Annotated in this window: 61 protein-coding genes (2 of these 61 running past the window's edge); 56 read left to right on the forward strand and 5 right to left on the reverse strand. The window is 49.3% G+C overall.

Going from position 1 to position 56,109, the window contains the following annotated elements:
* A protein-coding gene (gene cobO / locus DUW71_RS09275; protein ID WP_119394976.1) for a cob(I)yrinic acid a,c-diamide adenosyltransferase crosses the window boundary here: on the reverse strand, positions 1-478 show its 5' portion. Its footprint begins 116 nt before the window's first position; only the first 478 of its 594 coding nucleotides appear in the window; it begins with the start codon at positions 476-478; its stop codon lies off the left edge, out of view.
* A gap of 98 nt (positions 479-576) precedes the next feature.
* On the opposite strand from cobO, the gene DUW71_RS09280 reads away from it, so the two are divergent.
* The 43 genes from DUW71_RS09280 (at position 577) to DUW71_RS09495 (ending at position 40,100) form a co-directional block, all read left to right on the forward strand.
* Complete coding sequence (locus DUW71_RS09280; RefSeq protein WP_119394977.1) at positions 577-1,488, forward strand: pseudouridine synthase; 912 nt, start codon at positions 577-579, stop codon at positions 1,486-1,488.
* Between the two features lie 99 nt (positions 1,489-1,587).
* On the forward strand, positions 1,588-2,619 hold the full coding sequence (locus tag DUW71_RS09285) for a sensor histidine kinase (RefSeq protein ID WP_119394978.1): 1,032 nt from the start codon (positions 1,588-1,590) through the stop codon (positions 2,617-2,619).
* On the forward strand, positions 2,616-3,965 hold the full coding sequence (locus DUW71_RS09290) for a sigma-54-dependent transcriptional regulator (protein WP_119394979.1): 1,350 nt from the start codon (positions 2,616-2,618) through the stop codon (positions 3,963-3,965). The genes DUW71_RS09285 and DUW71_RS09290 overlap by 4 nt, the downstream gene beginning before the upstream one ends.
* Positions 3,966-4,122: 157 nt before the next feature.
* Positions 4,123-4,521: a flagellar hook-basal body complex protein FliE gene (gene fliE, locus DUW71_RS09295; protein ID WP_119394980.1), complete on the forward strand. Its 399-nt coding sequence runs from the start codon at positions 4,123-4,125 to the stop codon at positions 4,519-4,521.
* Between the two features lie 13 nt (positions 4,522-4,534).
* On the forward strand, positions 4,535-6,253 hold the full coding sequence (gene fliF, locus DUW71_RS09300; protein WP_199671192.1) for a flagellar basal-body MS-ring/collar protein FliF: 1,719 nt from the start codon (positions 4,535-4,537) through the stop codon (positions 6,251-6,253).
* A gap of 19 nt (positions 6,254-6,272) precedes the next feature.
* Positions 6,273-7,286: a flagellar motor switch protein FliG gene (fliG, locus tag DUW71_RS09305; protein WP_199671200.1), complete on the forward strand. Its 1,014-nt coding sequence runs from the start codon at positions 6,273-6,275 to the stop codon at positions 7,284-7,286.
* Positions 7,286-8,278: a flagellar assembly protein FliH gene (locus DUW71_RS17810; RefSeq protein ID WP_119394982.1), complete on the forward strand. Its 993-nt coding sequence runs from the start codon at positions 7,286-7,288 to the stop codon at positions 8,276-8,278. The genes fliG and DUW71_RS17810 overlap by 1 nt, the downstream gene beginning before the upstream one ends.
* A complete protein-coding gene (fliI, locus tag DUW71_RS09315; RefSeq protein WP_233546091.1) occupies positions 8,166-9,569 on the forward strand; it encodes a flagellar protein export ATPase FliI in 1,404 nt (467 codons plus the stop codon). Before DUW71_RS17810 ends, fliI begins: the two co-directional genes overlap by 113 nt.
* Positions 9,566-10,003 carry a flagellar export protein FliJ gene (gene fliJ, locus DUW71_RS09320; RefSeq protein ID WP_119394984.1) on the forward strand — a complete coding sequence of 146 codons (438 nt, stop codon included), beginning with the start codon at positions 9,566-9,568 and terminating at the stop codon, positions 10,001-10,003. Before fliI ends, fliJ begins: the two co-directional genes overlap by 4 nt.
* A 74-nt stretch (positions 10,004-10,077) precedes the next feature.
* Complete coding sequence (locus tag DUW71_RS09325) at positions 10,078-10,341, forward strand: STAS domain-containing protein (RefSeq protein ID WP_119394985.1); 264 nt, start codon at positions 10,078-10,080, stop codon at positions 10,339-10,341.
* Between the two features lie 2 nt (positions 10,342-10,343).
* A complete protein-coding gene (locus DUW71_RS09330) occupies positions 10,344-10,703 on the forward strand; it encodes a response regulator (RefSeq protein WP_119394986.1) in 360 nt (119 codons plus the stop codon).
* Between the two features lie 8 nt (positions 10,704-10,711).
* Complete coding sequence (locus tag DUW71_RS09335) at positions 10,712-12,712, forward strand: chemotaxis protein CheA (RefSeq protein ID WP_119394987.1); 2,001 nt, start codon at positions 10,712-10,714, stop codon at positions 12,710-12,712.
* On the forward strand, positions 12,709-13,161 hold the full coding sequence (locus tag DUW71_RS09340; RefSeq protein WP_119394988.1) for a chemotaxis protein CheW: 453 nt from the start codon (positions 12,709-12,711) through the stop codon (positions 13,159-13,161). Before DUW71_RS09335 ends, DUW71_RS09340 begins: the two co-directional genes overlap by 4 nt.
* Positions 13,162-13,166: 5 nt before the next feature.
* Positions 13,167-15,245 (forward strand): methyl-accepting chemotaxis protein, encoded by a 2,079-nt coding sequence (locus DUW71_RS09345; RefSeq protein WP_119394989.1) that lies wholly within the window; start codon positions 13,167-13,169, stop codon positions 15,243-15,245.
* Position 15,246: 1 nt separating this feature from the next.
* On the forward strand, positions 15,247-16,035 hold the full coding sequence (locus DUW71_RS09350) for a CheR family methyltransferase (protein ID WP_119394990.1): 789 nt from the start codon (positions 15,247-15,249) through the stop codon (positions 16,033-16,035).
* On the forward strand, positions 16,032-16,595 hold the full coding sequence (locus DUW71_RS09355; RefSeq protein ID WP_119394991.1) for a chemotaxis protein CheD: 564 nt from the start codon (positions 16,032-16,034) through the stop codon (positions 16,593-16,595). Before DUW71_RS09350 ends, DUW71_RS09355 begins: the two co-directional genes overlap by 4 nt.
* Positions 16,596-16,608: 13 nt before the next feature.
* Positions 16,609-17,673, forward strand: coding sequence for a protein-glutamate methylesterase/protein-glutamine glutaminase (locus DUW71_RS09360; RefSeq protein ID WP_119394992.1), 1,065 nt, complete (start codon positions 16,609-16,611; stop codon positions 17,671-17,673).
* Positions 17,674-17,744: 71 nt separating this feature from the next.
* On the forward strand, positions 17,745-18,050 hold the full coding sequence (locus DUW71_RS09365) for an STAS domain-containing protein (protein ID WP_119394993.1): 306 nt from the start codon (positions 17,745-17,747) through the stop codon (positions 18,048-18,050).
* A gap of 4 nt (positions 18,051-18,054) precedes the next feature.
* Positions 18,055-19,746 carry an ATP-binding SpoIIE family protein phosphatase gene (locus tag DUW71_RS09370; protein ID WP_119394994.1) on the forward strand — a complete coding sequence of 564 codons (1,692 nt, stop codon included), beginning with the start codon at positions 18,055-18,057 and terminating at the stop codon, positions 19,744-19,746.
* Positions 19,743-20,078 carry an Hpt domain-containing protein gene (locus DUW71_RS09375; RefSeq protein ID WP_119394995.1) on the forward strand — a complete coding sequence of 112 codons (336 nt, stop codon included), beginning with the start codon at positions 19,743-19,745 and terminating at the stop codon, positions 20,076-20,078. The genes DUW71_RS09370 and DUW71_RS09375 overlap by 4 nt, the downstream gene beginning before the upstream one ends.
* A gap of 50 nt (positions 20,079-20,128) precedes the next feature.
* Positions 20,129-21,349: a flagellar hook-length control protein FliK gene (locus DUW71_RS09380; protein ID WP_119394996.1), complete on the forward strand. Its 1,221-nt coding sequence runs from the start codon at positions 20,129-20,131 to the stop codon at positions 21,347-21,349.
* Between the two features lie 72 nt (positions 21,350-21,421).
* Positions 21,422-21,955 carry a flagellar basal body-associated FliL family protein gene (locus tag DUW71_RS09385; RefSeq protein WP_119394997.1) on the forward strand — a complete coding sequence of 178 codons (534 nt, stop codon included), beginning with the start codon at positions 21,422-21,424 and terminating at the stop codon, positions 21,953-21,955.
* 16 nt (positions 21,956-21,971) lie between these two features.
* Positions 21,972-23,018 (forward strand): flagellar motor switch protein FliM, encoded by a 1,047-nt coding sequence (fliM, locus tag DUW71_RS09390; RefSeq protein ID WP_119394998.1) that lies wholly within the window; start codon positions 21,972-21,974, stop codon positions 23,016-23,018.
* Positions 23,011-23,490 (forward strand): flagellar motor switch protein FliN, encoded by a 480-nt coding sequence (fliN, locus tag DUW71_RS09395; RefSeq protein ID WP_119394999.1) that lies wholly within the window; start codon positions 23,011-23,013, stop codon positions 23,488-23,490. The genes fliM and fliN overlap by 8 nt, the downstream gene beginning before the upstream one ends.
* The gene (gene fliO / locus DUW71_RS09400) at positions 23,487-23,888 is read left to right on the forward strand and encodes a flagellar biosynthetic protein FliO (RefSeq protein ID WP_119395000.1); all 402 of its coding nucleotides are present in this window, start codon (positions 23,487-23,489) and stop codon (positions 23,886-23,888) included. The genes fliN and fliO overlap by 4 nt, the downstream gene beginning before the upstream one ends.
* On the forward strand, positions 23,830-24,585 hold the full coding sequence (gene fliP / locus DUW71_RS09405) for a flagellar type III secretion system pore protein FliP (protein WP_119395001.1): 756 nt from the start codon (positions 23,830-23,832) through the stop codon (positions 24,583-24,585). The genes fliO and fliP overlap by 59 nt, the downstream gene beginning before the upstream one ends.
* Positions 24,586-24,593: 8 nt before the next feature.
* Positions 24,594-24,863 (forward strand): flagellar biosynthesis protein FliQ, encoded by a 270-nt coding sequence (gene fliQ / locus DUW71_RS09410; protein ID WP_119395002.1) that lies wholly within the window; start codon positions 24,594-24,596, stop codon positions 24,861-24,863.
* A gap of 2 nt (positions 24,864-24,865) precedes the next feature.
* Positions 24,866-25,642 carry a flagellar biosynthetic protein FliR gene (gene fliR / locus DUW71_RS09415; RefSeq protein WP_119395003.1) on the forward strand — a complete coding sequence of 259 codons (777 nt, stop codon included), beginning with the start codon at positions 24,866-24,868 and terminating at the stop codon, positions 25,640-25,642.
* A gap of 1 nt (position 25,643) precedes the next feature.
* Positions 25,644-26,783 carry a flagellar biosynthesis protein FlhB gene (flhB, locus tag DUW71_RS09420; RefSeq protein ID WP_119395004.1) on the forward strand — a complete coding sequence of 380 codons (1,140 nt, stop codon included), beginning with the start codon at positions 25,644-25,646 and terminating at the stop codon, positions 26,781-26,783.
* Positions 26,784-26,947: 164 nt separating this feature from the next.
* Positions 26,948-29,065 carry a flagellar biosynthesis protein FlhA gene (gene flhA, locus DUW71_RS09425; protein WP_233546092.1) on the forward strand — a complete coding sequence of 706 codons (2,118 nt, stop codon included), beginning with the start codon at positions 26,948-26,950 and terminating at the stop codon, positions 29,063-29,065.
* A gap of 11 nt (positions 29,066-29,076) precedes the next feature.
* The gene (gene flhF / locus DUW71_RS09430) at positions 29,077-30,291 is read left to right on the forward strand and encodes a flagellar biosynthesis protein FlhF (protein WP_119395006.1); all 1,215 of its coding nucleotides are present in this window, start codon (positions 29,077-29,079) and stop codon (positions 30,289-30,291) included.
* Positions 30,292-30,309: 18 nt separating this feature from the next.
* Complete coding sequence (locus tag DUW71_RS09435) at positions 30,310-31,128, forward strand: MinD/ParA family protein (protein ID WP_119395007.1); 819 nt, start codon at positions 30,310-30,312, stop codon at positions 31,126-31,128.
* A gap of 21 nt (positions 31,129-31,149) precedes the next feature.
* On the forward strand, positions 31,150-31,881 hold the full coding sequence (locus DUW71_RS09440; protein WP_119395008.1) for an RNA polymerase sigma factor FliA: 732 nt from the start codon (positions 31,150-31,152) through the stop codon (positions 31,879-31,881).
* Between the two features lie 67 nt (positions 31,882-31,948).
* Positions 31,949-32,323 carry a chemotaxis response regulator CheY gene (locus DUW71_RS09445; protein ID WP_456114888.1) on the forward strand — a complete coding sequence of 125 codons (375 nt, stop codon included), beginning with the start codon at positions 31,949-31,951 and terminating at the stop codon, positions 32,321-32,323.
* 5 nt (positions 32,324-32,328) lie between these two features.
* Positions 32,329-33,126 (forward strand): protein phosphatase CheZ, encoded by a 798-nt coding sequence (locus DUW71_RS09450; protein WP_119395010.1) that lies wholly within the window; start codon positions 32,329-32,331, stop codon positions 33,124-33,126.
* Positions 33,127-33,136: 10 nt separating this feature from the next.
* Positions 33,137-35,461, forward strand: coding sequence for a chemotaxis protein CheA (locus tag DUW71_RS09455; RefSeq protein ID WP_119395011.1), 2,325 nt, complete (start codon positions 33,137-33,139; stop codon positions 35,459-35,461).
* Between the two features lie 9 nt (positions 35,462-35,470).
* A complete protein-coding gene (locus DUW71_RS09460; RefSeq protein ID WP_119395012.1) occupies positions 35,471-36,469 on the forward strand; it encodes a protein-glutamate methylesterase/protein-glutamine glutaminase in 999 nt (332 codons plus the stop codon).
* A 127-nt stretch (positions 36,470-36,596) separates the two neighbouring features.
* Positions 36,597-37,370, forward strand: a complete 774-nt coding sequence (locus DUW71_RS09465) for a ParA family protein (protein ID WP_119395013.1) — start codon at positions 36,597-36,599, stop codon at positions 37,368-37,370.
* Positions 37,367-37,627, forward strand: a complete 261-nt coding sequence (locus DUW71_RS09470; protein ID WP_119395014.1) for a hypothetical protein — start codon at positions 37,367-37,369, stop codon at positions 37,625-37,627. Before DUW71_RS09465 ends, DUW71_RS09470 begins: the two co-directional genes overlap by 4 nt.
* Positions 37,620-38,378: a chemotaxis protein CheW gene (locus DUW71_RS17575; protein WP_158583958.1), complete on the forward strand. Its 759-nt coding sequence runs from the start codon at positions 37,620-37,622 to the stop codon at positions 38,376-38,378. Before DUW71_RS09470 ends, DUW71_RS17575 begins: the two co-directional genes overlap by 8 nt.
* Positions 38,379-38,428: 50 nt before the next feature.
* Positions 38,429-38,908 carry a chemotaxis protein CheW gene (locus tag DUW71_RS09485; protein WP_119395016.1) on the forward strand — a complete coding sequence of 160 codons (480 nt, stop codon included), beginning with the start codon at positions 38,429-38,431 and terminating at the stop codon, positions 38,906-38,908.
* Between the two features lie 86 nt (positions 38,909-38,994).
* Positions 38,995-39,291 carry a hypothetical protein gene (locus tag DUW71_RS09490; protein WP_119395017.1) on the forward strand — a complete coding sequence of 99 codons (297 nt, stop codon included), beginning with the start codon at positions 38,995-38,997 and terminating at the stop codon, positions 39,289-39,291.
* A gap of 80 nt (positions 39,292-39,371) precedes the next feature.
* Positions 39,372-40,100 (forward strand): MlaA family lipoprotein, encoded by a 729-nt coding sequence (locus DUW71_RS09495; protein WP_119395018.1) that lies wholly within the window; start codon positions 39,372-39,374, stop codon positions 40,098-40,100.
* A 2-nt stretch (positions 40,101-40,102) separates the two neighbouring features.
* Here DUW71_RS09495 and DUW71_RS09500 read toward each other — a convergent pair whose 3' ends face one another.
* Positions 40,103-40,399 (reverse strand): PilZ domain-containing protein, encoded by a 297-nt coding sequence (locus tag DUW71_RS09500; RefSeq protein WP_119395019.1) that lies wholly within the window; start codon positions 40,397-40,399, stop codon positions 40,103-40,105.
* A 178-nt stretch (positions 40,400-40,577) separates the two neighbouring features.
* Here DUW71_RS09500 and DUW71_RS09505 point away from each other — a divergent pair, with 178 nt between their 5' ends.
* From DUW71_RS09505 to DUW71_RS09545, 9 genes are all read left to right on the forward strand, one after another.
* Positions 40,578-41,747, forward strand: a complete 1,170-nt coding sequence (locus DUW71_RS09505; RefSeq protein ID WP_119395020.1) for a PP2C family protein-serine/threonine phosphatase — start codon at positions 40,578-40,580, stop codon at positions 41,745-41,747.
* Between the two features lie 24 nt (positions 41,748-41,771).
* Positions 41,772-42,251 carry an STAS domain-containing protein gene (locus DUW71_RS09510; protein ID WP_233546085.1) on the forward strand — a complete coding sequence of 160 codons (480 nt, stop codon included), beginning with the start codon at positions 41,772-41,774 and terminating at the stop codon, positions 42,249-42,251.
* Positions 42,244-43,275 carry an NAD(P)H-dependent glycerol-3-phosphate dehydrogenase gene (locus DUW71_RS09515; RefSeq protein ID WP_233546087.1) on the forward strand — a complete coding sequence of 344 codons (1,032 nt, stop codon included), beginning with the start codon at positions 42,244-42,246 and terminating at the stop codon, positions 43,273-43,275. Before DUW71_RS09510 ends, DUW71_RS09515 begins: the two co-directional genes overlap by 8 nt.
* A gap of 8 nt (positions 43,276-43,283) precedes the next feature.
* A complete protein-coding gene (locus DUW71_RS09520) occupies positions 43,284-43,550 on the forward strand; it encodes a DUF4389 domain-containing protein (protein WP_119395022.1) in 267 nt (88 codons plus the stop codon).
* The gene (sixA, locus tag DUW71_RS09525; protein ID WP_119395023.1) at positions 43,543-43,977 is read left to right on the forward strand and encodes a phosphohistidine phosphatase SixA; all 435 of its coding nucleotides are present in this window, start codon (positions 43,543-43,545) and stop codon (positions 43,975-43,977) included. The genes DUW71_RS09520 and sixA overlap by 8 nt, the downstream gene beginning before the upstream one ends.
* Positions 43,974-44,789, forward strand: coding sequence for an alpha/beta fold hydrolase (locus tag DUW71_RS09530; RefSeq protein ID WP_119395024.1), 816 nt, complete (start codon positions 43,974-43,976; stop codon positions 44,787-44,789). Before sixA ends, DUW71_RS09530 begins: the two co-directional genes overlap by 4 nt.
* 2 nt (positions 44,790-44,791) lie before the next feature.
* A complete protein-coding gene (prmB, locus tag DUW71_RS09535; RefSeq protein WP_199671193.1) occupies positions 44,792-45,679 on the forward strand; it encodes a 50S ribosomal protein L3 N(5)-glutamine methyltransferase in 888 nt (295 codons plus the stop codon).
* Positions 45,680-45,740: 61 nt separating this feature from the next.
* On the forward strand, positions 45,741-46,835 hold the full coding sequence (gene aroC, locus DUW71_RS09540; RefSeq protein ID WP_119395125.1) for a chorismate synthase: 1,095 nt from the start codon (positions 45,741-45,743) through the stop codon (positions 46,833-46,835).
* 1 nt (position 46,836) lies between these two features.
* On the forward strand, positions 46,837-47,244 hold the full coding sequence (locus tag DUW71_RS09545; RefSeq protein WP_119395026.1) for a DUF2914 domain-containing protein: 408 nt from the start codon (positions 46,837-46,839) through the stop codon (positions 47,242-47,244).
* Here the strand turns inward: DUW71_RS09545 and DUW71_RS09550 are convergent.
* The gene (locus DUW71_RS09550; RefSeq protein WP_119395027.1) at positions 47,241-48,338 is read right to left on the reverse strand and encodes a cation diffusion facilitator family transporter; all 1,098 of its coding nucleotides are present in this window, start codon (positions 48,336-48,338) and stop codon (positions 47,241-47,243) included. The two genes, DUW71_RS09545 and DUW71_RS09550, sit on opposite strands and share 4 nt — an antisense overlap.
* Before the next feature lie 23 nt (positions 48,339-48,361).
* Entirely contained in the window at positions 48,362-49,048 is a 687-nt protein-coding gene (gene trmH, locus DUW71_RS09555) for a tRNA (guanosine(18)-2'-O)-methyltransferase TrmH (RefSeq protein ID WP_119395028.1), read from the reverse strand.
* Between the two features lie 84 nt (positions 49,049-49,132).
* Between trmH and DUW71_RS09560 the strand changes: the two genes are divergently transcribed.
* Complete coding sequence (locus tag DUW71_RS09560) at positions 49,133-51,034, forward strand: mechanosensitive ion channel family protein (protein WP_119395029.1); 1,902 nt, start codon at positions 49,133-49,135, stop codon at positions 51,032-51,034.
* On the opposite strand, the gene DUW71_RS09565 is transcribed toward DUW71_RS09560, so the two are convergent.
* Positions 51,025-52,875 (reverse strand): beta-ketoacyl synthase, encoded by a 1,851-nt coding sequence (locus DUW71_RS09565; RefSeq protein WP_119395030.1) that lies wholly within the window; start codon positions 52,873-52,875, stop codon positions 51,025-51,027. The two genes, DUW71_RS09560 and DUW71_RS09565, sit on opposite strands and share 10 nt — an antisense overlap.
* 93 nt (positions 52,876-52,968) lie before the next feature.
* Here DUW71_RS09565 and DUW71_RS09570 point away from each other — a divergent pair, with 93 nt between their 5' ends.
* From DUW71_RS09570 to rpsP, 3 genes are all read left to right on the forward strand, one after another.
* The gene (locus DUW71_RS09570) at positions 52,969-53,952 is read left to right on the forward strand and encodes a GlxA family transcriptional regulator (protein ID WP_119395031.1); all 984 of its coding nucleotides are present in this window, start codon (positions 52,969-52,971) and stop codon (positions 53,950-53,952) included.
* 15 nt (positions 53,953-53,967) lie between these two features.
* Complete coding sequence (locus DUW71_RS09575) at positions 53,968-55,566, forward strand: L-lactate permease (protein ID WP_119395032.1); 1,599 nt, start codon at positions 53,968-53,970, stop codon at positions 55,564-55,566.
* A gap of 406 nt (positions 55,567-55,972) precedes the next feature.
* Positions 55,973-56,109 carry the 5' portion of a 30S ribosomal protein S16 gene (gene rpsP, locus DUW71_RS09580; protein ID WP_119395033.1) on the forward strand. 115 nt of this gene lie beyond the right edge of the window, so 137 of the gene's 252 nt are visible here — the first part of the coding sequence; the start codon lies at positions 55,973-55,975; its stop codon lies beyond the right edge, outside the window.

The following is a 56,109-nucleotide window of genomic DNA, read 5'->3' on the forward strand; positions in this document are numbered from 1 at the left end:
TTATGATCACACTTTTCATCGGTGAACGATTGGCAATGGCAGCCAAAATAGGTTCAGGTGATAAATAATCGTAGCTGTACATGTAAGTTAACTCATCTAACACAACAAGACGATACTGTTCATCATTGATCATTTCGATCGCTCGCGCTTGCGCTGCTTCTGCCATTTTTATGTCGAGCTCACGATCTTGGGTATCCCAGGTAAAGCCAGCGCCCATGGACTCAAAATCACAGCCGTCAATTTTTTGGAACATGGCCTGCTCACCGGTTTTCCATTTACCCTTGGTAAATTGCACAATGCCAACCTTGTGATCGTGACCCAGCATACGCAAGGCTGTACCAAAGGCAGATGAACTTTTCCCTTTGCCATCGCCCGACAACAAAATAACAATGCCACGCTTTTCAGTCGCTGCTTTGACCTTGGCCTTTTGCTCTGCTTGCAGGGCTTGCATTTTTTCTTTATGTGCTTGCTGATCCATCTCATTCTGCCGCGTTGTCTATTTAAGTGGGTTTTTAACTGATAAGGCAGACCATTGCAACGAGTGGTAAACTAGGCAAAAAATTAGCATGATTAAAAATGAAAAAGCATCCTGATGCACCACTGCCGTTTAAAGACGGTATCGCGCCAAGTTATGTCAATATTCCCTATGGTCCATGGCCGAACATTTTGCGGTTCCTCGTGGAAAAGTTTCCTCGCATGGACCCAGAGGTCATCCGTCACCGAATAGAAATTGGTGATCTGGTATATCAAGACGGTAGCCGTGTGTGCTGTGACGACAAAGTCGTTGCGGATAGTCGAATTTGGTACTACCGCGAGGTGCCGAATGAGCCAGAAGTGCCGTTTAAAGAACAAGTCTTGTTTGAAGATGAACGCATTATTATTGTCGACAAACCCCATATGCTGTCGAGTATTCCGGCGGGTCGGTTTTTAAAGCAGTCGCTATTGAGCCGCCTGCGCGCAACATTCGATAATCAACTGATTGCCCCAGCCCATAGACTAGACCGTGAAACGGCAGGCGTTATGCTGTTTACCAAAGACCCAGCTTACCGTGGTGCCTATCAAATGATGTTTCAGGCACGCAAGGTAGAAAAAAGCTACCTAGCAGTTGCGGCCAATAACGATGCCTTGCAGTACCCCTATGTACACAAAAGCTGCATGGTGAAAGGCGATAAGTTTTTTACCATGCACGAAGTGGACGGGCCTGCCAACAGCGAAACGCAAGTCATGAAACTTAAAACTCAGGGGGAATTAGCGCTCTACCGGCTAAATCCGCATACCGGCAAGCAGCATCAGCTGCGCGTTCATATGGCGAGCCTAGGGATGCCGATTTTGAATGACCCTTGGTATCCGGTCGTCAAACCAGAGCGGGCGCATGACGACTTTTCTAATCCACTACAGTTGTTGGCGCAAACACTGAGTTTTGTCGACCCAGTTGATGGCCAAACGCGCTATTTTGCTAGCCAGCAGCAGCTAACCATTACGGAATAACCGGCAAGCGGCAAGCAATTGCCGCAAATCGGCACAGCCCTTGCAAAGACCAGATGTAACAGACTAAAAGTCAAAATTACGTCGAGGTTTTAGCAACTGATGGTCAACTATTCGTTATTGCAACAGGTGCATCGGCACGGCAAGGTGGCACCACCGCCCCTTACCCAGTTTGATTTAGCAACGGTCATTGATGCCTTGCCAGTCGCCGTGCTGCTCATTGGCAATAATGGTTTGATTTCCCATGCTAATCCCGCCGCTGACAATTTACTCGCTCACGATGCTCTGCCTTCGCTTGCAGGCAGTGCCTGGCGAAACGTTGTGCAAAGCTGTTTTCGCCCGTCAGCAGCTGATGAGCATGAGCTGACCTTGCATAATGGCCGAATTGTTTCACTGTCGACCAGCGCCATGCCCAATAAGGGCCAAATCATTGTATTGAATGACCAAACTGAAACTCGCCAGTTGCAGCAACGCATGGCACATCAGCAACGGCTAACGTCGATGGGGCAGATGGTTGCGTCGCTCGCACACCAGATTCGCACACCGTTGAGCACGGCAACACTTTATTGCAGCAACCTGCTAGAAAAAGACCTAAACCGTGACAAGCAAGTTAAGTTTCTGAGCAAAATACGCGATCGGCTGCAGTTTTTGGAGCGCCACATTCGCGACATGCTGGTGTTCGCACGCGGCGAAATTCCGCTAGAAGACAATTGTTTGATCAGTGAATTGCTTGTGGATGTCAGTGAGTTAGCCAAAGAAAAGGGCATAGAAGTGGTGGTCTCTTGCCATGGTGATGGCTTACTGCGCTGCAACAAAGATGTCTTGTTAGGTGGTTTATTAAACCTAGTCAGTAATGCTAGTGAGGCAGGCGCGTCAGAAATTCGAGTCACCGCCAATATTGCCGAGCATGCCAACATTGCCGTGATCGATAATGGCAAAGGTATGTCGAGTGAACTAGTGGCCCGCCTAGATCAAGCGTTTGTTACGACCAAATCGACAGGAACCGGTCTTGGTATAGCTGTTGTTCGAGCCATTGCCAAAGCGCATCTAGGCCAGTTCTTTATTGAATCTATTGAATCGCAAGGCAGCACAATGACGCTGCAGTTGCCTGTCCGTAATCAGGAGTGCTTATGAACCCGAAAATTCTGCTAGTGGAAGATGATACCGATCTGCGTGAAGCACTAATTGACACCCTAGAACTAAATGACTTCGACGCTATTGGGGTGTCAGATGGTATGGCAGCGATTGCTGCATTAAAAGAAGCGGCGGTGGATCTGGTTGTGTCAGACGTCAATATGCCGAATATGGATGGGCACCAACTATTAGCTTGGTTGCGGCTAAATAAACCAGAACTCCCTGTGGTGTTGATGACTGCCTACGGCAATGTGACGCAAGCGGTTGAGGCCATGCAAAATGGTGCTGCGGACTATTTGGCCAAACCTTTTGAAGCAAACAAGCTGCTGACTATTGTTCAGCGCTTTGCTGGTGGCAAGTTGACCAGTGACGCGCCTGTAGCGGCCAGCCCCGCTAGCCAAAAAGTATTAGAAATGGCGGCCAAAGTTGCACAAACAGATGTGACCCTGATGATCAATGGTGAGTCAGGAACGGGTAAAGAAGTATTAGCCCAATACGTGCACCAGCAAAGTAACCGTGCAAACGGGCCTTTTGTCGCCATTAACTGTGCTGCCATTCCAGAAAACATGTTGGAAGCAACACTATTTGGTCATGAAAAAGGGGCCTTCACCGGCGCAATCGCCAGTCAGCCGGGCAAGTTTGAGCTGGCAAATGGCGGCACACTTCTACTAGATGAAGTCACAGAAATGGATATTAACTTGCAGGCTAAGTTACTTAGGGTGTTGCAAGAACGCGAGGTAGAGCGGGTAGGTGGGCGCAAGCCCATCGCGCTGGATGTGCGTGTGATTGCCACCAGTAACCGCGACCTACTAGAAGCTGTGCGCTCGGGTCAGTTCCGTGAAGACCTATACTACCGATTAAACGTTGTTGAGTTGTCTTGGCTGCCGTTGCGAGAGCGACCAGAAGATATCTTGCCGTTGGCCGACAGGCTATTACAAAAACATGCCAGCAAGCTTGGCAAGCCAGCCGTGAAGCTAACAGAGTCTGCGAGAGTAGCGCTGCAACAGTATCAATGGCCAGGCAATATTCGTGAGATGGATAATATTATTCAGCGGGCCCTCATTTTCCAACAGGGTCAAACCATTGAAGCACACGACTTGCACCTACCAAATGCCAAGCCTGTAGCGATCGTCGAGTCAGATACGGTGACAGAAGACGAAGGGCCAGAGCTGTCAAATGGTGTCAAACGTCATGAATTTGACCTAATTGTGAATGCGATTCGACAATGTCGGGGCAAAAAGAAAGACGCGGCAGATATGTTAGGCATTAGCCCTCGCACCCTTAGATATAAATTGGCGAAATTGCGCGAAATGGGCTTAGACGTGGATGCCACGGTAGCGGCGTAAATCTTGACTACTACTAAGCGAGCGGCACCTATGTGCCGCTTTTTTTTGCCGCTTTGGCAAGGCGGCAAATATTGGCCTGTCGATTGCATATAACAAGAAAATGACGCCATTTCTGGAAGAATGTCGTCAAGGTTTCGACGTTGGAGGGTAGGTTAAGATGATTGATACACGTGGTGACATCAATAGCGTCCTTAGCCAAATGCGCGCGATGCGCAGTCAAATGCAGCAAGCGCAGCAACAAGTGGATGGCACACAGCAACAGGCGCAGCTAAAGCCTGAGGCCATTCGCCCTGATTCGATTGCTGATCCAACACGGGTGGAGTCATCCGATGCGCCAAGTTTTGGTGAAATGTTTAAATCGGCCATTGATACCGTCAATGATGTGTCCAAACATGCAAGTGACTTACGCACACGCTATGAGCTCGGCGATGAGTCTGTTGATTTACCGGAAGTAATGATTGCGGCGCAAAAGTCATCGGTGTCATTTCAAGCCATGGTAGAGGTACGCAATAAAATGGTAGAAGCGTACAAAACCATTCAGAACATGCCGGTTTAAGGGGTAGTTAATCATGGAAAATATGCCCGCTACAACAAACCCAAACCAGCCGCCTGCCGTTGCAGGAGAGGCGCCGGCCGCCACACCGCCGCCGCCGCCAGAGGCGCCAAAGCGTCGCTTACCACCATTTTTACAAGGCCTCGTGCAATTAAGCATGCTGCGCCAAATTGGCTTGTTCGTCGCGCTCGCCGCTGCCATTGCGCTAGGTATCGGCATGGTGATTTGGACGCAAGAAACGCCATATAAGCCTTTATTAAATGGCGCCTCGTCATTTGAAACCCGAGACGTTATTGAGGTATTACAAGGGCAAAATATTGATTTTAATATTGATCCAGTCAGTGGCACGCTGCTTGTTGCTGAAGCCGATTTACACAAAGCACGCTTGGCGGTGGCATCGGCTGGGCTGCAAACCGATCAAGCCATGGGCTATGAGCTACTCGACGAGCAACCTGCTTTGGGCACCAGTCAGTTTATGGAAAACGCTCGCTATCGCCGCTCAGTTGAGGGTGAGCTCGCGCGCACAATCGCCAGTATTCAGCAGGTTCGCGCCGCCAGAGTGCACTTGGCAATTCCCGAACGTTCGGTGTTTGTGCGTGACCAGCGCCATGCGTCGGCATCGGTCTTTGTTGACCTAATAGCCGGACAGGCATTATCGATTGAGCAGGTGAAAGCCATCACCAATATGGTTGCCAACTCGGTGCCAGATATGGCGGCGGAGTCGGTTTCGGTCGTTGATCAAAAAGGCCGGCTGCTATCGGACTATGAATCTCGTGATGCCGAAGAGCAAACCGACCGCCAGTTGGAATATCAGAATAAAGTAGAGGAACTATTACGTCAGCGCATTACCAATATTCTTGGGCCGGTGATTGGCGAGTCGTTCCAAGCCCAGGTCAACGCCAAGATTGACTTTACTCAACGTGAACAGGCCGAAGAGCTATTTAACCCAGACTTAATTGCCTTGCGCAGTGAACAAACCATTTCGGAAGAGCGCGTTGGTGATCCTGAGGGCGGCGTGCCGGGAGCGCTAACCAATGAACCGCCTGGTCAGGCGCAAGCGCCCGAAGTGGCTGGTGAAGGTGGCGCTGGTGCTGGCGTGCCAAGTACCCGTCGCGATGAGGCAACGCGTAACTTTGAAGTAGATAGAACGCTAAGTTTTACTAACTTTGCCCAAGGCCGAATTGATCGCCTAACGGTTGCCGTGGTGGTGGATGACTTAAAAGTAGCAGACCCAGAAACCGGCGAAATGGTAAACGAGCCTTGGCCCGAAGAAGAGCTTGCTGCATTAAGAGCATTGGTGCGTGACGCGGTGGGCTTTGATGCAGCGCGAGGCGATAGTATCGAAGTCGTCAATGCAACGTTCCGAGCCGACCCAGTAACATTCGAAGAAGTGCCATTTTATACCCAGCCGTGGTTCTGGGAGATTATGCGCCAAATTCTTATTGGTTTGTTCCTACTCATCTTGGTGTTTGGCGTATTGCGCCCAGTCTACAAACGCCTGACTGATGCCGGTAAAGAGGACGAAGAAGAAAAAATTGACGCTGTGGCAGAACTTGATTTCGACGAAGAATCTCTCGGAGACGACAAGGTTACGCTATCTTTAGGGGAGGAGTATTTACTTCCTGGGCCGTCTGAAGGCTTTGAGCGCCAGCTTGATGCACTGCGTGGCCTCATTGCAGAAGACCCAGGCCGAGTGTCACTTGTGTTAAAAACTTGGATTATGAGCGATGACTAATCAAACCAACAATCCGTTGATGGAAAAAGCCAAAGCGCTCGACGGTGTATCCAAACTGGAGCGAGCTGCCATTTTGCTTATGTCGCTTGGCGAGGCAGACGCAGCGGAAGTGCTGAAGCAGATGGGCCCCAAAGAAGTACAACGCGTTGGTACGGCGATGAGTCAGTTAAGCGAAGTGACTCAGGACCAAGTGGAAGGTGTGGTGGCCGTTTTTCTAGACGAACTCGGCGGTCGAACGTCTATGGGCGTGGGGGCGGATCAGTATATTCGCAACATGCTAACCAAGGCACTGGGTTCCGATAAAGCTTCAGGTCTCATTGATCGAATTCTTTTGGGTGGCAATACCACGGGCTTAGATACGCTGAAATGGATGGAGCCGAGAGCAGTCGCCGATATTATTCGCCATGAGCACCCTCAGATTCAGGCCATTGTGATTGCCTATTTAGATGCTGATCAAAGTGCTGAGATTTTGGCCAACTTCCCGGATAAAGTCAGGCTCGACATTATCATGCGCGTGTCGGCACTTGAAACCATTCAGCCAGCGGCCTTGTCAGAGCTGAACTCAATCCTCGAGAAGCAGTTTGCTTCCTCTGCAGGCACTCAGCAGCAGTCTTTGGGCGGTGTGAAGTGTGCAGCCGATATTATGAACCTGCTTGAGTCGTCCATTGAAGCGGAGCTCATGGATAACATTCGTGATGTTGATGAAGACCTTGCAGATGAAATTTCTGACTTGATGTTCGTCTTTGAAAACTTGGCTGACCTAGATGATCGCGCCGTACAAACCTTGTTGCGTGAAGTACCACAAGATCAGCTCAAAATCGCGCTGCGTGGTGCCGATCAAACGCTTAGTGAAAAAATGCTGGGCAATATGTCTAAACGCGCTGCTGAATTGCTTCGTGATGATATGGAAGCAATGGGCCCTGTGAAACTGGCCGAAGTGGAACTGGCACAGAAAGAAATTTTGGCCATTGCACGTCGCCTGTCGGATGAAGGGCAAATCGCTTTGGGTGGCTCTGGTGAGGCGATGGTTTAATGAGCGACGTGAAGTCTTGGCCACTGCCACCATTTAAAGACGACGACTCACAAGGGCGAAAGTCGGCCGCTGGTTTTAGTGCGCCTGAGAGGGCAGAGCCTAAACCAGAACAAGCTGTAGCGCCTGTTGATGAGGTGGAAGAGGAAACCTATCGAGCGCCAACGGCCGAAGAGCTTACGGCACTATTTGAAGAAACCAAAGCTGAAGCCTATCAAGAGGGGTTGGCACAGGGGCGCAAAGAAGGGTTCGACGCGGGTTTTTCTGAAGGCAAGGCGGAAGGCCTTGAAAAAGGCACAGAAGAAGGTCTGCAAGCAGGCGAAAAGCAAGGTTACGATGAAAGCCTAAAGCGAGGACAGGCTGAAATTAAGCAGCAAGTGCAAAAGTTGCAGGGCATTATGCGCCAACTCAATCAGCCAATGGTTGAACAAGAAGCCGACGTTGAGCGAGCCGTTGTGTCGCTAGCTCTGCAAGTTGCTGCGGCGGTCATTGGTCATGAGGTGCGCACGGCAACAGACAGAATTGAAACCCTGGTGCGAACTGCGATTCATGCATTGCCGCATGGTGCTGACTATATCCAAGTGATGCTGCACCCAGATGACACCACGTTAATCAGCCAGTATGCCCCAGACCTAGTCAAAGAAACATCGGTCAAAGCAGACCCGACGATTAGCCGTGGAGGCGTGATGGTGAAAACCAATCAGTCGTTGATTGATTTAACGCTTGAGCGTAGCTGGCAGCAGCAGGTTGCCAGTATTATTGAGCAGGCCGAGTTATCGGTCTCCCAGCAAAGTTTGTTTGACCAAGGCCAACACTTCACAAGTGTGCTGCAAGAGGATGAAAATGAGTCGTTTGAGCCAGAAGTTGAATCGGTATCAAGCATTGATTCCGGGGCCACAGGAGATACAAGTAGCAGGCCGCTTGACGAGGATGGTGGGGCTAACTCTGGAAGCAGTGGGTCTGAACGTGATGGTGGGGGATCGCTGCCAGATTGAAGACGGCCGCAGCCGCTTAGAAGCCGAAGTAGTTGGCTTTGATGATGATAAAGTTTACCTCATGCCAGTGCAGCCAATGCGGGGGTTGCGGGCTGGGGCGACGGTGACACCACTTGGTAGTGCTAGCCACCTAGTGATGGGTGATGAGCTATTGGGGCGAGTGGTAAACGCCTTCGGCGAGCCATTAGATAACCGAGGCCCTATCCATCAACGCGTCTTGGCGTCGCTAAACGGCGAATACATCAACCCGCTGCATCGAAAACCAATTAGCGAAACAGTAGATGTTGGCATTAAAGCCATTAATGGCATGTTGACGGTTGGGCGTGGCCAGCGTTTGGGTTTGTTTGCTGGTAGTGGCGTGGGTAAGTCGATGCTGCTGGGTATGATGACCAAATACACCGATGTTGATATCTGCGTGGTAGGGCTAATCGGAGAGCGTGGTCGAGAGGTAAAAGAATTTATAGACGAAATTCTTGGTCAAGAAGGTATGGCACGCTCTGTTGTGGTTGCTAGTCCTGCCGATGATGCGCCGCTGATGCGCTTGCGCGCAGCCCAGTATTGCACCGCCATTGCTGAATATTTTCGCAGCCAAGGGCGCAATGTGTTGTTGCTAATGGATTCGCTGACTCGTTATGCGCAAGCACAACGTGAGATTGCGCTAGCTGTTGGTGAGCCACCTGCTACAAAAGGTTATCCACCAAGTGTATTTGCTAAGTTACCGCAGTTGGTAGAACGTGCCGGCAATGGGGCCGATGGTTCAGGGTCCATTACCGCATTTTACACCGTGTTAACCGAAGGTGATGATCAGCAAGACCCGGTTGCTGACAGTGCTCGCGCAATTCTTGATGGGCACGTAGTGCTTGCTCGGCGTCTCGCGGAGCAGGGGCACTATCCGGCCATCGACATTGAAGCGTCTATTTCTCGAGCCATGCCGCAGCTGGTGCCAGAAGCACACCTGAAAGCGGCGCAACGGTTAAAGCAGCTGTGGGCTAAGTATCGTAGTAGTGAAGACTTGGTCGCCATCGGTGCTTATCAAGCAGGTAGCGATGCCATGATCGATGAAGCCATCGCTAAGCTACCTGTCATTCAGAGCTACCTACAGCAGGGGCTGAAAGAAAAAGTGGACTTGCCAACATCAATTCAAAGCTTGCACGCAATCATAAATGAACCCTCACCTGCGGCGCAACAGGAAGCGCGCGCACCGCAGAATCCACAACGCCAACCACAAGCAGCACAGCCACGACCGCCTGGTCAAGCCAACTCACCGCTGGCGCAGAAGCAACCTAGATGAAACGTTCAGAACGATTAAGGCTGGTTGAGCGGGTAGCACAACAGCACGAGGATAAAGCCGCAAAAGCGCTGAAAATGGCCGAGCAAAAAATTAGCTTCGAGCAACAGCAGCTCGAGCAACTCGTTACTTATCAACAAACCTACCAAAACACCCAAAAACAGGCCGGTAGCCAAGGTATTGGCGTGCAGCAATATCTTGTTTATCAGCACTTTCTTGACCAAATTGAGGTCATGATCGCCAACCAACAACGAGTGGTGAATCAAGCACAGCAACAGTACCAACAATTAATGCGTCATTGGCAGCAACTCTATTTGCGCCGCAGGTCTATGGCGCAGTTGGCGGAGAAGGTTTCTCTGTCTGAGTTTATGGAGCAGCAGAAAGCTGAACAAAAAGCCATCGACGAAATCGTCAATCAAATGCAAGCCCGTCAGTAATCTTTCCTTTTAGTTAACAAACTTTGGTGTTTTTCCAAGCTGTGTCTACTCTGACAAAAGAGAGGAGGCGATATATGCAGCAATCACTTGTGATCGACGACGCCTTAACCATTCAAACGGTCGAGACTCATCATCAAGCTTGCCTGCTTGCAGCAGATAGCGAGCAACTGACTGGCATCGATGTGAGTCAGGTACAAAGGTTTGACACTGCTGGCTTGCAGTTTCTTCTGCATTGGAAGCGTCGCACTGGATTAGTGTTCGAGGGGTTAGATAACCCTGTTATCGCTATCCACTTGGATAGATTCGGCTTAACTGATTACCTAGGTGAGGCAAAGTAGTTATGGCAAATGTATTAATTGTTGACGATTCGGCTTCTATGCGCCAAATGGTGAACTTTACGCTGACCACCGCAGGGCACAAAGTTGTTGAAGCCGTGGATGGCGTAGACGGGCTAGAAAAAGCTAAGGCTAGTCAGTTCGAGCTGATTATTTCCGACATCAATATGCCTAATATGACTGGCTTGGAGATGGTTCCGCAAATTCGAGCTCTGGGTCAATATCGTGCCACACCCATTCTAATGCTTACCACGGAGTCATCTGGGGATATGAAACAAAAAGGTAAGTCTGTTGGCGCTACTGGCTGGATTGTAAAGCCGTTTAATCCAGCACAGCTACTTAATACCATTAAGCGCGTGTTATAGAGGCTAGTATGGCTGGTATTGACTTATCCCAGTTTCACGCCGTCTTCTTTGAAGAAAGTTTAGAGTGGTTAGATGTGCTCGAAACTCAGTTGCTAGAGGCTGAGCATGCGGATGCAGAGCAAATCAACCTGATGTTTCGCGCCGCTCATTCAATTAAGGGTGGGGCAGCAACCTTCGGTTTTAGCTCAGTCGCCAATGTGATGCATGAAGCCGAGACGTTAATGGATGGCTGGCGTAATGGTCAGCGCCAGCCAAGTGAAGCCCTAGTACGTACCTTGCTAAAGGCTGTAGATATTTGCCGCACCCTGGTTGGCAAATTACAAAACGCCGAGCCGGTCTGTGATCAAGACAGTGCAGACATTGTCACTGAACTTCAGCAATTTAGCGACGATCCAGACAATGCTTCACAGTCGCTCGAGCCAGAGCCTGACACGCAAACATCAGAAACAAAAGAACGCATCTGGCAAATAGAGCTCAAGCCAACACTTGATTTACTTATGTCCGGCAATGACCCGCTAAAGCTATTCTCTGTACTAGCGGATTTTGGCCCGATTTCTGGTAAGGTCGATTTTGATCAAATACCTGATGCGGACTTCGACCCAACAGAGTGCTATTTATCATTCCAAGTTGAACTAGTCGCCAATGCCAGCAAAGATGAAATTGCCGAGATATTTGAGTGGTTGGATGACGATGTGGGCGTCACGATTGACGAGAAAATAGCAGCCAACAATGCACAGCCGTCAACAATAGAGGCTGTGCTGAACGAGCCACCCGCCCAAGCTGCTTCGCCGACCAGTAAAAAACCAGTCGAGCAACCTGATAAAACCTCTAAAGCAGCAACTAGTATTCGCGTTAGCACCGATAAACTAGACCAACTGATTAATTTGGTCGGTGAGTTAGTCATCACTCAGTCGATGCTTGGGGAGCTCGGTCGAGAATTAGAGGGGTTTGTTGGTGAGCGTATGCAAACGGGTTTAGAGCAGCTTGAGCAAAATACTCGCGAGTTACAAGAGAGTGTCATGCGGGTTCGTATGCTGCCGATTAGTTTTGCCTTTAGTCGCTACCCGCGCATGGTGCACGACCTATCAAATCAACTCGGTAAACAAATCGAGCTTATCATTGAAGGTGAAGCAACAGAAATTGACAAAACCTTACTAGAAAAAATTACTGACCCGCTGACACACATGGTGCGCAACGCCGTTGACCATGGCATAGAAAAGCCCGAAAAGCGCATCCAGAACGGCAAGTCTGAAGTAGGTCGTCTAACGTTGCGTGCCTATCATCAAGGCGGAAATGTTGTGATTGAAGTAGCGGATGATGGTGGCGGAGTTGACCCAGAGATCGTTGAGCGAAAGGCCATTGAACGCGGGCTGATTAGTGAAAACCATGGACTCGAACCTGCCCAGCTGCAAGCACTAATCTTTGAGGCAGGCTTTTCTACCGCTGAAGTCGTCAGCGATGTCTCCGGCCGCGGCGTGGGCATGGATGTCGTTAAAAAGAATATTCAGCAACTCGGTGGTCAATTGGCGCTAAAAAGTGTGGTCGGCGAAGGGTCAACCATTGCCGTCACCTTACCTCTAACGTTATCTATTCTAGACGGTCAGCTCGTCAGCATCGATAACGATATATATGTGATTCCACTGCTAAGTATCGTCGAGTCGATTCAATTAAAGGCTTCTCAGCTAAGGCACCTAGACTCCGGACAGCAAGTATTTCGCCTGCGCGATGAGCACATCCCTATGTTTGGGTTGGCAGAACTCTTGCACGTCGACAGTGTGCAACTCAATGTGTCGGACGGCATCGTCGTCGTGTTAGACAGTCCAAACGGTCGCTTTGGGTTATTAGTTGGCGAGTTGTTGTCACAGCAGCAAGTTGTGATTAAGAGCCTTGAAGACAATTATCAACGCGTAATGGGGCTTTCGGGCGCCACCATTCTCGGTAACGGCCATGTGGCTATGATTTTAGACCCGGCAGGGCTTGCCCAGAGTGCGCGTGGAGGTGTGGTATGAGCACCAGCGAATGGATGACGTTTTACCTAGCAAACGAGCTCTATGCAGTGGACATCTTATCGGTAAAAGAGATCCGCAGTCCTAGCTCTGTAACACGTATTCCGCGGGCGCAGAAGGAGGTCATGGGGGCCATTAATTTGCGAGGTGACATAGTGCCAATCGTTGATCTGAGAGTGCGACTAGGTTTGCCGACCTCTGAAGATACGCAAGACACCGTGTTCATCATTGTTCAGTTTGAGCAAGGGTCTAAGTTTAAAACACTTGGCATCAAAGTGGATGCCGTTGCTGATGTTGTGCAAATGCAAGGCGATCAGTTGCACCAGCAGTCACAACAGGAAGCTAACTCATGTATTGCAGCGATTGCAGAGCACTCGCAAGGCAGTATTGCCTTATTGGCTGTTCATCGTCTACTAGCACTGACGCCTGATATGGCAGAGGTTATGGAGTAAACACTATGGCGAAGTTGAATGTAAAACAAGCCTTCACCCCAAGAAACCTATTGGCGATTGGGAGTTTGTTGGTACTACTCTTTTTTGTGATTGAGTTCTGGCTGTTAGCTAGTCCAGTGCTCGCGATCATTCTGACGGTACTAGCATTGGGCCTGGTGATTGGTGGTATTAAGCTAATGAATAGTGATCCGCCGCCAGCCATGCAACGAGCACTGTCGGCACTGCAGGTTTGCGACACTGCCGTGATCGTCGCCGATGAGCAAATGGTGATTCAATACTTGAACGACTCTGCATATGAGTTAATGAAGCGCGTTGAAAAACAATTGCGCAGCGAGCTGCCGAACTTTGACGCCGACCGATTAATTGGCACCAATGTTGATGTGTTTCATAAAAAACCAAGTCATCAGCGACAACTTGTTACTAGCATGACGGATGGATTGACGAGTCGAATTAACGTTGCCGGGTTAACCTTTGAACTAAAGCTAAACCCAATCATGAGCAGTAGTGGTAAGCGAATTGGCACAGTTTTAGAGTGGCAGGACTTAACTGAATCTCTTGCTAAGCAGGCCAAGGCGGATGCCGAAGCGAAAGATAATGCTCGCATTAAACAAGCGCTAGATAATGTGTCGACCAATGTAATGATGGCGGATCAGGATCGCACCATTATTTATATGAACAAATCCGTACACCAGATGTTGCGCAACGCGCAAAGTGATATTAGAGAAGTACTGCCGAACTTCGACGCCGATAATCTCATTGGGTCATCCATCGATGGCTTCCACAAAAATCCAGCGCACCAAGAAAATATGCTGGCATCGTTCACCAGTACCCATACAGCCAACATTAAAGTCGGTAAGCGCTACTTTGGTTTGACTGCCAATCCAGTATTTGATGCCAACAACCAGCGCATTGGCTCAGTGGTAGAGTGGCTTGATGAGACTCAGCAAGTCGCCATAGAAAAAGAAATCTCATCTTTGGTGGACGGCGCGGCCAACGGCGACTTGAAACAGCGCATCAGTGAAGACGATAAAGAGGGCTTTTACGGTCGGTTAGCAGAAGGGCTAAACAGATTAGTGGCCATAGCCGATGACATCATTGACAAAACGGTAGTCGTGTTTGATGCGTTAGCACATGGTGATTTAACTAAAACCATAGATGGTGATTATTCGGGCGCCTTCTTGAAACTTAAGTCCGATGCCAATGAAACCATTCACCAACTCACCGAGACAGTCGAGAAAATTAAGCAGGCTGCCGCATCGGTCAACTCTGGTGCTGATGAAATTGCACAAGGCAACTCAGACCTATCGCAACGCACAGAAGAGCAGGCTGCAAATCTAGAAGAAACCGCTTCTAGTATGGAAGAAATGACGTCAGCAGTGCGTCAATCGTCTGAGAATGCGGGGCATGTTACCTCGGTCGCCGAGCAAGCCCGAGAGCGAGCCCAAAGTGGTGGCCAGATTGTCAGCGATGCGGTGGCAGCGATGGCCGAAATCAATGATTCGAGCAAAAAAATTGCCGATATCATTGGTGTTATCGACGAAATCGCTTTCCAAACCAACCTGCTTGCCTTAAACGCGGCGGTAGAGGCAGCACGCGCCGGGGAGCAAGGTCGTGGTTTTGCGGTGGTCGCTGGAGAGGTAAGGTCGCTAGCACAACGCTCTGCTGGCGCTGCACGTGAAATTAAAGATTTGATACGCGACAGTGTTGATAAGGTGTCGTCTGGCACCAAGTTAGTTAATCAGTCCGGTGAAACGCTGACAGAAATTGTTTCAGCTGTACAAGAAGTAGAACGAATGGTATCCGAAATCAATCGCGCCACTTCAGAGCAGGCGTCTGGTATTGAACAAGTTAACCAAGCTGTTTCACAAATGGATGAAGTAACTCAGCAAAACGCAGCGTTGGTTGAAGAGGCATCTGCGGCAGCTGAGGCCATGGCAGATCAGTCAAGAAATCTGTTGAACCTTGTGGCATTTTTCTCAGTAAGCAATGAGCCGGTTAGCAAACCGCCAATGGCGATGAAACCAGCAGCCAAGCCTGCAGCCAAGCCGTCAGTGCCAGATAGCGACGACTGGGAAGAGTTTTAATATGACTGAGTTCGCCTACACAGATGCCGATTTTGCCACAATCTCTAAAAAAGCCTACGAGATTGCCGGCATTGTGCTAGGCGATAATAAACGAAGCTTGGTGTATTCACGAATTGCGCGTCGGTTGCGGGCGTTAAATATTGCGACATTTGCCGAGTATAGCGAATTTTTAGACCGAAACCCTGAAGAAGAAGAACCATTTGTGAATGCCATCACCACGAACTTAACTAAGTTCTTTCGTGAGGCGCACCATTTCGAGTTCCTAGCAGAGCGGGTGAGTGGGTGGCATGGTAAGCATAGTGTTTGGTCGGCTGGCTGCTCAACGGGTGAGGAGCCTTGGTCTATTGCTCTTACCCTTGCTAAAGCTCAAAAGTTAGCGCAAACATTGGTGCTGGCAACCGATATCGACACCAATGTGCTCGCCAAGGCCAGTTTAGGTGAGTATGCAGTCGATGATACCGACCTACAAACATTGCACGCATATCGGCAGTACTTGCAGATGAATCGCAATAGAACCACATTCCGTGTGAGTCAAACCGTACATGAGAACATGCGATTTCGTCGATTAAACCTGCAATCAGAGTGGCCGATGAAAAAGCCTTTTGATGTCATCTTTTGTCGCAATGTGATGATCTATTTTGACGATCAAACGCGGCAAAAGTTGGCATTGAAGTTTATTCAACAACTTAAGCCTGGCGGTTATTTAATCATTGGCCATAGTGAGTCGTTGCATCGTTTTAAACTACCACTCAAATCCGTTGGGCCAACCATATACCAGGTGGCATCGTGAGCGAGCACAAGCACTACCTTGCCGGTGAAAACGTTTGGGTACGTCGGGTCATGCCAGGCGAGTTTTGCTTGGCTCAGCCAGGAGAATTGCTCACCACGGTTTTGGGCTCTTGTGTTGCAGTGTGTATCACCGACCCGGTAGCGAATGTTCATGGCATGAACCATTTTTTGCTACCCCAGCCAAGTGACCACTCATTGAACGGGATTAATGCTCGCTATGGTGATTGGGCCATGGAAGCACTGATCAATGCGCTGATAAAACAAGGCGCCCATCGCAATAGGTTGGTTTATAAAGCGTTTGGCGGGGCCAAAATGTGGCAAGGTGAAAGTGATATAGGTGGCAGTAATATCGGTTTTCTCAAACAATGGTTGAACTTGGAAAACTCACAGTTGGCATCGAGTGACCTAGGTGGGCAACAAGGAAGATTAGTGCGCTTGTGGGGCGAGTCGGGCCGAGTGCAAATGAAACGTTTAGCGAAGGCCGAGCACGTCGTTCAAGAAGAACGTGCCTATCAGCAACAGCTGTTAGCACAAGATTCTGGTGATGTAGAGCTTTTCTAGGGGAGCGCATTGTATGGCAGTGAAAGTCGTGATTGTCGATGATTCGCCGCTGGCACGGCAAATTCTTCAGGCTGTATTGAGTGCAGACAAACGGATTGTTGTTGTTGGCCAGGCGGTAGATCCTTATATGGCCCGGGAGGTCATTAAAAAGACCGAGCCTGATGTCATTACCCTAGATGTTGAAATGCCTAAAATGAGCGGTTTGACCTTCCTCAAAAATCTCATGCGCTTGCGGCCAATGCCAGTGGTGATGGTCTCTTCACTTACCCATGCTGGCGCAGATGTGACGCTAGATGCTTTAGAGATAGGCGCCGTTGACTTTATTGCCAAACCAGCTGGTGAAGACCCAGAGTCTTTCAATCAAATTGCGCAAGAGATCTGCGACAAGGTCGTTTCTGCAGCGCAAGCTAAGGTGAAGGCTTTTTCGCCAGAGCTTTTTGCCCAGCGCTCTCAGTTAACCATTGCTGCGACGTCTGCCCGATCATCTAGCTTGGTGGCAGTGGGTGCTTCTACCGGTGGTGTAGAAGCATTGCGCGATTTGTTGTCGGTGTTGCCAGCTAACTTACCGCCGATGGTGGTCACGCAACATATTCCCGAAGCATTCAGTCGATCATTTGCCAATAGACTGAACAAAATATGCCAGCTCACGATTGTGGAGGCCGAGGCCGGTATGCGATTACGGCCTGGCTGGGTGTATATTGCACCGGGGTCGCATCACTTAACCGTACATCGCCAAGGAAACGATTATGTTTTAGCACTCAACGATGGTGAGTTGGTCAATCGACACAGGCCTTCCGTAGATGTGATGTACGAGAGCATAAGCAACACTTATCGCAATAGTGTGTTGGCAATCTTGCTTACCGGTATGGGTAAAGATGGCGCGCAAGGGCTGTTAAACCTGCGCCGTAGCGGCTTTAATACCGTTTGCCAAGATCAGCAATCTTCCGTAGTCTGGGGCATGCCGGGGGCTGCAGTGGCCCTAGATGCTGCGGAAAAAGTGCTATCTTTGAATGAAATAAGTAAAGAAATTGTTGATTGGGCATCTAAGAATGCTCGCATCAGTCAACTTTCCAGCTAGACTAGGTCTATAGAGACTAATATTAACGTAAATCTCGGCATAACTGAGTTGTATTCTTAGTGAGGAACACCATGACGATATCTGCAACGGCTGCAAATGACCAATCACAAATGACCATCACAGTTGATGGCCGTTTTGACTTCAGCTCACACCAAGAGTTCCGTCAAGTCTATGAGAACGCGCCAAAAACAATTAAGCGCTGGGTAGTCGATATGAGTTCGGCAACCTACCTTGATAGCTCAGCGTTGGGCATGCTGCTTTTATTACGAGATCACGCTGGTGGCGAGAACTCAGATATCACAATTAGCGGGTGTAACAATGACGTTCGAAAAATTCTAACGATTTCTAATTTTGGTCAACTGTTCAATATTGAATAATTAAATGACGGATTCGCTGAAGTTAAAGGTGCTTGTTGCGGACGATAGCGAGACGGATCGCATGATTCTGTCGGCCATTGTTCGCCAAGAAGGTCACGAAGTCTTACCAGCAAAAAATGGTAAGGAAGCAGTCAATATCTATCGTAGTGAGCGGCCTGATATCGTCTTGCTCGATGCGCTGATGCCGGTGATGGATGGCTTTGAGGCAGCGCGAACAATTAAAGCGATTGCTGGTACCGAGTTGGTGCCGATCATCTTTTTGACCTCACTACAAGACCCGCAGTCGTTGGTGCGAAGCTTGGAGTCTGGTGGCGATGACTTTCTGTCAAAACCCTACAAGCGCGTGATTATCAAAGCGAAGCTTACTGCATTTGGAAGAATGCGCAGCATGCATGCGGCCATTCAAGCGAATCACCGTCAATTACTGATCGAGCAGCAGGTTGCCAAACGTGTGTTTGACAATGTTGCCCACCAAGGATGCCTAGAATCGGCAGGCATTCGTTATTCATTATCTCCGTTGTCTGTTTTTAACGGCGACACCTTGCTTGCACAGCGCCGTCCAGACGGCGGGCTAAGTATATTCCTAGGTGACTTTACCGGCCATGGGTTGCCCGCCGCCATTGGTGCGATGCCACTTGCCGAGACCTTCTATGGTATGACGGCAAAGGGCTTCGAGCTAGAAGATATTGTTAAAGAAATTAATCTGAAGCTTAATAATGTACTACCCATGGGCGTGTTCTGTTGTGCCGCAGTCGCGCATATTGATTTTATTAATAAGTCATTACGAATTTGGGTGGGTGGTTTGCCCGACCTCTGCTTCTGGCGTGAATCAACAAAAGAGGCCGTTGCGGTTGCCTCATCGGGATTGCCGCTGGGTATTGTTGGCGCCGATAAATTTAGTCCTAAGGTAGAGCAATACCGGATGGACGATGGTGATCGGTTACTGTTTTGGTCGGACGGTATCCATGAAGCTCGCAATTCAGAAGGTGAGCTGTTTGGTGAAGAGCGCCTATGGCGCCTGATCCGGGGCCGGGAAGAAGACAGCATTTTTGATGCGGTACTCAACGGAGTGAACGAGTACATTGGTCAAAATGATCGAGAAGATGACATCACCCTAGCAGAAGTGACCATGCAAAATGTTGACTTGCGCAGTATGCGGCCATTAGGTGGCGGAGCTGCACTTGAAGGCGTATTGAACTGGCAGCAGTCAACCACTTTCGACGCCAAGTCATTGCGCCACTACAACCCTCTGCCACTTATGCTGCACAATTTATCGGAAATTCCATGGGTGAGGCAAGCCAGCGGCGAGCTATACACCATGCTCGCGGAACTGTACTCAAATGCACTCGAGCACGGGGTGCTGGAGTTAGATTCTCAGTTAAAGGCTTCCACAGAGGGGTTTGCGACCTACTATGCAGAGCGCGAACAACGCCTGAAGGATCTTAAGTCTGGCTTTGTGCGCATAAGCTTTGCTCATCAATTTGAAAACGATACCTTTCAGTTAGTGATTGAAGTGGAAGATTCCGGCAATGGATTTGACTGGCAGTCAACGTTGAACAATTCGCTAGAGAACAAAAAATACAGCGGCCGTGGCGTGCCTCTCATCAGTGCCATTGCTGATAAGGTAGAGTATCAGGGTAATGGTAATTTTGTGCGCGTGACGCTTCGTAAACCGGAAGATGGTGACAGTATATGAGCCACTTAGATCAAGCCTTACTGGATGAGCTCAAGTTAGTGCTTGAGGATGAGTTTGTCGACTTAATCTCTGCATTCATAGACGATAGTAATGAGCGAATGAAGCTCATCCGCCAGCAGTTTGAACAGCAAGACTGGACGCAATTATCTCGTACCGCCCATAGCTTTAAAGGTAGCGCCGGAAATATTGGCGCCCAGGTACTGGCAGATATGTGTATGGCGCTCGAGGATAATGCCCGTGATGGCAATTGTTCTTTGCAGATGATTGAGCAAGTAGACCAAGAGCAGGCATCTGTTTGTCAACAGCTAAAAATAATTGCTAACAATTCCTAAGTTGGCAAATTAATTGCTTCTGATATCTCATCTGAGATTCGGAGGTACACATGGCGGCAATCCAACCTTCTTTATTGACCATAGAAACGCATAGTAAGCGCCCCCCGCTCACACCTGAACGTCAGCGCAGTCCAGATAGCGATGATAGTGACGACAAGGTGAAGCAAGAAAAATCAATACGCCGAGACAATCAAAGCGAGACAGAGCTGCCTTTAAATTCAGGTTTTTTGGCTCTGTTCAATAGTGAGCTGACACCTATTGATACCACGAAAGCGGTGGCTGAAAGCGGCGAAGACTTACCTGTTGACGGTTCAATATTGCCGCAAGAACCTAGTGACGAAGCCGAGAGTGTCGTGAACACGGATAGTCAGCAAACACTCAACTTAGACGACGCTGAAACTACCGAGGAAGCACCCGAATCAGAGTTGATGAAGACCGCTGGTGTCAATGACGTTGATCAAGCTGAAATAAACCCGACGCTTGCCAAAGCCATACAGTCCGAAGTGAAAAAGCAGGAATCTGGTGAGCCTGCGATGAAAACAATGGATGAGTTAAAGGCGAAAGTAACGTCAGTAGAACACACCAGTGATGATGAAAGTGAAGGAAAGTTCTTTAATCCAAGCGATAGTAAGGGGCAAGATAGCAAGACACTCGAGAGCAAGCCAGGCGGGTTATCATTGCTTGATATGCCAAAAACGCAGTTAGGCCAAGTGCCCCTAGACGATGGACTGACGGCGTTGCGCAACATAACACCTGTTCCAACCGGTCAAACGCCAGCAGTCGGCGCTGTAAACCCTACCGCGACGGTGGATGCAGCAATGATGGGGCTAAGTTCTGAGCGACCAGAATCAATGCTATTACAGCTACAAGGCAAGGCCCAAGATTTCGCTCCAAAATTTACCCAGCAAGTTGCCTTTATCGTTGGGCGCGGGTTGCAGCAAGCGATGATTCGTCTAGATCCACCAGAGCTTGGCCGAATTGAAGTCAAAGTGCAAAAAGAAGATGAGCGAGTACAAGTGCAGGTTGTCACTCAGTCACCTCAAGCTCGCGAGCTAGTTGAGCGCAATATTCATCAATTAAAGGAACTCTTTGCCGAGCAAGGTATGCAGTTAACCGATGCAGATGTACAGCAAGATCAAGCGGGTCAGCAAGGTGAACAAACGAGCGAGAATGGTCAAGCAAGTACTTCTAACGCCAATGATGGTGAATCCAGCGAGCAAGTCGCTACATCAGAGCGTGTCAGTCAACAACTTTTAGATACCTATGCTTAACTGTATGGCACAAGGCTTGCTAAGTATTTTGTATAGATAAGTAAGTGCCGTTTTTTTGACAATGAGGTAGTCATGGCTGAAGAAGATGAAAAACAGGAAGGTCAGGAAGGGGAAGAAGGCAAAAAAAGCGGCAAGTTAAAATGGATTATCATTGGCGTTGTTGCACTTCTCGTCATCATTGGCGCCACAGCGGCAGTGACATTGATTTTTTTTGGTGGATCAGAATCTGAACCAACGGTGGAAGCCATTGAGCCTGTTCAACAAACGGGCGCTGCAGCAAGCGAAGCGCCGGCCATTTATTTGGCGTTACAGCCGGCCTTTGTTGTGAACTACCGCGTTGGATCTCGCACTCGTTTTTTACAGCTAGAGCTGTCCATTTTGTCCCGCGAGGATGAAGCGCTTGCAGTGATTGATGAACATATGCCAGTGGTTCGCAACGACATCTTGCTTACTTTGCAAGGTCAAGATTACCGAGCACTGTTGACAGACGAAGGTAAGCAAGCTCTGGCGAATCAGTTAACGACCGTCGTGCAAGATATTGTTATGCAACAACTTGGTCGCCCCGGCATCGAAAAGGTGCTGTTTACTAACTTTGTGTTGCAATAAGCGCTAGGGGGTTTGGGTGCAGGACTTACTCTCCCAAGACGAAATTGATGCGCTGCTCCACGGTGTGGATGACGGCGACATCGAAGAAGAAGATGTCGAGGATGTTGGTGGGGTTAAAACCTATGACCTAACCTCGCAAGATCGTATTGTGCGTGGGCGCATGCCGACGCTAGAAATGATTAACGAGCGGTTCGCGCGCTACACCCGAATTTCTTTGTTCAATTTTTTACGCCGCACGGCTGATGTGGCAACGGGTGGCATACAAATCTCTAAGTTTGGTGAGTACATACACACCTTGTATGTGCCAACATCACTCAACCTAGTGAAGATTCGGCCACTGCGTGGCACCTCCTTGTTTGTTATGGATGCCAAGCTGGTTTTTAAGTTGGTGGATAACTTCTTTGGTGGTGATGGGCGTCACGCCAAGATTGAAGGGCGAGAGTTTACCCCAACAGAGCTTAGAGTCGTGCAATTGGTTCTACAGCAAGTCTTCGTAGATATGCGCGAGGCCTGGGGGCCGGTACTGGATCTAGATTTTGAGTATATGAGCTCAGAGGTCAATCCTTCTATGGCCAACATCGTTAGCCCAAGTGAAGTAGTGGTGGTATCTACTTTTCATATCGAGCTTGATGGTGGTGGCGGAGATCTACATGTTACCGTGCCGTATTCAATGATTGAACCGGTACGCGAGATTCTCGACGCAGGCTTTCAAAGTGATGTCGATGAAGTAGATGAGCGTTGGGTGAAATCGTTACGCAAAGACCTGATGGAAGCTAAGGTTCCAATTAACAGCCAAGTTGCCAAAAAAGAAATTAACCTGCGCGATTTGGTTGGGCTGCAAGCCGGAGATGTTATCCCAATCGAGTTACCCGAAGAATTAACGCTTACGGCCAATAAAGTGCCAGTAGGGTACGGAAAGCTTGGTAAAGTTGGTGATAGCCTGGCATTTAAAGTCACACGTAAGGTTGAGCCGAAAACAAAAGAAATGACAGATCTGCAGCGCCAAATATCTGGCGCACGCGGGCTCTCTAAGGCCAGTAAGCAAGAGGTAGACAATGAGTGATGACAACAATGAAGTGCCTGAAGAGAAGTTAGATGCCGAGCAGCTAGCCGACGAAGTGGCTGGCGATATGGATGATCAGGCATTGGCAGACGAATGGGCAGCGGCAATGGAAGAGGCTGGCGAGACCGGTGAGTCCGATGACGAAGCGCAACCAGCCGAAATGCAAGACTTTGAGCAGCCCTCAAGCTTTGCAAGGGACCCTGATTTAGAAAGTCCTGATTTGGATGTGATTCTGGATATTCCGGTGACCATCTCAATGGAAGTTGGCAATACAAGTATTCCAATACGCAATTTATTGCAGTTAAACCAGGGCTCGGTGATTGAGCTCGATCGTCTGGCCGGTGAGCCGCTAGATGTATTGGTGAACGGCACGCTCATCGCACACGGTGAAGTGGTCATGGTAAACGAGAAGTTCGGTATTCGTTTAACCGATGTAGTAAGCCAACAGGAACGGATTAATAGATTGCGATGACACAAGCAAATGAAGCGATGAACACCATAGTGCCTACCTCGGAGCTTGCGTCAGTCTTTTTTTCACTGTTGCTAATAATAGGCTTGATATTTGCTTTAGCATGGTTAGTGCGTCGGTTTGGTGGCGCGACGGGCGCATCCAGCTCGTCGTCCATGAAAGTGATTGCTAGCTTAAGTCTTGGAGCCAAAGAAAAACTACTTGTGGTGCAAGTGGGTGATGAACAGTTCTTACTGGGTGTTACGCCGCAAAGTATCAACAAAATTGACAAGGTTAACCTAGCCATTACGCCAAACGCGCCAATTAATTTTGCTGACAAACTACAAGAGTTGTTACAAAAAAATGGCCGTTCGAATTCTTCGTCGCTGGTGGATACTACCGACACTGATCATACTAAGTAGCTGGGCATCCGCTAACGGGATTCCAGCGCTCAGCTACACCCCAGATCCAACGGGTACTGGCGGTGACTACTCAGTAACCATTCAAATTTTGGCGCTGATGACAGCGCTGACCTTTTTGCCGGCGATGTTGCTAATGATGACATCGTTCACCCGCATTATTGTGGTGTTGGCGATTCTGCGTCAGGCCATTGGCCTGCAACAAACACCTTCGAATCAGATACTAATCGGCTTGGCCTTGTTTTTAACGTTTTTCATTATGGCGCCGGTGTTTGATGAAATTAACGTAGTCGCTATTCAGCCCTATCTTGCTGAAGAAATGACGTCCCTCGAGGCACTTAACGCAGCCCAAGACCCAGCAAAGCGCTTTATGCTTGGCCAGATACGCCAAAATGACCTGGATTTGTTTATTCGCATTGCCGACCGTGAGGGTGAGTTTAACGAACCAATGGATGTGCCACTGACCATTCTAATGCCAGCATTTGTGACCAGTGAGCTGAAAACCGCGTTTCAGATTGGTTTCCTGATCTTTATCCCGTTTTTGATTATCGACATGGTGGTGGCAAGCCTGTTGATGTCGATGGGTATGATGATGCTTTCACCGATCATTATCTCCTTGCCATTTAAAATTATGATGTTTGTGTTAGTCGACGGCTGGGCCATGTTAATGGGGTCATTGGCGTCGAGTTTTGCCGTGTAGGAGGCCAAATGAACGAAGCATTTATTGCCGACTTATTTCGCGAAGGGCTCTGGCTGATTTTCTTGTCGGTTGTCATTTTAATTGTACCAAGCCTAATTGTTGGCCTTGTGGTATCAACCTTTCAAGCTGCCACACAGATTAACGAGCAAACCCTATCGTTTCTGCCTCGCCTGTTGGTAACCATATTAGTCATTATTGTGGCAGGGCCCTACTTAGTGACTCGGCTAGTAGACTATACCCAGCTTATCCTATTTAACTTAAACAATTATATAGGCTAAGTATGCAAGTCACTGATGCAGATATTGGTATCTGGGTTGGGCAGTTTTTATGGCCAATGTTTCGCATTGCTGGGTTCTTGTCAGTTGCACCAGTGCTCGGTGCTAGAACTGTTAGCGCAAGAATTCGCATTGGCTTTGCCGGTTTGTTAACCATTGTTGTTATGCCCTTGCTTGACGATTTGCCACCTATACCTGCGCTGTCTTTGGAAGTGTTCCTAGTGGTAATTGTGCAAATACTCATTGGCATTGCTTTAGGCTTTGTATTGTCGTTATTAATGCAAGTGTTTGTTGTGGCAGGGCAGATTATATCCATGCAAATGGGCCTTGGCTTTGCTTCAATGATGGACCCGGCAAATGGTGTGTCGGTGTCGCTTCTAGCGCAATGGTATCAGCTGATGATCACTTTACTTTTCCTAGCATTAGGTGGGCATCTGGCGAGCATTGAAGTACTCGTACTGAGTTTTGAAATGCTCCCAATAACTGGTGATGCCGCCTTAAACCTAGATTTCCCTTTGGTTGCCTTGCTAGGTAGCTGGTTGTTTACTGCCGGTCTCAAACTTGCTTTGCCAGCGGTGACGGCTTTGTTGCTGGTTAACCTAATCTTTGGGGTGATGACCCGGTCAGCTCCGCAGCTCAATATTTTCTCATTGGGCTTTCCAATTACCATGGTGCTAGGAATCTTTGTTGCTTGGATCACCATTGGCAACATTATCCCGCATTTTCAGCTGCGCCTAACCGAGGTGCTGTCACTCATGCAAAATGTAATGCAAGGGGGATGACATGGCGGAATCTGAAGACGGCCAGGAAAAATCCGAAGAGCCCTCCGAGCGCAAACTCAATAAGGCGAAAGAAGAGGGCAACGTTGCTAGGTCACGCGAGTTAGGCACAGCGGTGCTGCTCATCATCAGTGTCGCGACCATGTATGCGTTAGGCGGTTGGTTAGTTGAAGCTATTGTGATGATAACCAACCATACCTTCGAATTTGATCGCGCGTATATTGAAGACACCAGTCGTATGTCTGCCGAACTTCGGCTAAGTGTTTATGAAGCAACATTAAAAACGGCGCCTTTACTGATCATTATGATGATTGCTGGCATCATTGGTGGCGCAGGCATGGGTGGGGTGTCTTTTAGCACTAAAGCCATTGCGCCAAAGTTTAACCGGCTGTCGCCACTGCAAGGCTTAAAGCGCATGTTCTCACTTAACTCCCTCGTTGAGCTGGGAAAAAGCTGGTTAAAGGTGTTGTTAATAGGTGGTTCTGGCGTTTATTTATTGTGGTACTACCAGCGCCATTTTAATGCCTTGGGCATGTCGGATGTAATGGCTGAAATGAAAGGCGCCATCGAGCTATTGTTGATCCCTCTGTTTATATTAGCTTTGGCAACGGCGCTCATTGCTGTGATTGATGTGCCTTGGCAAGCGCACAGTCATAAGAAAAAACTTCGCATGACCAAGCAAGAAGTCAAAGATGAATACAAAAACACAGAAGGTAAACCAGAAGTCAAAGGTCGTATTCGCCAACTCCAGCGTGAGATGAGCCAACGGCGAATGATGGATGCGGTACCCAATGCCGATGTTGTCATCACCAACCCAGAGCACTTCTCAGTGGCATTGAAGTATGATCAAGCGAGCATGGATGCGCCGGTGGTCGTGGCCAAAGGGGGTGATGAAATTGCCCTCAAAATTCGTGAAATTGCCAAAGCGCATGAGGTGCCTATTGTGCAAGCGCCACCTTTGGCCCGCTCACTATTCCAGTTTGCGAAAGTAGATGCCCCAATTCCTGAAGGGCTGTTTTTGGCCGTGGCACAGGTGCTAGCCTATGTATGGCAACTTCGACAATACCGGCGCCAGCAGCAAGGCGAACGCCCGAGAAAACCGAACAAGTTTGATATTCCTGATGATTTAAAATTTGATCCATAAAGTTGGACAGGTTTTTGCAGATTGCCTATTGAGTCAATCTGTGTGTCAAGAATCTGTCTATGGATATCAGCAAATACAACCCACTTAAAAGCCTCGCCGGTCAGTCTCCTAAGCAAGTTGCTTTAGACGCAGGTCGAAGTGCGCGCGGTTTGGCATCAAAGCATATGGCTGTGCCATTGTTGATTATGGTGTTGCTAGGCTTGATGACACTGCCTGTACCACCTTTTTTGCTCGATACCTTGTTCACCTTCAATATCGCTTTAGCCATCATTGTTCTGCTGGTATCCATTTATGTGATGCGGCCACTCGATTTCGCCGTTTTTCCATCAATCTTGCTGGTGGCGACTTTATTGCGCTTGGCACTAAACGTGGCCTCAACTCGGGTAGTGTTATTGTACGGACACGAAGGCGGCGATGCGGCCGGTACCGTGATTGCATCCTTTGGTGAAGTGTTAATTGGTGGCAACTACGCCGTTGGTTTAGTGGTGTTTGCAATCTTGATGATTATCAACTTCGTGGTAATCACAAAAGGTGCGGGCCGTGTGTCGGAGGTGAGTGCGCGTTTCACCCTAGATGCCATGCCAGGTAAACAAATGGCCATTGATGCCGACTTAAATGCCGGTTTGATCGATGCCGATACAGCCAAAGAGCGGCGGGCAGAAGTGACCCAGGAGGCAGATTTTTATGGCTCTATGGACGGTGCGTCAAAGTTTGTGCGCGGTGATGCTGTCGCGGGTATTTTGATTCTTTTGATTAACATCGTTGGTGGGGTTGCCATCGGCATGGTGCAGCACCAGTTAAGCTTTGGTTTGGCGATGGAGCGCTATGCGTTGTTAACCATTGGTGATGGCTTGGTTGCGCAGGTTCCGTCACTGTTACTCTCGGTAGCGGCAGCTATCATGGTCACGCGCAACTCATCCGACCAAGAGATTGGTGATCAAGTTGTATCACAAATGTTTGCCACGCCAAAAGCACTCATCATTGCCGGTATCGTGCTAACGATTCTGGGCAGTATTCCAGGCATGCCTCACTTTGTCTTTTTGTCATTGGCGGCAATCATGTTTGCCTTATCTTGGTTGATTTATAAGCGCAATCAACCGGAAGCGGCGCTTGCTGGTGGTCCTACGCCAAGCGGAGGTGGTGGCGCTAAGTCTGGTGCGCCATCGGCGCCTTCAGGTGCACCATCGCCCATTTCGGGAGTGGAAAGTGAGGACAATCGCGAGCTAAGTTGGGAAGATGTGCAGCCCGTTGACACGGTTGGGCTTGAGGTTGGTTATCGGTTGATTCCGTTAGTAGATCGCTCGCAAGGTGGTCAATTGCTAGCTCGGATAAAAGGGGTGCGCAAGAAACTATCGCAAGAGTTAGGATTTTTGATGCCGTCTATCCATATTCGCGACAACCTAGACTTAATGCCAAGCAGCTACCGGATCACGCTGATGGGTGTGACCATTGCCGAGGCCGAAATTCACCCAGATCGCGACCTAGCGATCAACCCAGGTCAGGTTTTTGGCACTTTAGAAGGCATAAAAACGCAAGATCCAGCCTTCAAGTTAGATGCCATTTGGATTGAAACCAGTCAAAAAGATCAAGCTCAGTCGCTCGGTTATACCGTCGTTGACTCGGCGACGGTTGTTGCCACGCACCTAAACCAAATTCTACTCAGCCATGCTGCTGAGCTCATTGGTCATGATGAAGTGCAAGCCTTGGTCGACCAATTAGGCAAACATCATCAAAAACTCGCCGAATCGCTAGTGCCAGATACCCTAAGCGTCAGCCAGTTGCTGAAAGTGCTGCAAAACCTATTGCTAGAAAATGTGTCACTAAAAGATATGCGCTCGATTGCTGAAGCCATTACCAGCATTCAGCCACCATCCACTGATATTGGCACGCTGACGCAAGCGGTTCGAGCAGGGCTGAAGAGAATGATCGTGCAAAACATCGTTGGTGCAGCCGATGAAATTCCAGTGATGACTTTTGATAGAGAGTTGGAACAGTTATTGCTTCGAACTGCTCAACAGGCGCAAAAAGATGGTTTTTCTGACACTTTGATGATTGAGCCGCAGTTGGCAGAGCAAATTCAACAATCAGTCGTTGAAACCTGTCAGCGACTTGATGCGGAAGGTAAACCTTGTGTTCTCCTAGTGTCGCCAGCCATACGATTGATGATGGCGAAGTATTTAAGGCCTGTAGTCAGTACATTGGCAGTCCTCTCATACCAAGAGGTGCCAGATAATAAACAGATTTCAGTTGTGGCATCGATTGGTGGTGGCGCACCATCATAGGCAGGTGAGCGATGAGTATAAAAAAATTTCATGCCCCGACAATGACGCAAGGGTTGCGTCTAGTAGCTGCTGAACTCGGCGACGATGCTGTTATTTTGTCGAATCGTCGTGTTGAAGGCGGTGTTGAGATTTTAGCGGCCTTAGACGCAGAATCCCTGCCAGAGGCGCCCAGCACTCAGCCAGAGCAGGCGTTGCAAGACAACGGCGACCGCCAAGCACTCACCAGTTGGCTGGATAGTTTAAAAGTAAAGCGACGTGCTAATGCACCGCAAGCAGCACCGCAGGCGGATACGTTGCATGCCCAAGAACAAGTTAAAGCGCCAGTGCAATCCCCTGCGGGTGATGATTTGGCACAGGTGAAAGCCGAGTTAGACGCGTTAAAAGCAATGCTAATGAAGCAGTCCCCTGAGCCTACCCCTGTACAAAATCAGCGAGGCGCTTCATTGAGCACTACGGTGACTAGCTCAGATGAAAAGGCAATCAACCATCCGGCGTTATCGCAGTTAGGGTTTAGCGATGAGTTTGTCAAAAAAGTGGCACCCTCACAAAGCTGGCCAGCAGCACTCAAGCAAATCTCAGCAATTATGACGCCAGGATCAGCGGATCAGTTTTTCAAAGGGGCGGTACTGTTTACTGGTGCAACGGGGGCAGGCAAAACCACAACGCTAGCAAAACTCGCAACGCAGTTTGTGGTGAAGCATGGCGCTGAACATGTCGCCATAATTTCAGCCGATCATTTTCGTATTGGTGCGCAAGAAAGTTTGCGCACAATTGCCAAAATTCTAGGGGTGAGCTTTGCCTCGGCAACACCGCAGCAGCCATTGCAGCAATGGCTAAAAACCTTCGCCAAAAAGCGCTTGGTATTAATCGACACAAGTGGTTGTCGCGATGGTATGCGCTTTGTAAGAGAGCAAGTGGCCGACTTACGCCAGCCCGTAAAGCAACTACTTACGGTACCAGCGAGTCATCAAACATCAGTTTTATCTCATCAATACCAACAGTCATCTAAACTGATTGGCAACGCCGATGGGGTTGTGATTACTAAGTTAGACGAAAACCCTGCGGTTGGCAGCATTGTTGAATGGTTGCTCGCTCAGAGGTTAATGATTCATGGGTGGGCTGACGGCAGTAACATCCCAGATGATTTGCATTGGTTGGCAAGTGAGCAAATGCTGTTAAAAGCCAAACAAAAACTAGACCGGCGCAGCGCTCATCGAGCAGCCTAAGTACGGAAGGAGATTTTAATGACGAGACTGAACCCAGTTCAAGTGATCGCTGTAACCGGTGGCAAGGGTGGCGTGGGTAAGAGCAATGTGGCGGTCAATACAGCCGTTTCGATGGCACAAAAAGGGCGCCGAGTGTTGGTGTTTGATGGCGACCTTGGCTTGGCAAATATCGATATATTGCTTGGCTTAACAGCTAAGCACACCATTGCCGATGTGTTAGATGGTATTTGTTCACTGCGCGACGTACTGGTAGAGGGCCCAGCCGGCATCAAAATTATTCCCGCCTCGTCTGGAACGGCGAAGCTTGCCAATATGGGTGCTGTTGAGCATGCAGGGATTGTGCACGCGTTCAGTGAAGTAGGGGATGACTTTGATACCCTAATCGTAGACACCGCCGCTGGTATCTCGCACAACGTCACTAGCTTTGTGCAAGCCGCACAAGAGGTTGTCATGGTTGTTTGTGATGAGCCAACCTCGGTTACTGACGCCTATGCGCTCATTAAACTACTCAATAGAGATGCACGCCTAGATAGATTTCATGTGCTCGCTAACATGGTTCGCACGCCAAATGAAGGTCGTAATCTATACAACAAGTTAGTGAGCGTAACAGAGCGGTTTTTGGATGTGTCGCTGCAATATATTGGATCGGTGCCGCAGGACGAAGCTGTGCGCCGTTCAGTGCAACGTCAAAAGCCTGTTGTGCAAGCATATCCAGATAGCAAAGCAGCCGAGGCTTATCGCCAGGTTGCTGATCGTATGATGATGTTACCAATTCCCAATGGTCCTCGTGGTCATATGGAGTTCTTTGTTGAGCGCTTAGTTGGAGCGGTCGGCTAAATAATTAGGAGAGGCAAGCGGATGTATACTGCCCTCGGAACGACAAACAACTTGCAAACTCTTGTAGAAGAGCATGCTGGCTTAGTGAAGCGCATTGCACATCATTTGATGGCAAGGCTTCCAGATACCGTGCAGCTGGATGACTTGATTCAAGCAGGCATGGTTGGTTTGCTAGAGGCAGCGCGCAATTTTGACCACAGCAAGGGTGCAGCATTTTCTACTTTTGCCGGTATTCGTATTCGTGGTGCCATGTTAGATGAGGTTCGCCGCGGAGATTGGATTCCCCGCTCAGTGCATCGCAATGCTAGACGAGTCAGTGAAGCAATACGTCAGCTAGAAATTGAGCATGGCCGTCAACCCACCGACAACGAGGTTGCGCAAGCGTTATCGCTGTCGCTAGATGAATACCATGCGTTTTTGCAAGACAGCAAAGGCGCACGATTGTTCAGTCTTGATGAGTTACTCGAAGAGAATGGCCAAGATGTCGTCGTGCCCGAAATAGACAATGCCACGCCAGCAACGCTCTCTCCTTCACGTGGTGTTGAACAAGGTCGCTTGCATGACAATCTGGTAGAAGCAATAAAAACCTTGCCAGAACGAGAGCAACTAGTCTTATCTTTATATTACGACGAAGAGTTAAATTTAAAAGAAATTGGTGCGGTTCTGGGTGTTTCAGAGTCGCGCGTTAGTCAGATACACAGCCAGGCTGCTAGCCGCTTGCGAGCGAAACTAGCGGATTGGCAAGCTAATTAGAAATATTGAACTACTATGAAGTTATGGGCGATAAGGCCATATTAAGGAGGTCACCTTGGACAAAAATATGAAAATTCTTGTTGTGGACGATTTTTCCACTATGAGAAGGATCATCAAGAACCTATTACGCGATCTTGGCTTTACCAATACCCAAGAAGCCGATGATGGCAATACTGCCTGGCCGATGCTGCAAAGCGGCGACTTTGATTTTTTGGTAACCGATTGGAATATGCCAGGAATGACAGGTATCGAGCTCTTGCAGAAGGTTCGCGCCGATGATCGACTCAAAAATCTTCCCGTGCTTATGGTTACTGCCGAAGCAAAGCGTGACCAGATCGTTGCCGCTGCGCAAGCAGGTGTGAACGGTTACGTGGTGAAACCGTTTACGGCTGCAGCACTTAAAGAAAAAATTGAGAAAATATTTGAACGAATCGATGGGTGATCGCTATGAGCTCGAATAAGGCTGCGGTCGATGCGGATCAGTTCACACAGATGCTGCAGGATAAAAGTTCAGACCTTCAACAGTACCTTGCTGAAGGCGCTTTGCACTCTGCCGTTCGTGTCATACAAGAGCTGCAAGAAGCCAGGGATCAATCTATCTATATCGAGATTGGGCGCCTAACTCGTACCCTGCATGAATCGATCAAAGATTTAAACCTAGAGCCGCTAGGGCCTGTTGATGAGCTTGACAAGCTTTCCGAAATGGCCGACGCAACCGATCGTTTAGAACACGTTGTGAAGATGACCGAGCGGGCTGCGAATAAAACCATGGATTTGGTTGAAGAAAGTATGCCAGTGGCCGATAAGTTAAAACAGGACGCTGAAACGCTACACACGAAGTGGGAGCGTCTTGGGCAGCGAAACATGACACCCGCCGAGTTTCGTACTTTATATAGAGAAATGGGTGAGTTTCTGGGTGCTTTGTCGAACAGTTCAACGCAGTTGTACGGGAATTTAAGTGACATCATGGTGGCACAAGATTTTCAGGACTTAACGGGGCAAGTGATTCAGCGAGTAATGAGCCTTGTAAGCGAGCTCGAGACAAGCTTGGTTAGATTGGTGAAGATGGCCTCGTCGGTCGATACCCTGGCCGGTATCGAACATGATAAAGAACCGAGCGCCACCACCAAAAAAGCGGAAGTCGACCCTAACAAAGGTCATGGGCCTCAAATAGATGCTGAAGCACCTGACGTAGTTAGCAGTCAAGATGATGTCGACGATTTATTATCCAGTTTAGGCTTCTAGGGAGCGTGCAATGAGCTTCGATGCCGATGAAGAAATCTTACAAGACTTTTTGATTGAGGCCGGTGAAATTCTGGAGCAGCTCTCTGAGCAGCTCGTTGACCTTGAGCAGAATTCACAGGACAAAGATCTATTGAACGCCATCTTTAGGGGGTTTCATACCGTTAAAGGGGGGGCAGGGTTTCTTCAATTGAATCCGCTTGTAGACTGTTGTCATGCGGCAGAGAACGTTTTTGACACGCTTCGCAATGGCCAAAGGCAGGTCGATGCCGACTTGATGGACGTTGTGTTGCGAGCCTTAGATGCGGTCAATGAAATGTTTGCAGCCGTTCAAGGTGGCGAAATGCCACCGTCGGCAGATCAAGAGCTCATTGAGCAGCTTGAGTTCTACACCAAACCATTCAAAGACGGCGAAGTGCCACCTTGGCTGGCAACTGGTGCCCCTGTTGATGAGCAAACTGCGCAAGAAGAAGTTGTCGAAGAAACCGATGACGCCGCGAGCGATGAGGAGATCGTCGCTGAAGCAGCAGAGTCTTCTGGTGATACAAACAGTGATGACATCACCGATCAAGAGTTTGAACAATTGTTAGATGCACTTGGCGGCGAAGAAGAGGGCAGCGAGGCCAGTCAATCAGTTGAAGACGATGATTTGTTTGGTGAAGCAGATGATGAACCGGCAGCGGAATCAGATGAGATAACCGAAGATGAGTTTGAAGCGTTACTTGACCAACTTCATGGTAAAGGAAGCTTTAACCCTGGTGGGTCAAAAGAGTCAGACGACGCACTAGGTGAGCAGCAAGATGAACCAGCTGCGCCAGATTCGCAAGCAGAAAGTGACTCCGATGAAATTACCGATGATGAATTTGAAGCCCTGCTTGACCAGCTACACGGTGCGGGTAAGTTTGATGGTGGCATAGCGGTAGCTGATAGTGATAATAATGGCGCCGGTGCTGAGCCTGAAGTTGTTACGCCGAGCGAGCCAGCCGCGAGTGAGCCGAAGAAGCCGGCGCCTAAGCCAGAAGCTAAACCAGCAGCTAAACCAGAAACCAAGCCTGTAGCTAAGCCTGCTGCAAAACCCGAACCCAAGCCAGCGCCTCAAGCCGCGGTCGAACCAGCAGCAAAAGTAGAGCCAAAAGTTGAGGCTGCCAAAAAAGAAGCCACTAAACCTAAAGCGGTTGGCGATACCACGGTTCGTGTTGATACCCAGCGACTCGACGATATTATGAACATGGTTGGCGAGCTTGTGCTAGTGCGCAACCGGCTAGTACGAATTGGTGCCGCTAGCGATGATGAAGAGCTAGGCAAGGCAGTTAATAACCTAGATATTACGACAACCGATTTGCAAAACTCGGTAATGAAAACTCGAATGCAGCCAATTAAAAAGGTATTTGGCCGCTTCCCTCGGGTGGTTCGTGATCTGGCACGTAACCTTAAGAAAGAAATTAACCTTGAACTCATTGGTGAAGAGACAGACCTAGACAAAAACTTGGTCGAGGCACTATCTGACCCATTGGTGCACTTGGTACGCAACTCCGTTGATCATGGTATCGAAGCCCCAGATGTTCGAGAGTCAGCCGGCAAACCCCGCACCGGTAAGGTGATCCTATCCGCCGAGCAAGAAGGTGATCATATTTTGCTGGCCATCAAAGACGATGGCGCTGGCATGGACCCAGAAAAACTTCGTGCATTGGCTGTTGAACGTGGGCTTTATGACAGAGAAAGCGCTGATCGCTTGTCGGAAACAGAGTGCTTCAACTTAATATTCGCACCTGGTTTCTCCACTAAAAAAGAAATCTCAGATGTATCCGGCCGCGGCGTGGGCATGGATGTTGTGAAAACAAAGATTTCACAACTTAACGGCGTTATTGATATTCAATCTAAGGTCGGTGAAGGCACTACCATCACAGTGAAAGTGCCGCTCACACTGGCCATTATGCCAACGCTGATGGTGATGTTGGAAGATCAGGCATTCGCCTTACCACTGGTGAATGTCAATGAAATCTTCAACTTAGATTTGTCGAAGACCAATGTAGTAGATGGCCGGGAAGTGATTGTCGTGCGAGGAAAAACGCTTCCGCTATATCACTTGCGTCGTTGGCTAGTAAAAGGCTGTGAATTTGAAGAGCCACGTGATGGCGCTCATGTTGTGGTGGTATCCGTTGGCACGTCTAGAGTGGGTTTTGTGGTCGACCAGTTGGTTGGTCAAGAAGAGGTAGTGATTAAACCACTCGGCAAAATGTTGCAGGGAACCGAAGGTATGGCTGGTGCTACCATTACTGGTGATGGTCGTATTGCGCTCATCATAGATGTGCCAAGTATGATTAAGCGCTACAGTTAGGAAGTAAATATGCCAATTAAAGTGCTGGTGGTGGACGATTCAAGCTTTTTCGTTTCACAAATAGTCGCCATCATTAATAGCCACCCGCAGCTTAGTGTGGTGGGCACAGCGTCGAATGGACGTGACGCTATTACACAAGTTGAAAAGCTGAAGCCTGATGTCGTCACCATGGACTACGAAATGCCAATTATGGATGGCATCACGGCAGTCAAAGAAATTATGCGTCGCTCGCCCGTGCCGATTCTCATGTTCTCTAGCCTCACGGTAACCGGGGCTCGCGTGACACTCGATGCACTCGATGCCGGTGCCGTGGATTTCCTACCCAAGTTTCGCGAAGAAATGCGGGGGTCGGCGGAAATTAAGCGCACCCTGTGTGACAAAATATTGGCAGTTGCACGGCCTAAGAGCACGATTACACACACAAGGGCACCGGCAAAGCGGCCAACAAAACGCCCAGATTTAATTACCATAGGCACATCAACAGGTGGGCCGGTGGCTTTGCAGCGTGTACTTAGTAAAATTCAGGCGAACATCTTAGCCCCAATTCTTGTTATTCAACACATGCCAGCCTCTTTTACTGGGCCGTTTTCCGAGCGACTTGATCAACTATGCACATTGAAAGTCATGGAAGCCAAGTCAGATACCAGCTTGCAGCCCAACACGGTTTATGTCGCCCCAGGTGGTAAGCAGATGATGGTCAGTGGCAGGAATCGCATCAAAATTATCGAAGGTGATGAGCGGTTAAATTATAAACCATCGGTGGATATTACCTTTGGTAGTGCTGCGAATGTTTATGGTGCCAATGTACTGGCCATTGTGTTAACTGGCATGGGTAGCGATGGGACAGAAGGCGCAAGGTTGCTCAAAGGCAAAGGTGCCACAGTCTGGATTCAAGATGGGGCTAGTTGCGTGATAGATGGTATGCCAAGCTCAGTTGCGAAAGCTGGTTATAGTGACGAAGTGATCAAACTGGATGACTTTTCCAAACGCATCAGTCAGCTGTTTTAGTGTTAGCTCGCACTGAACGAGTGCAAGCGCTTAAGAATTTTTCCCTCTGGCCGATACTCTTGGCATAACTTCTGCTTTCCAGCGGTAGAAGTAATTGAATCTGACAGAACCATATAGGACGAATGCGATGCGTGTTTGGGCGGTGGCAAATCAAAAAGGTGGCGTTGGGAAAACCTCTTCCGTGGTTAGCCTTGGCGGCCTGCTGGCACAGAAAGGCAAGCGTGTGTTGCTGGTTGACCTCGATCCGCAAGGGTCGCTAACTAGCTACTTTCGCTATGACCCCGAGACCATCACGCCATCGGTGTATGACTTGTTTATGCATAAAGGGCAAGTTCCTGCCGACTTGCCGGCAAAACTAGTGAAGCCAGCTGGATTAGACAACTTGTCGATCTTTCCATCGTCCACCTCATTAGCAACGCTCGAGCGCAACATATCTAACCAAGGTGGTATGGGGCTTGTTCTGTCCCGCAGCTTAGCGCAATTATGGGATGACTTTGACTACGTCATTCTTGACACGCCGCCACTACTTGGCGTGTTGCTAATAAACGCCATGGCCGCATGCCAGCGAATTATATTGCCGGTGCAGACAGAGTTTATGGCAATAAAAGGTCTAGAGCGCATGGTAAGCACGCTGAAAATGGTGATGCAATCTCGCAAGCAAGCACTGCCTTACTTAGTTGTACCCACCATGTTTGACCGCCGCACAGGTGCTTCAGTACAAGCCTTTAATGAGTTGCGTAAAACGTACCCAGACAACATTTGGCACTCGGCTATTCCTATTGATACCAGGCTTCGGGATGCAAGTCGTGAGGGGAAGTGTATTAGTGATGCATACCCCGAAAGTAGAGGGACTTCTGCATATAACTCACTGTTGAAAACAATGCTTGAGGCCGCCAAATGACACAGCTTAACGAGTATATTGGCAGCCTGTTAAGTGACACGCTAGACGACGCACCGGCGACAAAGGTGCTCTTTAGTGAGCCGTCTGTACCCGTTGATCATGCGTTGCAGGTTGTTAGGCCTGCAAACTCGAGCGATAAGGTATCTCAAGCGCTATTGCTGCTATTGCTACTTAGCCGGCTACCCGTCAGTAGAACTAAGCAATCCATGGTATCGGCCGGCCTGATGCTACTGAGTGTGGGGGGGAATCATGGCTGATATGCAGAAGACTAAAACTGCGCCACAAGCCCTGCTAACTAATTATTTAGATGATCTGCTGGCAGATGTCTCTGAGATAGACGAAGACTTGTTGGAAGCGATGCCAGAGCCAGAACCAGAGCCAGAACCAGAACCAGAACCGGAGCCAGAACCGGAACCAGAACCAGAACCGGAACCGGAACCAGAACCAGAACCAGAACCAGAACCAGAACCGGAACCGGAACCGGAACCGGAACCGGAACCGGAACCAGAGCCAGAGCCAGAGCCAGAGCTGCTCGCAAGCCATGAGCCGGAGCATGATTGGTCTACTACACCGGAAGTGCTAGGAAATCGTTTCGACTGCATTCTCTTTAAAGTGCGCGAACTGGTGTTGGCCGTGCCAATGATTCACCTTGGTACCATCTACAAACTAGACAAAGAGCTTACGTCGCTATTTGGTCAGCCGGATTGGCTGATGGGTCTGTACCCAATGTCTGGCGACAACAGTTTGCGCGTAGTAGACACCGCAAAGTTGGTGATGGAAGGAAAATACAAGCAATCTGACACCGATAAGCTAGAGTTCTTAGTAAGCCTCTATGGTTCTGAGTGGGCGCTAGCCTGTCATGAAGTGGTGGGTTCAATTACTTTAACGGCTGATCAGGTAAAGTGGCGTTCAGCGAGAACTTCAAGAAGTTGGCTGGCTGGCACAGTAAAAGAACAAATGTGTGCACTCATAGATGTGCAGGCACTTTGTAAGAACCATTTGATTTAGCAATTTAGTGCTATGCTTTTGATAACATTGACAACAATGGAGCGGCTGTTATGACCATACAGGCTGCAAAAGGGTCTGATGATCCAGTATTGCAATGGGTCACATTCCGATTGGCAGATGAAACCTACGGCATCAACGTGATGCAGGTTAGGGAAGTTTTACGCTACAACGAGATTGCCCCTGTGCCAGGTGCCCCGCATTTTGTGTTGGGTATCATCAATCTTCGTGGGAATGTAGTAACCGTTATTGACACCCGTGAGCGATTCGGTCTGCCTTCAACAGAAGTCACAGATAATACACGTATTGTGATCATTGAAGCCGAAGACCAAGTGGTCGGCATCATGGTGGATGCCGTGGCGGAAGTTGTATACCTCCGTGCGTCAGAAATAGAGTCGGCACCGCATGTTGGCAATGACGACAACGCTAGGTTTATTCAAGGCGTATCGCATAAAGGCGAAGAACTACTCATTTTGGTTGATCTCGACAAGATGCTAACCGAAGAAGAATGGGCAGAGATTCAAGAACTTTGACGCTTTTTTAGGTGTTTTAAGTTAAAAAGTTGGCATGCTAACTGCAATTTGACAGGTAAGCGTCAAAAAAAACGGAGTATGCCAATATGTTTCCTTTCGCACTTTCTGTCATTGAGTTGTCATTGATTGTTTCGGTAGCCGTACTGGCCATTGCACTGGTTTGGTTGGCGCGCCGGTACTTGTTACTGGTGTCTAAGGTGGAACGCCAGCTGCAATCAATTAATCGTGACGTTAAGGCTGTGCAAGCAACTTCGCTGGGAATGGGTAAAAAACTGCGCCAGATGAAGCCATCTAAAGTATCGGCTAAGGAAGACGATTTTTATCTAGGCAAAGCAGAACAGCAGATGATGGCAGCGTTAAAGCGCACCGCGATGCCGCACTAGGCACGAGCTGAAACATCTTGTTCATGGAGCCTGTCGTACCCTTGTGCTAACTTATTGGCAATTTTTTACAGGGGTACGTCATGCGAGTCGTTATTTCAGCGCTTTGTATTATCACCGCTTCGCTAAGCTATGCAGCTGATCCACTCGAACCTTTCAATCGAAAAATTCACCAATTCAACGACTTTTTTGATCGCATTCTGCTTAAGCCAGCTGCTGTAGGCTATCAACAAGTTACGCCGAAGGTCGTGGATGATGGTATTACCAATGTCTTTGAAAACCTAGGTGAGCCACGCAATGCGGTCAACAACCTGTTGCAAGCAAAACCGTCGGCATCTGGTGTATCGATAGGGCGCTTTGCCATTAACTCTACCATAGGTCTGGCTGGCTTTTTTGATCCCGCCAATCAAATTGGTTGGCGTGAAAAGCCAGAAGATTTTGGTCAAACACTTGCCGTATGGGGAGTCGGCAGCGGGCCCTATATCGTATTGCCATTATTCGGTCCATCAACATTGCGGGATGGTTTGGCAGGTATTCCCGACTCAGCACTTAGTCCTCTGCCTTATGCTTATGGCGCGCTTGATGCGGCTTGGTATGTGCCATTAGCGGTCACGGGTGTCGATGCCATTGATAGTCGAGCAGATGTACTAACGTTAGAAGCCTTGCTAACGGGAGACCGGTATGTCGCGATGCGCGATTTCTATCTTGAAAACAGAGCCTTCGAAATCGCTGATGGTAAGGTAGAGGACGAGTTCGCCAGCGACCTTGAATCCTTCAGCGACTTTGAAGACTTTGAAGAGCTTGGTTTTTAGTGTTATTTCACTTCAAGTACTTTTAAGCCAATCTCGTATTGCTCGCCCACTACCTCGCAGCGAGTGACTTCGGCATCGGCAATCAGCGAATTAAAGCGTTCAATTTGTGACGGCACTTCAAAGGTCACCTGGGTGCCTAGCGGGATGGTTTCCTTCGTTAACACTTTTGCACCAATAGCCGACAAGTCAATGCAGGTGCCGTCGAGCTGCTTGCCTTGCCAAATGATCTTGGCAGGCGACTCTACTGTCATGCGAATGAAATCGCGTTTCTCAGAAATATAGCGATCAGGAGCAGTCATGGTGGTTTCCCTAGTTGCTTTTGTTATAAACGTATTTACCCACTGTCGGCGATAAAGGTCAAAGCAGACTTTGTAACAAATATCGCGTTCACTGTATTAAACAGTTTCAGCATAGTATGGAATCTTTGCAAATACCCTGCTTTACTATGCTCTATATTTTTCAGTAGGCGATCATTGAATGGAAAGGCTGCTCGTAGTCGATGATGATGATGCTGTTCGCCACTCGTTATCGGCTTTTTTAGACGACTGTGGTTATCATGTGATGCATGTGCCCTCGGTTCGCCAGGCCCTGAATGTTGTTGAGCAAAGTAGTGTTGACTTAATCATTACTGACTTGCGCATGCCAGGCGAGGATGGCTTGGATTTGATTCGCACACTGCAGAATAGCTGCTCGTCTATTCCGTCAATTGTGGTGTCTGGCGCTGGTGAAATGCCGGATGTTGTGGCCGCGCTGCGCCTAGGTGCCCAAGACTATTTTATCAAGCCCTTGGTAGATCTTGAGTTATTTGAACACTCTATTCGCCGAGTGCTAGAGCGCACGAAGTTAGTTCAAGACAACGCTAAGTATCGGGAAGAGCTGGAAGAGACCAACAAACGACTGCGCCATCATATTGAAATTCTGCAATCAGACTTAGAAGCGGGCAGAAATGTACAACAACGCATGCTGCCTGCTGAACCCCTACAGGTGGATGGCTATAAGTTCCAACATACGATTCATCCGTCTAGCTATTTGTCGGGCGACTTCGTCGATTATTTTTTAATTTCGCCTAATGTGGCCTGTGCGCTCATTGCTGATGTCTCCGGGCACGGAGTATCGTCGGCGCTGGCAACGGTGCTGATAAAAAACGAAGTGATGCGGTTGCGTACACGTTGGCGGACAGGTCAGTCGCAAACCGTTTTAAATCCAAGCCTCGTGGTCGCTCATATAAATAAAGAGTTAAAGGGCAGTAACCTAGACAAGCACGCGACCATGTGTTGGATGATGATTGATTTTGAAGCACAACAGATTTCCTACGCCAATGCCGCCCATTATCCGTTCCCATTAGTGCGAGTAGATGATAATGTGCGCGCATTAGAGCCAGATGGCCTTGCACTAGGTATTTTGCCTGAAGGTAACTGGCAAACTCATCACCTCAGTTGGCGAAGCGGTTTTTCAGTCTTTGCCTGCTCAGACGGACTCTTTGAAGTATTGCCCGGCGATAAGCTAGAACAAAAAGAACAACAGCTAAGAGATATGATCGAGACCAATCAATACGACATTAGGCAATATGCCGATGGATTTGATTTTTCTGAAGAGGCCGAGTTGCCCGACGATATCACGATGCTCATGATTAACCGGCAGGATTAACGTATGAATCCAGGCAAAATTCTCATGGCAAAACATCAGGGTACCTATGTGCTGCGGCTCACAGGTGACGTTCGCTTAACGCTATCATCATCGCTAGAGCAGTGCTTTGATGGCATGTTGGCGAACCCTGAATTTTCGTCCGTAATAGTGGATGTGCGCAGTGCCGAATGCATAGACAGTACCACGCTTGGTCTGCTCGCCAAGCTTTCACTGTTGGTTCAGGCTCGCTATGATGAAGTACCATCAATAGTATCAACGAACCCAGATATCACTAAAATTTTGGTATCCATGGGATTTAAAGACCAAATTTTTATCATTTTGACTGAGCTGCCAGATGCCACCGAAGCATTGCCAACGGAAGTGCCTGAACAGCCCTGTAGTGCTGAGCAAACGCAAGCTCGCGTGTTAGAAGCACACAAAGTCTTAATGAACCTAAACGAATCAAATTCGCAGCAATTCAAAGATTTAGTTGCTGCGTTGGAGCAAGCAAATAGCAGTGATTGATCATCAACGAAGACAAACCATTGCCGTATTAGGTGGTGGTAGTTTTGGCACCGTAATAGCAAACCTCGCCGCCGATAATGGACACCAAGTGCGGTTGTGGTTGCGAAGCGAAGAGCAATGCGAAGAAATTCGCACGGCAAAAATGAACAGCCGTTATCTGCCAAGGTATCGCCTTAACGATTCTCTACAAGCAACTACCTCACTTGAAGAGGCTGTCGCAGGTGCTTCCATCATCATGTTTGCCGTCCCGAGTAAAGCGGTTGGCAGTGTGGCGCGCGATGTCGCCGCGATTATTGGCAACACACGTTTGGCGGCAGTGAGCTTGACTAAGGGGATTGAACCTAAGTCATTTCGCTTAATGAGTGAGGTGTTGCATGAAGAGCTACCGGAATGCGACGTAGCAGTGATTAGTGGGCCAAACCTTGCCAAAGAAATCGCCCAAGGTACGCCAAGCGCTACCGTAGTGGCATCGCGCCAACGACCGCTGCGCGAAGCCTTACAAAATATCCTACGCTCCGACAGTTTTCGTTTGTACACCAATCCCGATGTTTATGGGGTAGAGCTAGCAGGCGCGCTGAAAAACATTTACGCCATTGTCTCTGGTATGGCTGAATCGCTTGGTATGGGCGCTAATACGCGCGCTATGATTATGACGCGCAGTTTGGCGGAAATGTCGCGTTTTGCCGAGCGCCTAGGTGCCGACCCGCTAACCTTCCTCGGCCTAGCGGGTGTGGGTGATTTAATTGTTACCTGTACCTCGCCGCTGTCACGTAACTATCGGGTTGGGCAGGCAATTGGTCAGGGGTTTAGCCTTAAACAAGCAGTGAAACAGCTTGGTGAAGTGGCGGAAGGGGTGAACACCCTACACATGGTTTTTGAGAAAGCGAACGAAATGGACGTCGAGATGCCCCTAGTGCAAGGCCTGCATGCTATATTATTTGAAGGTGCCGATGTCGATCACTTGGCGCATCGATTAATGATCGGCGCTGATGCGGCCGATGTAGAATTTATGACTCATCGTTGAGGTAAGCCATGACGACCCGGGAACAAAAGGAACTCCTGTTAATCCGAATCCTTTATATGGTGATCATTTGGTTACTGTTGCGCTTAGCCAATTGGGCCATTGCCATCATTGCTGTGGTGAACTACGTGTTTAGGTGGGCCAATAAAGGGGATGGCAATGAAGCGCTCAATAAGTGGGGGCGCCGGTTAGCCAATTGGATGCTCGTTGCCACTGCCTATCTAACCAGTGTTTCGGAAGAGAAACCTTGGCCGTTTAGAGATTGGCGCGATGATTAACCTTACCATAATGCGCCATGGCGAGGCCGCCATGACAACCCCCGACCCGCAACGAGCGCTCACCGATGCCGGGCGCGAGAGTGTGTTGCTAGCAGCTCAGAGTTTAGTCCGCCCTGAGCAGATTTGGGTCAGCCCATATACACGTGCACAGCAAACACTTGCCGGTGTTATGAGTGTGCAGCCAGAGTTTCCGGCGGCAATGACCCATCAAGGGTTAACACCAGATGCTAGCTTGCAACAGCTGCTCGATGAGCTGTCTAGATTTCAAGCCAATAGCCTGCTTTTGATTGGCCATAATCCGCTATTTAGTAACCTGGCCGCCAGTTTGTCTGGCGAGCGCTATCTGGCTTTACACACAGCTGGGGTAGCCAAACTGCAAGGTGATATTATTGCGCCTGGCTGTATGACATTAGTTGACATGTTATGAAGATTAATACCCCATTTGGCAAGCTGCATCAGCAGCGATGGGGGCAAGGCACACCAACACTAGCGCTGCATGGCTGGCTTGATAATAGTGCCTCCTTTATTGAGCTTGCACCACGCTTAGCTGGGCGCGAAGTTATCGCTGTTGACTTGCCTGGCCATGGCTTAAGCGATCATCACCAACACGGCTTTTATCATCTGTGGGAGTATATCCCGCCACTACTGCATTGGTTATCGACATTTGACGGCCAGGTAGACCTGATTGCGCACTCCATGGGAGGCATGGTGGCACCCCTACTGGCTGTGGCGGCGCCGGAAAAGTTTCGCCGTATCGTGTTAATCGACAGCCTAGGTGGGCCTCCATATGGTTCGACAGAACTGATTAGCTGGCTGCGCCGCCTAAACAACGATGTAAACGAGCAGCGTTCATACGATAGCATCGAAACCATGATTCAGGTGCGCATGCGCGGTATGACACCACTGAGTTATCAAGCGGCAGAGCATATCGTGCGCCATCAAGCTTACGAGCGGAATGGCCGTTGGTACTGGCATTTTGACGGCGCACTGAAAGCTGGCTCGCCGGTGCGCCTGCGCGACGACGACTATCAAGCTTGCTTATCCAGAATAAAATGCCCACTGCAAGTGATACTGGCCGAATCGGGTTGGGTGGCTGAGTATTTAGATGTGCCAGCCAGAACAGCTTGGTTGCCAAAACAAGCACAAATCGACTGGGTGCCAGGTGGCCATCACTGTCACCTTGAAGTAGACCAGGTTGCCCACGTGGCACGGGTTATGAATCAGTTCTTAAGCGAATAACTATGCAAAATCTAGAAACCATCCGCGACTGGCTGAGATACGCCGTGACGCAGTTTGAGCATGCTGGCTTGTTTTATGGTCATGGTACCGACAACGCCATCGACGAAGCACGATTCTTGGTATTTGGCGCCTTGAAGCTCTCGTGGCAGCAACCAGAGCTCTGGCTCGACGCTAGGTTAACCAATGATGAAAAACAGCGTCTTGCCCATCTAATTGATCAGCGCGTCAACGAGCGTAAGCCCGTTGCCTATCTATTAGGTGAAGCTTGGTATTACGACGTGCCGTTTTTCATTGACGATTCAACGCTGGTACCTCGCTCGCCCATTGCCGAGTTAATCGATAGCCAGTTTTTACCCTGGTTAACCCAGCCACCAGAGCAAGTATTAGATTTATGCTCAGGGTCGGGTTGTTTGGGAATTTTGACTGCCATGGCCTTTCCCGAAGCGGCGGTGGCGCTTGCTGAGTTAAATCCAAAGGCGGTTGCGCTATCGCAACGCAACATTGAGCGCCACCACCTTGGCGACCGAGTTGCCGCCTATGAATCGGACTTGTTTGCTGGTTTGCCAGCAGGACAAACGTACGATTTGATTATTGCCAATCCGCCGTATGTTGATGCGCAGGATATGCAAGACTTACCAGCAGAATTCAAACATGAGCCTGCCGCAGCGCTTGAAAGTGGCGATACCGGCTTAGATTTGACTAACCAAATCTTAAAGCAAGCGCCGAACTACTTAAGTGACGGCGGTATTTTAATTTGCGAAGTGGGTAACTCCGCTGGCGCTCTGCAGCAGGCCCACCCAGACGTGCCCTTTATTTGGTTAGAGTTTGAGCGCGGTGGATTTGGCGTGTTTTTATTGGACGTTGACAGCATTCGCCAACATTTTTGCTAATCAAGACTTGACGCCGGTGAAGTGATATACTCCGCCAGCGTTGAATTTGGGAAGTATGGTTATGTCGGGTAATAGCATAGGTAGATTATTTACAGTCACAACATTTGGCGAAAGCCATGGGTTGGGCTTGGGTGCCATTGTTGATGGTTGCCCACCAGGGATTGAACTAACCGAGGCAGACTTGCAGCGCGACCTAGATCGCCGCCGACCAGGGCAGAGCAAGTTTACCACGCAGCGTAAAGAGCCAGATGAAGTTAAGATCATGTCGGGCGTGTTTGAAGGCAAGACCACAGGCACCTCGATTGGCTTAATTATTGAAAATACCGACCAGCGCTCAAAAGACTATGGCGAGATAAAAGATACTTACCGCCCAGCGCATGCTGATTACACCTACGAGCACAAATATGGTGTGCGTGATTATCGCGGTGGTGGCCGCTCTTCGGCGCGTGAAACTGCTATGCGTGTTGCAGCAGGCGCGATTGCGAAGAAGTTTTTGGCTAGTAAAGGGATCGAAGTATTTGGTTGGTTGAGCCAAATTGGCGAGATTGAACTGCCCTTTACCGACAAATCTGCGATTGAAGAGAACCCATTCTTCACCGCAGCACCAGAAAAAGTTGCTGAGCTGGAAGATTATATGAAGGCCTTGCGCAAAACTGGTGATTCAGTGGGGGCAAAGGTAAGTGTTTGCGCCACTGGGGTAATGCCGGGTTTAGGCGAACCTGTTTTCGACCGTCTTGATGCTGAAGTGGCGCACTCATTGATGAGCATTAATGCAGTGAAGGGCGTTGAAATTGGTGATGGCTTTGCCTGTGTTGCCCAAAAAGGCTCGGAACATCGTGATGAAATGTCGCCTGAAGGCTTTTTGTCTAACCATGCCGGTGGCATTGTTGGCGGTATTTCATCGGGTCAGGATATTGTTGCGCACATTGCACTTAAGCCAACATCTAGTATTCTGGTTCCAGGCAAAACAATTAAACGTGATGGCTCAGCGCACGAGGTAATCACCAAAGGTCGCCACGATCCATGTGTTGGTATTCGCGCCGTGCCGATTGCCGAAGCCATGCTAGCCATTACACTTATGGACCATTATCTGCGTCAGCGTGGTCAAAACGCCGATGTAGTTGCACCCCTGCCGCAGATTCCAGGAGCAATCTAATATGCGCGCACTCTTCGCACTGGTAACCCTGCTCACAGCTGGCTTGGTATTCGCCGAGCCAAATGTTGGGCGGGCAAACTTTACCACTGGCGTAGAAAACTTTGAGCCCATTGATGAGCTAGTGTCGCCAATTAGCGACACTCACAAACGTGTCTTTTTCTTTTCAGACTTGCGTGACTCAGCTGGCCATCAAATCGCTCACCGTTGGTACTATGAAGAAACGCTGATGGCCGAGCTGGTATTTAACCCAGCAGGGCCTCGCTGGCGGGTGAAATCATACAAAACCATGCTGCCAATTTGGCATGGCCCTTGGCGTGTTGACGTTGTTGATTTAGACAACAACGATGAGGTGCTAGGAAGCTGGTCGTTCGACTATGTCGACGCCGAGCTATTCCCAGAAGCAAACTAGCGGTGCCATACTCTAGCTACCCTTAGCCATTCGTGCTGGGTAGCTAGTGCTTTTGCACCATCCGTCCGCTCTTGATTAGCGCCGCTATAATACAAATCAACTTCTACTTTACCCGCCAAATAATGCAACTGCAGGTTATCCCAATCGGCTAAACAGTTAACTTGCTGTACCGCGTCCTCAACCTGCAAACGATTTGGTAGAGCCAGGTTTACATTGGTCAGGGTGTCCGGCTCACAATCAATATGCACAGTGATATCGCCTGCTTGGGGTAGCTTGTCGCGAATGGCTTGGCATGCCCGATCACCAATTAAATGCCCTTCAGATACACTAAGATGCGGATCTACTTGTACATGTAAATCCAGCAAGGCTTTGCCAGCATGCCATCGGGCTCTTAGCTGATGAGTACCCACAACACCTTGCACGCCGCTCAATGCTAACTCAACGTCGCGATACTGTTGGTCACTTAAGCCCTTATCAGCTAGCTCTTGCAGCGCGTTGATCACTAGTTCGATGCCCATGCGGCCAATCATAATGGCCACCACAATGGCCGCTGCTGGCTCCAGCCAGTGAACGCCCATTAGTGCACCCAATAAACCGATAAATACAACGATCGAAGACAAAGCATCCGAGCGGCTATGCCAGGCATTAGCCGCTAATAAACTGCTCTCTGTTTGTTTCGCAACACGCATGGTGTAATGGAAAATCCACTCTTTGCTTACCACCGAAATGGCCGCCACGACAAGGGCGAGTGGACTGAGCTGGCTGCTAAGGCCAGTCATAAACGCTGCGATGATTTCCCAGGCAAGCCCAGCAGCCACAATCACCAACACGGCCCCCAAGGCTGCAGTGCCAATGGTCTCAAAACGAGCATGGCCATAAGGGTGGCCAGCATCGGGCGAAGCCGCCGCATGCTTATTCACCATCAAAACAAAGATATCGGTAACAATATCCGAGGCAGAGTGAATGCCATCAGCAATAAGCGCCGCCGACTGAAACGCCAGGCCGCCGAATACTTTGGCAATGGCAAGTGCGCCATCTAATACGGCACCGATCAAGGTGACGCGCTTTATCGCTCGTTGACGTTCTGTGCTCATTGCGACTCCTTTAGCACTTATGGCTACTCTTGTTGGCGAATGCTGGCGTACCACTCACTTGGATTGAGGATGTCGCCATCTTCATCTAATTCAGGATAGGGAATGCCGCGGTCATCGCAGTATCTGGCCATTTTGGGCAGCATCCAGCGAAACAATAGTGTGTGGTACTCATCATCTGGAATTTGTCTTGGGCCGTCGTACATGCCGGCATCGGTGCGTTGATTGCGCGCTTCACCAAGAATTAGCGCACAAGCAACCGATACATTAAACGACTCCACCATGCCTTCCATGGGTACCACAATGTGCTCATCTGCCATGTCGATGGCTGCACCCCGTACACCGTCTTTTTCATTCCCCATTAATATCGCACATGGCACTGTGTAATCCACTTGTCGGTAGTCAACAGCTCGGTCAGATAAATGCGCGGCATAAACCTTCATGCCCTGAGCTTGGGCTAAGCCGATCGCGTCTTCTACTTTGTCGTGCAAGCGCAAGTCTAGCCACTGCAGCGACCCGCCAGCTGTACGGTGGCGTTTGCGAAACTGAGTTTCACCGCGGGTAATATGAAAGCGATGTACGCCAAACGCATCACAGCTGCGAGCAATGGCGGCAATGTTGTGGGATTTATGTAGGTAGTCTGCAATCACCGTCAAGCTGGTTTGGCGGCGGTCTAGCATGGTTTTAATTCGTTCAAATCGTGCGCGAGTCATGACATCTAAAACTTTGACAACAAACCAGCATTATACCGCTTTTCGGTCGTTGCAGTATGATTGCGCTGCAAGAAAGGAGTATCAATGAAAGCATTATTAGTTTTTTTACTCGCACTGAGTTCGTTTGCTTATAGTGCCCAACTCATACGTCCACTCGCCCAGCAGTGGCCAGAGCTACCCGTTACCGAGCGCAGTGCTGTGGTGAACGAGCTATATCAGCACTTAAATAATATCGCCGAGCGCTCGGAAGTCGCCGAAATACAGGGCCTGTTGGGTGATGCCGAGAACTTGTTGTCACTGATATCCTCGCCCTTGCCGGAGTTAGAAGTTGAACTATTTTCACCTGAGTTGAAGCAGGTTTACCACATTGCCGATATAGAAAATACGCTCCAACGCTCGCAGCAATATAGTGTGCAAAAAACACGCTTACAAAATGAACTCACGCTACTAAACGAGAGCATACAAACGCTCGAAACCAAGGTGTTGAGCGTGCCGAGTGCAGGCTCCACGGTATCCGAGACAGTGGCTCAGCTCGAATATTTAAAGCACAACAGCCTGCTAATTTATCGACGCGACAAACAAACCCAGGTGAGTAATGCGCTGCAAACACTAGCAGACGAGCAAGCAAAGTTGAGCGCTTGGCTTGCTGGTGAAGCGCTTACCATTGCGCCAAGCGAGGCTGAAGTTAAGTGGGCACAGGCACAAGCGCCAGTGCTGTCGACACCCAGTAATCTAATGGGCTTGGTCAGCATTATTGGCATTAATGCCCAGCAACTACTCGATGGCGCCCGCCAGCAACAACAACTCAAGCGCCAGTTGATCGACCTCTACCAGCAACCCGACGACGAACAGTTCACTGTGCTTCGCCAAACCATGCAAACACAGCGTGGGCAGCTAGACGATCGTAGAGCAGTCATTCAACAAGCCATTGAAGCCAATGGTGATGTTGGCGATGAAACCGTGATGAACATCTTGCTTTCTGCCCGGCGCGTATTGAGCGAGCAAGAACAAGCGGCGCGCTTGAATGAGTTTTTAATCAAGCATTACCCCGTGCAGTTTCAAACCCTTGCCGAGCGCCAAGTTGGCGAACTAATGGCAGCAAGCCAGCTATCCTGGCAGGGAGTTAAAGACCTACTTGCTGCATTTTTTGGCTTTGAGTTAATAAAAATAGGGGCTAAGCCACTCACCGTTGGCGGCTTGTTATGGTTGCTTACTATGCTTGCCGCTGCTTGGTTATTACACCGCGCCGCCAAACGTGGGTTGCACCGTATGGCGCAGCGGTCACAGTCGTTTACCGAGTCGTCGGTGTTTACTGTAGATCGGTTACTGTTTTATGCCTTAATGACCGCCGCGGTGTTTTTATCCTTATCGGTACTTGGCATTGATTTAACCAAGTTTGCCTTAGTGGCTGGTGCCTTGTCGGTGGGGATTGGTTTTGGTTTGCAGTCGATATTTTCCAATTTTGTCTCTGGGCTGATTTTGCTATTTGAGCGGCCTGTGAAAGTGGGTGATTTGATCGAGTTAGAGTCGGGTGTGATGGGCAAAGTAAAAGCCATTAACGTGCGCTCGACTCAGGTGACCACGCCCGATAATATCGACGTGCTGGTGCCGAATAGCGAATTTGTTAATGGGCGGGTCACCAACTTTACCTTCGACGACCCGCAGCGGCGCTTGCATATAAAGTTCAGCGTGGCCTACGGCACAGATAAAGAATTGGTTCGTGAGGTTGTGGTTGCGGCAGCAGAGACAGTGCCCTATACCGTGAAAACCACAGAGCGCTCACCTGACGTGTGGTTGGTCAATTTAGGTGAGAGTGGCCTAGATTTTGAACTCATCGTGTGGATTGATGTGCGCAATATGCCATTAACGCATGGCATCTCAGCGCTTTACCTGTGGGAGGTGGAAAGCGCCTTAACCGCGGCGGGCCTAACTTTGCCAGTACCTCGCCGCGACATCCAGCTGCTGGAAAAAGCAGGTTACAAATAACCTTCTAAATCTGGGTCGATGGTGAGTGATACGCTGCGAGTGAACTCGCTGAGCTTGAGAGAATCCTTGGTTAGCTCAATATGCTCATCATCCATCACCGACTCACCGAACTGGTAGATGACTTGCGCCTCACCCGCGCATTCAGCGCTGTCGTAAGCCGCAGCTTTGGCTGCAACGCTCTCATTGTTTTGCAGCCAAGCTTGCATCGCCGCTTCGCCGTGCTTGTTTTGCAGCAAGGTTTTAGTTTTGGCAGGTGACAGCACCAGTGCCGAAGCATTATTGCCACCAAAGCCCTTGGAGTTGAGAATGCAAGCTTGCATGCGATCGCCCACCTCAAGGTGGTCTTGCAAAATGTTTAAGTGGCTTTGGTGTACATCGCTTGCGATGTGATCAATGGTTTTAATGCCAGGGATAAGGCCGTATTGCCAAACCCCTAAGCTTGCCACTAACTGATCCCCAGCTGCCGCCCCCATAGAGTGGCCAACGTAAGATTTCACCGCCGCAACCGGCCAGCTTTGAATGCCAAAATGCTTCGCCACTTCATTAAGAATGGAAGATTCCGTTACTCGGTTCTGCGGTGTGCCAGTACCATGTGCTTGCACAAAGGTATCGTTTAGCGCGTCGCGCCCAAGAATCGCCTCGGCCAGTGCCGTCGCTTTTGCCATGGTCACCCAGTTGCCAACACCGGGTGCCGAGATTGACTTCTTATTGGCATCGGCATTAATGAATACATCCGGCACTGAACCATGAATGTTGGCACCCAGCGCTAACGCGAGCTCGTCATCCATTAACACAACAAACTGGGCCGACTCGGCCATAGTGAAACCACAATTTTCCGAGAATGGTCGACAAGCTCGACGATTGTTTGGCTCGGTTGTGCCATCAATGTTGTTCAGCTCATCGTCTTGGGCGAGTGCCCCCATGACTCGAAACCCTTCCATGACTTCCGCCACCACTGGCGCCTCAGCGTTGCCAATAATGGCTACGCGCGCGCGACCTGCTTTGATGTCATGCAGACCTTGGCGCAGGTTGTACAAGAAAGACGCACAGGCCCCCATGTTGGTACCTGTGGCACCCACTGAGTTAATTAAATAGCTATTAATAAAATCTGCTGGCATTTCAGCCAACGACAGTGCCATCATTTTGGTGCTAGCACGGCCACCTTTATAGGGCGCAGAAATCAAACCACCTAGGCTGTCGTCATCCACTTGTGCCAGTGCTGAGCCAGCATAAACAGACACTTCATCTGGTTTAATGTGGTTTAGCACGTCAGCCCAGTCGATCCCCATCGCATTTAAAGCATCGGATGCGCCATATACCGTAAGTTTCAACCCACGCGGATGAAAGCGGCTGTTGTATAAGCTGCCTGGGTCGAAACCGGCGGGAATTTGACCAGCACTGGATACCGGAAACTGGTAGGTATCGGGCAGTAATACATCTAACTCGCCAGACGTGGTAATGCGAACCGTGCGGTTATCAATTTCTTCTACTTGCCAAGCATCGGGAATTTGGTTGGGCAGCTTGCGTTTGCTCAGGGCGAATGTAATACGCTCATCGCCTACTTTCAGCGGCGCACGATGCTGATAAGGCACGCGCTGGTAGTCAAAACAAGCTGGCTCAATTTTGCGCACGAGAGTGCCAGCCAAAATTTGCTCAACAACTTTCCCGCTCAGCGCGCCGTCGTGTTTGATTTGCATTTTATTGGCAAGGTCTTGCCAAGTGTTAGCCATGGTGGCAGCACTTAACTTTTCGTGCACCATGCGCTTATAACTGTGATGAAAAGAGCTGCGGCCTGCGGCGTTTATGCCGCCAAACGAAACAATAACCGGTAACTTTGCCATACTAACTCCCAAGTGTGACGTTTAACTATGACATTCAGTTTAAAATAGGCCATGCTGTAGCGGTTATGAAAAATAGGCCAACAGGGTTGATAAATGGGTCGTCAGAAAATATTGTTTTTACTCTACGACCGAGCATTGGTGACAGCGGTATCGCTGGCATGTGAAATGCTCGCGAGTGCCCAGCAAGCACAGCCACGTTTGGCGCGCAAACATCAGGGGCTCGATATTACCGTTAAGCAGTTATCGCCACAGGTAGAGGTAGTAGGTGGGCTGCCCATTCAGGCGCCCGTCTTAGAGCCCAGCGAGCGCTATGATCAGGTATTTTTACCCCCTATGTGGGGCAACCCGCTGCCGGTGCTAAAACAAAGCCCCCAATTTTTACAGCAGCTGCAGTTGTGGCATCAGCAAGGTAGCGAAATTATTGCCACCGGCACGGGTGTCAGTTGGCTTGCAGCAGCAGGTTTGTTGGATGACCGCATTGCCACCACACATTGGTACTACTTTGAACGTTTTGCCGACTTGTACCCACAAGTGAAACTGCAGCGACAAGCCTTTATTACCGAAGAAGACGGGTTGTTTTGCACAGGGTCAATTAACGCGTTGTCGGACCTCATTGTGCACTTTGTCCATCGCTGGTTTGGTCAACGCATCGGCCGAATTATTGAACAGCACTACGCCCACGAGATTTCCAGATCCGACCTGTCTATTCTGCGCCAAGATGGCCGCCTGCATCAGGATGAGGCGATTGCCAGCGCGCAAGCCTGGGCCAGTCGGCACTTACACCGGCGAGTGACGCAAGAAGAAATGGCCAAAGTAGCAGGCCTGCCGGTGCGAAGTTTTACCCGCCGATTTCGAGCCGCCACAGGGTTAAGTTTAAATCAATGGTTAACCGGTGAGCGCATTATGGCTGCCAAGGCGTTATTGCGCGAAACCAATCTAACGCTGGGTGAGATAGCCGAGCAAGTGGGATTTCAAGATCAAAGCTATTTTTCTCGTGTTTTTCATCGTCATTCAGACGTTACACCTATAGAATACCGCACCATTGTAAGGGCGAAGCTTTTTTCGCCAGGGTTGTAAAGTTAAGGAGTGGTCATGACCATTATGCAGGCACTCACGGCATTGATGCCGGTTTTGTCGGTTCTTTTATTTCTAGTTATTTTGCGCTGGCCGGCATCAAAAGCCATGCCGGTATCGGCATTGGTAGTGGCTGCAATGGCATGGTTCTTCTGGCAAATGCCAGTGGTGCAAATTTCAGCTGCTGTGCTGCAGGGCTGGGTGATTGCTGCACAAATCCTAATTATTGTGTTTGGCGCCATCTTCCTGCTCAATATTATGACCGCCACTGGAGCCATTGATCGGATTCGCGTCGGCTTCACTGGCATTAACCCAGACCGGCGAGTGCAGGCCATGATCATTGGCTGGCTGTTTGTTGCCTTTATGGAAGGTGCGTCTGGCTTTGGTACACCGGCTGCTATTGCCGCACCGCTATTAGTGGCACTTGGGTTTCCGCCTTTGGCGGCCATTGTGCTGGCACTGATTGCCGACTCAAGCCCAGTGTCGTTTGGCGCCATTGGCACGCCGATTGTGGTGGGGGTTAAACAAGGTTTGCCCGATGCCGCGACACCAGAGTTTATCACTCAGGTAACCCAGCAAACCGCGAGCATAGACCTGTTAGTGGGCAGCTTTATTCCCTTTATTATGGTGATGCTACTCACCCGCTTTTTTGGCGAGCAGAGATCGTTTAAACCAGCGTTGCAAGTGCTACCTTTTGCCTTGCTAGCAGGCTTTAGCTTTACCATTCCAGCTTGGATTGTGGCACACACCTTGGGCCCTGAGTTCCCAAGTATTATTGGTGGCTTAGTTGGTTTGGCCATCGTGGTGCTGTTTGCCAAAAATGGATGGTTGCTACCAAAAGATGTTTGGCGTTTTGCTAACGACCCAGTCGTTGAACTTAACGATGGTCGCCGCGAACGCATGCCAATTTGGCAAGCTTGGTTACCGTACTTAGCCGTGGCCCTGCTGCTGATTGCAACGCGTTTACCAGAACTTGGTTTAAAAGGCCTGCTGCAAGCCGTTGAATTAAACTTCAACAATATTCTAGCTACGGAAATCAGCGCTTCGCTACAGCCGCTTTACTTGCCTGGTTTTATTCTTTTTGTGGTCGCCCTAGCTGGCGCCATACTATGGCGTTTGCCAGCCAAAGAAGTGGTGGGTGCCACCAAACAAACCGCGGTGACGCTCATTCCAACCGTAATCACCTTGTTGGCCGCCGTGCCATTGGTGCGAATCTTTATTCACTCAGATGCCAACGGCGCCGAGCTGGCTGCCATGCCCATTGAACTAGCACAAGTAATGGTGGCAACTTTTGCCGACCAATGGCCGTTAGTTGCACCATTTATTGGCGCTTTAGGCTCATTTGTATCGGGCAGTGCCACCTTCTCGGTCATGATGTTTGCCACCTTCCAGTACGAAGTGGCCAACCAGCTTGGTATGGATCAAGCATCGATCATGGCGCTGCAACTACTAGGTGCCGGTGCTGGCAATATGATCTGCGTGGTCAACGTTGTTGCCGCCTGCTCAGTTGTTGGCTTATCCGGCAAAGAAGGCGCTGTGATTCGCATGGCAGCCATTCCAATGATTATTCTAGGTTTACTCGCTGGCCTGCAAGTGATGCTGCGCATGGCGATGTAATCGGCTTTGGTTATCTGGTGCTAGCCTTTGCTAGTTGCTACTAAGTTAAGCGGTGCTTGGGGTGTTTATTTCGAGACCGTCACTCGCATGGATGCGAGTGTCGAGCTTACAAGGGCAAAAACTGCTGCACAGCATTAAACGCATAAGTTGCGTTTAAAAGTTTTGCGACAGCACATGGATGTGCTGGCTGGTAGCCATCGCTCGGACGCATTGGCTCGTGCCTGCCCCTTGCAGTCCAAATCAGTAAGGCCATCAACCTTGCTATTGCCGTGGAAATCACTATAATACCGCGGCTTCGTGCCTAAGTGTTTAGCACTTGGGCGTACTTAAACGATGGTCATAAACGTTAGTTTATGTAAGTCAAACGGTAAGTGATTTCAAAGCTTACCCAATGAGGAGGACGCGGATGGTTGTAATTCGCCTAGCCCGTGGCGGTTCTAAGAAACGCCCATTTTATCATTTATCAGTGGCTGACAAGCGCAATGCGCGCGACGGCCGTTTCATCGAACGTGTTGGTTTCTTTAACCCTGTAGCGCGTGGCCA

The organism is Salinibius halmophilus, from assembly GCF_003577475.1.
Lineage (GTDB): Bacteria > Pseudomonadota > Gammaproteobacteria > Pseudomonadales > Natronospirillaceae > Salinibius > Salinibius halmophilus.

Excerpts from the sequence above, each read along its gene's own strand:
- DUW71_RS09280 (WP_119394977.1), top strand. The coding sequence starts at position 577 with ATGAAAAAGCATCCTGATGCACCACTGCCGTTTAAAGACGGTATCGCG.
- DUW71_RS09285 (WP_119394978.1), top strand. The coding sequence starts at position 1,588 with ATGGTCAACTATTCGTTATTGCAACAGGTGCATCGGCACGGCAAGGTG.
- DUW71_RS09290 (WP_119394979.1), top strand. The coding sequence starts at position 2,616 with ATGAACCCGAAAATTCTGCTAGTGGAAGATGATACCGATCTGCGTGAA.
- fliE (WP_119394980.1), top strand. The coding sequence starts at position 4,123 with ATGATTGATACACGTGGTGACATCAATAGCGTCCTTAGCCAAATGCGC.
- fliF (WP_199671192.1), top strand. The coding sequence starts at position 4,535 with ATGGAAAATATGCCCGCTACAACAAACCCAAACCAGCCGCCTGCCGTT.
- fliG (WP_199671200.1), top strand. The coding sequence starts at position 6,273 with ATGGAAAAAGCCAAAGCGCTCGACGGTGTATCCAAACTGGAGCGAGCT.
- DUW71_RS17810 (WP_119394982.1), top strand. The coding sequence starts at position 7,286 with ATGAGCGACGTGAAGTCTTGGCCACTGCCACCATTTAAAGACGACGAC.
- fliJ (WP_119394984.1), top strand. The coding sequence starts at position 9,566 with ATGAAACGTTCAGAACGATTAAGGCTGGTTGAGCGGGTAGCACAACAG.
- DUW71_RS09325 (WP_119394985.1), top strand. The coding sequence starts at position 10,078 with ATGCAGCAATCACTTGTGATCGACGACGCCTTAACCATTCAAACGGTC.
- DUW71_RS09330 (WP_119394986.1), top strand. The coding sequence starts at position 10,344 with ATGGCAAATGTATTAATTGTTGACGATTCGGCTTCTATGCGCCAAATG.
- DUW71_RS09335 (WP_119394987.1), top strand. The coding sequence starts at position 10,712 with ATGGCTGGTATTGACTTATCCCAGTTTCACGCCGTCTTCTTTGAAGAA.
- DUW71_RS09340 (WP_119394988.1), top strand. The coding sequence starts at position 12,709 with ATGAGCACCAGCGAATGGATGACGTTTTACCTAGCAAACGAGCTCTAT.
- DUW71_RS09345 (WP_119394989.1), top strand. The coding sequence starts at position 13,167 with ATGGCGAAGTTGAATGTAAAACAAGCCTTCACCCCAAGAAACCTATTG.
- DUW71_RS09350 (WP_119394990.1), top strand. The coding sequence starts at position 15,247 with ATGACTGAGTTCGCCTACACAGATGCCGATTTTGCCACAATCTCTAAA.
- DUW71_RS09360 (WP_119394992.1), top strand. The coding sequence starts at position 16,609 with ATGGCAGTGAAAGTCGTGATTGTCGATGATTCGCCGCTGGCACGGCAA.
- DUW71_RS09365 (WP_119394993.1), top strand. The coding sequence starts at position 17,745 with ATGACGATATCTGCAACGGCTGCAAATGACCAATCACAAATGACCATC.
- DUW71_RS09370 (WP_119394994.1), top strand. The coding sequence starts at position 18,055 with ATGACGGATTCGCTGAAGTTAAAGGTGCTTGTTGCGGACGATAGCGAG.
- DUW71_RS09375 (WP_119394995.1), top strand. The coding sequence starts at position 19,743 with ATGAGCCACTTAGATCAAGCCTTACTGGATGAGCTCAAGTTAGTGCTT.
- DUW71_RS09380 (WP_119394996.1), top strand. The coding sequence starts at position 20,129 with ATGGCGGCAATCCAACCTTCTTTATTGACCATAGAAACGCATAGTAAG.
- DUW71_RS09385 (WP_119394997.1), top strand. The coding sequence starts at position 21,422 with ATGGCTGAAGAAGATGAAAAACAGGAAGGTCAGGAAGGGGAAGAAGGC.
- fliN (WP_119394999.1), top strand. The coding sequence starts at position 23,011 with ATGAGTGATGACAACAATGAAGTGCCTGAAGAGAAGTTAGATGCCGAG.
- fliO (WP_119395000.1), top strand. The coding sequence starts at position 23,487 with ATGACACAAGCAAATGAAGCGATGAACACCATAGTGCCTACCTCGGAG.
- fliP (WP_119395001.1), top strand. The coding sequence starts at position 23,830 with ATGGCCGTTCGAATTCTTCGTCGCTGGTGGATACTACCGACACTGATC.
- fliQ (WP_119395002.1), top strand. The coding sequence starts at position 24,594 with ATGAACGAAGCATTTATTGCCGACTTATTTCGCGAAGGGCTCTGGCTG.
- fliR (WP_119395003.1), top strand. The coding sequence starts at position 24,866 with ATGCAAGTCACTGATGCAGATATTGGTATCTGGGTTGGGCAGTTTTTA.
- flhB (WP_119395004.1), top strand. The coding sequence starts at position 25,644 with ATGGCGGAATCTGAAGACGGCCAGGAAAAATCCGAAGAGCCCTCCGAG.
- flhA (WP_233546092.1), top strand. The coding sequence starts at position 26,948 with ATGGCTGTGCCATTGTTGATTATGGTGTTGCTAGGCTTGATGACACTG.
- flhF (WP_119395006.1), top strand. The coding sequence starts at position 29,077 with ATGAGTATAAAAAAATTTCATGCCCCGACAATGACGCAAGGGTTGCGT.
- DUW71_RS09435 (WP_119395007.1), top strand. The coding sequence starts at position 30,310 with ATGACGAGACTGAACCCAGTTCAAGTGATCGCTGTAACCGGTGGCAAG.
- DUW71_RS09440 (WP_119395008.1), top strand. The coding sequence starts at position 31,150 with ATGTATACTGCCCTCGGAACGACAAACAACTTGCAAACTCTTGTAGAA.
- DUW71_RS09445 (WP_456114888.1), top strand. The coding sequence starts at position 31,949 with ATGAAAATTCTTGTTGTGGACGATTTTTCCACTATGAGAAGGATCATC.
- DUW71_RS09450 (WP_119395010.1), top strand. The coding sequence starts at position 32,329 with ATGAGCTCGAATAAGGCTGCGGTCGATGCGGATCAGTTCACACAGATG.
- DUW71_RS09455 (WP_119395011.1), top strand. The coding sequence starts at position 33,137 with ATGAGCTTCGATGCCGATGAAGAAATCTTACAAGACTTTTTGATTGAG.
- DUW71_RS09460 (WP_119395012.1), top strand. The coding sequence starts at position 35,471 with ATGCCAATTAAAGTGCTGGTGGTGGACGATTCAAGCTTTTTCGTTTCA.
- DUW71_RS09465 (WP_119395013.1), top strand. The coding sequence starts at position 36,597 with ATGCGTGTTTGGGCGGTGGCAAATCAAAAAGGTGGCGTTGGGAAAACC.
- DUW71_RS09470 (WP_119395014.1), top strand. The coding sequence starts at position 37,367 with ATGACACAGCTTAACGAGTATATTGGCAGCCTGTTAAGTGACACGCTA.
- DUW71_RS17575 (WP_158583958.1), top strand. The coding sequence starts at position 37,620 with ATGGCTGATATGCAGAAGACTAAAACTGCGCCACAAGCCCTGCTAACT.
- DUW71_RS09485 (WP_119395016.1), top strand. The coding sequence starts at position 38,429 with ATGACCATACAGGCTGCAAAAGGGTCTGATGATCCAGTATTGCAATGG.
- DUW71_RS09490 (WP_119395017.1), top strand. The coding sequence starts at position 38,995 with ATGTTTCCTTTCGCACTTTCTGTCATTGAGTTGTCATTGATTGTTTCG.
- DUW71_RS09495 (WP_119395018.1), top strand. The coding sequence starts at position 39,372 with ATGCGAGTCGTTATTTCAGCGCTTTGTATTATCACCGCTTCGCTAAGC.
- DUW71_RS09500 (WP_119395019.1), bottom strand. The coding sequence starts at position 40,399 with ATGACTGCTCCTGATCGCTATATTTCTGAGAAACGCGATTTCATTCGC.
- DUW71_RS09505 (WP_119395020.1), top strand. The coding sequence starts at position 40,578 with ATGGAAAGGCTGCTCGTAGTCGATGATGATGATGCTGTTCGCCACTCG.
- DUW71_RS09510 (WP_233546085.1), top strand. The coding sequence starts at position 41,772 with ATGGCAAAACATCAGGGTACCTATGTGCTGCGGCTCACAGGTGACGTT.
- DUW71_RS09520 (WP_119395022.1), top strand. The coding sequence starts at position 43,284 with ATGACGACCCGGGAACAAAAGGAACTCCTGTTAATCCGAATCCTTTAT.
- sixA (WP_119395023.1), top strand. The coding sequence starts at position 43,543 with ATGATTAACCTTACCATAATGCGCCATGGCGAGGCCGCCATGACAACC.
- DUW71_RS09530 (WP_119395024.1), top strand. The coding sequence starts at position 43,974 with ATGAAGATTAATACCCCATTTGGCAAGCTGCATCAGCAGCGATGGGGG.
- prmB (WP_199671193.1), top strand. The coding sequence starts at position 44,792 with ATGCAAAATCTAGAAACCATCCGCGACTGGCTGAGATACGCCGTGACG.
- aroC (WP_119395125.1), top strand. The coding sequence starts at position 45,741 with ATGTCGGGTAATAGCATAGGTAGATTATTTACAGTCACAACATTTGGC.
- DUW71_RS09545 (WP_119395026.1), top strand. The coding sequence starts at position 46,837 with ATGCGCGCACTCTTCGCACTGGTAACCCTGCTCACAGCTGGCTTGGTA.
- DUW71_RS09550 (WP_119395027.1), bottom strand. The coding sequence starts at position 48,338 with ATGAGCACAGAACGTCAACGAGCGATAAAGCGCGTCACCTTGATCGGT.
- trmH (WP_119395028.1), bottom strand. The coding sequence starts at position 49,048 with ATGACTCGCGCACGATTTGAACGAATTAAAACCATGCTAGACCGCCGC.
- DUW71_RS09560 (WP_119395029.1), top strand. The coding sequence starts at position 49,133 with ATGAAAGCATTATTAGTTTTTTTACTCGCACTGAGTTCGTTTGCTTAT.
- DUW71_RS09565 (WP_119395030.1), bottom strand. The coding sequence starts at position 52,875 with ATGGCAAAGTTACCGGTTATTGTTTCGTTTGGCGGCATAAACGCCGCA.
- DUW71_RS09570 (WP_119395031.1), top strand. The coding sequence starts at position 52,969 with ATGGGTCGTCAGAAAATATTGTTTTTACTCTACGACCGAGCATTGGTG.
- DUW71_RS09575 (WP_119395032.1), top strand. The coding sequence starts at position 53,968 with ATGACCATTATGCAGGCACTCACGGCATTGATGCCGGTTTTGTCGGTT.